The 57671-nt window shown below is 40.3% G+C and carries 44 protein-coding genes and 1 other RNA gene (1 of these 45 only partly in view); 20 read left to right on the top strand and 25 right to left on the bottom strand.

The features are described from left to right. Positions 1-96: 96 nt before the first annotated feature. The 4 genes from UYC_RS0126635 to UYC_RS0126625 all read right to left on the bottom strand — a co-directional run bounded on the left by UYC_RS0126635 (position 97) and on the right by UYC_RS0126625 (position 4429). Positions 97-1368 (bottom strand): M16 family metallopeptidase, encoded by a 1272-nt coding sequence (locus tag UYC_RS0126635; RefSeq protein WP_026087432.1) that lies wholly within the window; start codon positions 1366-1368, stop codon positions 97-99. Positions 1369-1453: 85 nt separating this feature from the next. Next, a complete protein-coding gene (locus UYC_RS0126630; protein WP_016874240.1) occupies positions 1454-2698 on the bottom strand; it encodes a M16 family metallopeptidase in 1245 nt (414 codons plus the stop codon). A 294-nt stretch (positions 2699-2992) separates the two neighbouring features. Next, a non-coding RNA gene (gene ssrS / locus UYC_RS36125) (6S RNA) lies at positions 2993-3178 on the bottom strand. Positions 3179-3238: 60 nt separating this feature from the next. Next, complete coding sequence (locus tag UYC_RS0126625; protein WP_016874241.1) at positions 3239-4429, bottom strand: 5-(carboxyamino)imidazole ribonucleotide synthase; 1191 nt, start codon at positions 4427-4429, stop codon at positions 3239-3241. 1429 nt (positions 4430-5858) lie between these two features. Here UYC_RS0126625 and UYC_RS0126620 point away from each other — a divergent pair. Together UYC_RS0126620 and UYC_RS0126615 are read left to right on the top strand one after the other, a co-directional pair. Then, complete coding sequence (locus tag UYC_RS0126620) at positions 5859-6503, top strand: Crp/Fnr family transcriptional regulator (RefSeq protein WP_016874242.1); 645 nt, start codon at positions 5859-5861, stop codon at positions 6501-6503. Between the two features lie 115 nt (positions 6504-6618). Continuing rightward, positions 6619-8241: an iron uptake porin gene (locus UYC_RS0126615; RefSeq protein WP_016874243.1), complete on the top strand. Its 1623-nt coding sequence runs from the start codon at positions 6619-6621 to the stop codon at positions 8239-8241. A gap of 46 nt (positions 8242-8287) precedes the next feature. On the opposite strand, the gene UYC_RS0126610 is transcribed toward UYC_RS0126615, so the two are convergent. Continuing rightward, positions 8288-8539 carry a hypothetical protein gene (locus UYC_RS0126610; RefSeq protein WP_016874244.1) on the bottom strand — a complete coding sequence of 84 codons (252 nt, stop codon included), beginning with the start codon at positions 8537-8539 and terminating at the stop codon, positions 8288-8290. 111 nt (positions 8540-8650) lie between these two features. Between UYC_RS0126610 and UYC_RS0126605 the strand changes: the two genes are divergently transcribed. Then, positions 8651-9256 (top strand): DUF3318 domain-containing protein, encoded by a 606-nt coding sequence (locus UYC_RS0126605; RefSeq protein WP_016874245.1) that lies wholly within the window; start codon positions 8651-8653, stop codon positions 9254-9256. Here the strand turns inward: UYC_RS0126605 and UYC_RS35770 are convergent. The 3 genes from UYC_RS35770 to UYC_RS0126595 all read right to left on the bottom strand — a co-directional run bounded on the left by UYC_RS35770 (position 9253) and on the right by UYC_RS0126595 (position 12468). Next, a complete protein-coding gene (locus tag UYC_RS35770) occupies positions 9253-10617 on the bottom strand; it encodes a glycosyltransferase family 39 protein (protein WP_235181633.1) in 1365 nt (454 codons plus the stop codon). The two genes, UYC_RS0126605 and UYC_RS35770, sit on opposite strands and share 4 nt — an antisense overlap. Then, a complete protein-coding gene (locus tag UYC_RS39610) occupies positions 10514-11137 on the bottom strand; it encodes a glycosyltransferase family 39 protein (RefSeq protein ID WP_235181632.1) in 624 nt (207 codons plus the stop codon). The genes UYC_RS35770 and UYC_RS39610 overlap by 104 nt, the downstream gene beginning before the upstream one ends. 86 nt (positions 11138-11223) lie before the next feature. Next, the gene (locus UYC_RS0126595) at positions 11224-12468 is read right to left on the bottom strand and encodes a glycosyltransferase (RefSeq protein ID WP_016874247.1); all 1245 of its coding nucleotides are present in this window, start codon (positions 12466-12468) and stop codon (positions 11224-11226) included. A gap of 493 nt (positions 12469-12961) precedes the next feature. Here UYC_RS0126595 and cofH point away from each other — a divergent pair, with 493 nt between their 5' ends. The 3 genes from cofH to UYC_RS0126580 all read left to right on the top strand — a co-directional run bounded on the left by cofH (position 12962) and on the right by UYC_RS0126580 (position 16492). Next, entirely contained in the window at positions 12962-14107 is a 1146-nt protein-coding gene (gene cofH / locus UYC_RS0126590) for a 7,8-didemethyl-8-hydroxy-5-deazariboflavin synthase subunit CofH (RefSeq protein ID WP_016874248.1), read from the top strand. Between the two features lie 127 nt (positions 14108-14234). Further along, a complete protein-coding gene (gene psb27 / locus UYC_RS0126585; RefSeq protein ID WP_016874249.1) occupies positions 14235-14633 on the top strand; it encodes a photosystem II protein Psb27 in 399 nt (132 codons plus the stop codon). Between the two features lie 392 nt (positions 14634-15025). Beyond that, positions 15026-16492, top strand: a complete 1467-nt coding sequence (locus UYC_RS0126580) for a family 10 glycosylhydrolase (protein WP_016874250.1) — start codon at positions 15026-15028, stop codon at positions 16490-16492. Between the two features lie 16 nt (positions 16493-16508). Here the strand turns inward: UYC_RS0126580 and UYC_RS0126575 are convergent, their stop codons facing one another. The 3 genes from UYC_RS0126575 to UYC_RS0126565 all read right to left on the bottom strand — a co-directional run bounded on the left by UYC_RS0126575 (position 16509) and on the right by UYC_RS0126565 (position 18838). After that, entirely contained in the window at positions 16509-17234 is a 726-nt protein-coding gene (locus UYC_RS0126575; protein WP_016874251.1) for a hypothetical protein, read from the bottom strand. 338 nt (positions 17235-17572) lie between these two features. Beyond that, positions 17573-18124 carry a peroxiredoxin family protein gene (locus tag UYC_RS0126570; RefSeq protein WP_016874252.1) on the bottom strand — a complete coding sequence of 184 codons (552 nt, stop codon included), beginning with the start codon at positions 18122-18124 and terminating at the stop codon, positions 17573-17575. Between the two features lie 114 nt (positions 18125-18238). Next, a complete protein-coding gene (locus UYC_RS0126565; protein ID WP_016874253.1) occupies positions 18239-18838 on the bottom strand; it encodes a peroxiredoxin in 600 nt (199 codons plus the stop codon). Positions 18839-18979: 141 nt separating this feature from the next. Here UYC_RS0126565 and UYC_RS0126560 point away from each other — a divergent pair, with 141 nt between their 5' ends. Then, positions 18980-21151 (top strand): amylo-alpha-1,6-glucosidase, encoded by a 2172-nt coding sequence (locus tag UYC_RS0126560; protein ID WP_016874254.1) that lies wholly within the window; start codon positions 18980-18982, stop codon positions 21149-21151. Between the two features lie 309 nt (positions 21152-21460). Here UYC_RS0126560 and UYC_RS0126555 read toward each other — a convergent pair whose 3' ends face one another. Both UYC_RS0126555 and UYC_RS0126550 read right to left on the bottom strand, forming a co-directional pair. Then, positions 21461-23116 (bottom strand): NACHT domain-containing protein, encoded by a 1656-nt coding sequence (locus UYC_RS0126555; RefSeq protein ID WP_016874255.1) that lies wholly within the window; start codon positions 23114-23116, stop codon positions 21461-21463. A gap of 11 nt (positions 23117-23127) precedes the next feature. Then, the gene (locus UYC_RS0126550; RefSeq protein WP_016874256.1) at positions 23128-23559 is read right to left on the bottom strand and encodes a hypothetical protein; all 432 of its coding nucleotides are present in this window, start codon (positions 23557-23559) and stop codon (positions 23128-23130) included. A 590-nt stretch (positions 23560-24149) separates the two neighbouring features. On the opposite strand from UYC_RS0126550, the gene UYC_RS0126545 reads away from it, so the two are divergent. From UYC_RS0126545 to UYC_RS36120, 3 genes are all read left to right on the top strand, one after another. Then, the gene (locus tag UYC_RS0126545) at positions 24150-27749 is read left to right on the top strand and encodes a WD40 repeat domain-containing protein (RefSeq protein ID WP_016874257.1); all 3600 of its coding nucleotides are present in this window, start codon (positions 24150-24152) and stop codon (positions 27747-27749) included. Positions 27750-27805: 56 nt separating this feature from the next. Beyond that, on the top strand, positions 27806-28933 hold the full coding sequence (gene tgt, locus UYC_RS0126540) for a tRNA guanosine(34) transglycosylase Tgt (RefSeq protein ID WP_071588435.1): 1128 nt from the start codon (positions 27806-27808) through the stop codon (positions 28931-28933). Positions 28934-29077: 144 nt separating this feature from the next. Continuing rightward, positions 29078-29215 (top strand): photosystem II reaction center protein K, encoded by a 138-nt coding sequence (locus UYC_RS36120; protein ID WP_016874259.1) that lies wholly within the window; start codon positions 29078-29080, stop codon positions 29213-29215. Between the two features lie 357 nt (positions 29216-29572). Here UYC_RS36120 and UYC_RS0126530 read toward each other — a convergent pair whose 3' ends face one another. Next, positions 29573-30235: a hypothetical protein gene (locus tag UYC_RS0126530; RefSeq protein WP_235082926.1), complete on the bottom strand. Its 663-nt coding sequence runs from the start codon at positions 30233-30235 to the stop codon at positions 29573-29575. Positions 30236-30299: 64 nt separating this feature from the next. Beyond that, positions 30300-31259 (bottom strand): hypothetical protein, encoded by a 960-nt coding sequence (locus UYC_RS0126525; RefSeq protein ID WP_235082927.1) that lies wholly within the window; start codon positions 31257-31259, stop codon positions 30300-30302. Between the two features lie 715 nt (positions 31260-31974). On the opposite strand from UYC_RS0126525, the gene UYC_RS0126520 reads away from it, so the two are divergent. Next, on the top strand, positions 31975-32271 hold the full coding sequence (locus tag UYC_RS0126520) for a 2Fe-2S iron-sulfur cluster-binding protein (protein ID WP_016874262.1): 297 nt from the start codon (positions 31975-31977) through the stop codon (positions 32269-32271). Between the two features lie 133 nt (positions 32272-32404). Beyond that, positions 32405-32521 (top strand): photosystem II reaction center protein PsbM, encoded by a 117-nt coding sequence (psbM, locus tag UYC_RS36840; protein ID WP_015136746.1) that lies wholly within the window; start codon positions 32405-32407, stop codon positions 32519-32521. A gap of 124 nt (positions 32522-32645) precedes the next feature. Here psbM and UYC_RS0126515 read toward each other — a convergent pair whose 3' ends face one another. Then, the gene (locus UYC_RS0126515) at positions 32646-33518 is read right to left on the bottom strand and encodes a WecB/TagA/CpsF family glycosyltransferase (RefSeq protein ID WP_016874263.1); all 873 of its coding nucleotides are present in this window, start codon (positions 33516-33518) and stop codon (positions 32646-32648) included. Between the two features lie 738 nt (positions 33519-34256). Between UYC_RS0126515 and UYC_RS0126510 the strand changes: the two genes are divergently transcribed. Next, positions 34257-34553: a hypothetical protein gene (locus UYC_RS0126510; RefSeq protein ID WP_235082928.1), complete on the top strand. Its 297-nt coding sequence runs from the start codon at positions 34257-34259 to the stop codon at positions 34551-34553. Here the strand turns inward: UYC_RS0126510 and UYC_RS0126505 are convergent. From UYC_RS0126505 to UYC_RS0126495, 3 genes are all read right to left on the bottom strand, one after another. Then, positions 34550-35230 (bottom strand): response regulator, encoded by a 681-nt coding sequence (locus tag UYC_RS0126505; protein ID WP_016874265.1) that lies wholly within the window; start codon positions 35228-35230, stop codon positions 34550-34552. The genes UYC_RS0126510 and UYC_RS0126505 overlap by 4 nt on opposite strands. Then, positions 35230-36639, bottom strand: coding sequence for an ATP-binding protein (locus tag UYC_RS0126500; RefSeq protein WP_235082929.1), 1410 nt, complete (start codon positions 36637-36639; stop codon positions 35230-35232). Before UYC_RS0126500 ends, UYC_RS0126505 begins: the two co-directional genes overlap by 1 nt. A gap of 1111 nt (positions 36640-37750) precedes the next feature. After that, positions 37751-38773 carry a glycosyltransferase family 2 protein gene (locus tag UYC_RS0126495; RefSeq protein ID WP_016874267.1) on the bottom strand — a complete coding sequence of 341 codons (1023 nt, stop codon included), beginning with the start codon at positions 38771-38773 and terminating at the stop codon, positions 37751-37753. Between the two features lie 428 nt (positions 38774-39201). Here UYC_RS0126495 and UYC_RS0126490 point away from each other — a divergent pair, with 428 nt between their 5' ends. Beyond that, complete coding sequence (locus tag UYC_RS0126490; protein WP_016874268.1) at positions 39202-40437, top strand: glycosyltransferase family 61 protein; 1236 nt, start codon at positions 39202-39204, stop codon at positions 40435-40437. Positions 40438-40579: 142 nt separating this feature from the next. On the opposite strand, the gene UYC_RS0126485 is transcribed toward UYC_RS0126490, so the two are convergent. From UYC_RS0126485 to UYC_RS0126470, 4 genes are all read right to left on the bottom strand, one after another. Next, positions 40580-41860 carry a lipopolysaccharide biosynthesis protein gene (locus tag UYC_RS0126485; RefSeq protein WP_016874269.1) on the bottom strand — a complete coding sequence of 427 codons (1281 nt, stop codon included), beginning with the start codon at positions 41858-41860 and terminating at the stop codon, positions 40580-40582. A gap of 364 nt (positions 41861-42224) precedes the next feature. Beyond that, positions 42225-43220, bottom strand: a complete 996-nt coding sequence (locus UYC_RS0126480; RefSeq protein WP_016874270.1) for a glycoside hydrolase family 5 protein — start codon at positions 43218-43220, stop codon at positions 42225-42227. A gap of 273 nt (positions 43221-43493) precedes the next feature. Then, positions 43494-44774 carry an O-antigen ligase family protein gene (locus UYC_RS0126475; protein WP_016874271.1) on the bottom strand — a complete coding sequence of 427 codons (1281 nt, stop codon included), beginning with the start codon at positions 44772-44774 and terminating at the stop codon, positions 43494-43496. A gap of 197 nt (positions 44775-44971) precedes the next feature. After that, on the bottom strand, positions 44972-46402 hold the full coding sequence (locus tag UYC_RS0126470) for a GumC family protein (protein WP_016874272.1): 1431 nt from the start codon (positions 46400-46402) through the stop codon (positions 44972-44974). Positions 46403-47565: 1163 nt separating this feature from the next. Between UYC_RS0126470 and UYC_RS0126465 the strand changes: the two genes are divergently transcribed. The 5 genes from UYC_RS0126465 (at position 47566) to UYC_RS0126445 (ending at position 52992) form a co-directional block, all read left to right on the top strand. Next, positions 47566-48426 carry a phytanoyl-CoA dioxygenase family protein gene (locus UYC_RS0126465; RefSeq protein WP_016874273.1) on the top strand — a complete coding sequence of 287 codons (861 nt, stop codon included), beginning with the start codon at positions 47566-47568 and terminating at the stop codon, positions 48424-48426. A gap of 189 nt (positions 48427-48615) precedes the next feature. After that, positions 48616-49653 carry a glycosyltransferase family 2 protein gene (locus UYC_RS0126460; protein ID WP_016874274.1) on the top strand — a complete coding sequence of 346 codons (1038 nt, stop codon included), beginning with the start codon at positions 48616-48618 and terminating at the stop codon, positions 49651-49653. Between the two features lie 380 nt (positions 49654-50033). Then, the gene (locus tag UYC_RS0126455; protein ID WP_016874275.1) at positions 50034-51026 is read left to right on the top strand and encodes an aspartate carbamoyltransferase catalytic subunit; all 993 of its coding nucleotides are present in this window, start codon (positions 50034-50036) and stop codon (positions 51024-51026) included. A 272-nt stretch (positions 51027-51298) separates the two neighbouring features. Further along, positions 51299-52156 (top strand): ArsR/SmtB family transcription factor, encoded by an 858-nt coding sequence (locus UYC_RS40430; RefSeq protein ID WP_016874276.1) that lies wholly within the window; start codon positions 51299-51301, stop codon positions 52154-52156. A gap of 392 nt (positions 52157-52548) precedes the next feature. Then, positions 52549-52992, top strand: coding sequence for a pentapeptide repeat-containing protein (locus UYC_RS0126445; protein WP_016874277.1), 444 nt, complete (start codon positions 52549-52551; stop codon positions 52990-52992). 143 nt (positions 52993-53135) lie between these two features. On the opposite strand, the gene UYC_RS0126440 is transcribed toward UYC_RS0126445, so the two are convergent. Together UYC_RS0126440 and UYC_RS0126435 are read right to left on the bottom strand one after the other, a co-directional pair. Beyond that, entirely contained in the window at positions 53136-54476 is a 1341-nt protein-coding gene (locus tag UYC_RS0126440; RefSeq protein ID WP_016874278.1) for a TldD/PmbA family protein, read from the bottom strand. Between the two features lie 23 nt (positions 54477-54499). Continuing rightward, positions 54500-55972 carry a TldD/PmbA family protein gene (locus tag UYC_RS0126435; RefSeq protein WP_016874279.1) on the bottom strand — a complete coding sequence of 491 codons (1473 nt, stop codon included), beginning with the start codon at positions 55970-55972 and terminating at the stop codon, positions 54500-54502. Between the two features lie 878 nt (positions 55973-56850). Here UYC_RS0126435 and UYC_RS0126430 point away from each other — a divergent pair. Further along, on the top strand, positions 56851-57671 hold the start of the coding sequence (locus UYC_RS0126430; RefSeq protein WP_016874280.1) for a hypothetical protein. The gene runs 1081 nt beyond the window's last position; the window shows 821 of its 1902 coding nt (coding positions 1-821); the start codon lies at positions 56851-56853; the stop codon falls past the right edge of the window.

Below are 57671 nucleotides of genomic sequence, written 5' to 3'. Positions count from 1 at the left end.
CGGTAAATACGGGTATAACACGCGATCGCAGAAGTTGTTTAGATTTTGGCTCACAAATATGCGTAACAACCGCGACTCGTTAGCGTTGTTCATCTGTTATGGAAGCGCACTCTTTACCGCTTCTTCTTGTCCAACTAAAGACACATAGGGTTCCCGTAAATACCGAGATGCAACTGCCATTGCATCGGCAGCACTCACATTGGCGATAAGTTCCTGAAATTCTCGATCAAATTCAACTCCTAAACCCAAAATTTCATACCAACCATATATCTGAGCAATTTGAGCATTAGTTTGTTTGCCCAAAGCATACTGCCCCAAGATTTTATTTTTTGCAGATTGCAGTGCGTCTTCTGTAAGTGGAGTAGTAAAAAGTAAATCTACTTCTGTCCACAATCCAGAAAGGGCTTTTTTGGTATTTTCTGGAGCCGTGCCCATGTAGACTACAAATGTCGCAGGAAATAAGCGTGTGGGGTAAAAAGCAGATACTTCGTAAGCTAAACCCTGCTTTTCTCGTAATTCCACAAATAAGCGACTGGAAAGCCCATTTCCTAAGTATGTAGATAATAGCTTCAAAGCAGCGTAGTCAACAGAATTTACGGCTGCTCCAAAATAGCCCAGCATGACAATTGATTGTTGGGTTGGTTGAGGTGCGATCGCTACTTGTGGTTGTACATTTGGATCGGGTAAATAAAGCTTTGCTAGAGGTGTATCAGGAGCTGACCAATCACCAAAGACTGATTCTACCACTGCAACTGCATCATCTGGTGTGATTCGACCAGCAATACTGATTACCAGATTATCCGGGCGGAAATAAGTTTGGTGGAATTGTACCAAATCCTGACGAGTGAGGCGACTCATCGTTGATTCATCTCCCAAAGCTGACATAGCGTAGGGATGTTCTTGGTACATTACTTGCCGCAGCTGCTCGAAGGCAATGGTAAATGGATGTTCTTTCTGGGAGCGAATATCTTGTAGGGCGATTCGCCGTTCAAGTTCCACTTCCATTTCTGGAAAAGTAGGCGATCGCAAAATTCGCCCCGCTAACGCCAAAATTTCTGCAAAATCGGATGTTACTGTCTTCAAAGACATTAAAAAATAATCAGCGGCTGTATCCGCGCTCAAACTTGCCCCAACAGATTCTACACGTTCGGCAATTTCTAAACTCGAAAGTCCATCACATCCTTTTGTCAGTACTGCAGACAGCAAATGCGCCAATCCTGCTTGCTGTTGCTTTTCATAAGCGCTACCGACACGAATAAAAATTCGTGCTGCAATGATATCTGCCGTTGGGTTTTCTGATAGGAGTAGCACTATACCATTGCTGAGTATAGTGCGATGAATATGGGGCTTGTGCAGGGAGGTTGTCATGATCTTAGTCAATGTCAATAGTCAATGGTCAATAGTCAACGGTCAATAGTCAAAAATTTTTGGACTTTGGACTAATAACTAATGACTAATAAGGTTTAAGTATTGTAACTGCGTAATGGTTTGGTGAAAGATACTCTTTTGCTAATTGTTGCAGTTCTTGGATGTCAAAAGACTTAATTTTTTCTAGATACGTCACCGCCACTTCTGCTTGGGCGATTGTGTTGTAGTAACCATAAAGCCCTGCCAGTTGATTTGGTGTTTCTGTAGAAAATGCAAAATCATTGCACAGCAACCTTTGAGCGCGAGCGATTTCGCGATTGCTCACACCAGTACTCTGCAAATCACTCAAGTGGAGACGAATTAAAGACTCGACTTGCTCCAAATTTTCTGGCTCCAACCAGGCAGTAATTGTAAATAAACTCGACTCTCTTTGTAAAGAAAAATTACTGCAAATTCCCTGCACCAATTGCTGCTCTTCCCGCAAGTCTCGCACCAAGCGTGAAGTTCGCCCTTCTGCTAATATTACCGACAATAAATCTAAGCCATAGGCTTTGCGGATCTGTTCTACTCCAGGGCCAGTCCATCCTATCATTAACCGCGCCTGCTCTAGCCGAGGCAAATACAACTCTTGCCGGCGAATTCCTGCAATGATCGGTTCTGCAAAGTCTTGATGATGCAGACAGTCATAGCTGGGTTCAGCAAAATTATTAAATGTGCGACTAACTAATTCAAATGCTGGTTCCTCGGCTATCCCCCCAACAATCACTACTGTCATGTTTTCCGGTTGATAGTGAGTGCGGTGAAAACGGCGCATTGCCTCTGGTGAATGCTGCATCAATTCTTGTTCTGTACCCAGCACTGAACGCCCATAAGGATGATGCTGATAAATGCTTTGGATCAGGGCTTGAAATCCAATCCAATCCGGATCGTCTTGGCAAGAGCGAATTTCCTCTAATACTACATCCCGTTCGCGGCTAAATTCATCGTCTGGTATTGCCGCATTCTGCAGTAGTTCTCCTAGATAAGGTAAAGTCTCCTCAAGGAAAGGGGTAGCTGTGGTAATACAGTAATGGGCGTAATCATAGCTTGTTGCCGCATTTGTTACCCCACCCCAGTTTTCAATCTTTTGATCGAAGATTCCAGGTAAAAGCTTGGCTGTGCCCTTAAAGATCATGTGCTCTAGAAAGTGAGCCATTCCAAACCACGGCTCTGGCTCTACTTTGGCACCAGCACGTACCCAAACATCTGCTACTACCACGGGAGTGGTGGGTATTTCTTGATGAATAAACGTTAAACCATTAGCTAGTCTAAAAACCGAGGCTGGAAACACTGTTATAAATTTAATTTATGTAACAAATTTTTTGAAATTGAACCACGATGTATCGCAATTTTGGGATTTTAACTCTTATCTCTAAACAAATTAGAATCAACTGATACATATTCTGCCTGAGCAGAATTTAGACGGTTAGATTGAAAATTATTCAGAGATAGAATTTCCATATCCACATACTCCAAAATACTTACGAATTTTTATTTTTTATTTTTAATTTTTACGAGCAAAATATAATTATTTTTAATAATTAAAGCTCCCAAGCCTAATTTGACTTCAGGAGCTAATAGTTTTTAATTCACCGCAACGCCGTTTTACCTAAGTTTTTGACCTGGAAATAACCAGGTGGGTACCGATTTTTCTCGTTTAAAGTTTCCGGGTACATAGCCACGGTCTACTGCCACGAAAAATGTTGGTTCCCTTAACTTTCAAGTCATAGATCACAAAACTTGTTGGCAGTCACCAACGTTGCAGTGCAATAAACTCATTATAGCCTTCAAAAATAATGTTGTGCGTGCAAATTAGATTTTTTTTACGGATTTAATTTGGGTACCAGATATTTTCTATTGTGCGAGCGATCGCCATTGCTTCATCGCGATTTTGATGGTTTAACAAAACGTTGACGTGTCCCAACTTTCGACCGGGACGCGATTGGATTTTACCATACCAATGAACTTTAGCTTGGGGAATTTGTGCTATTTTTTGACGCTTCACAATATAGTCACTTGTGGACGTTTCGTAACCTAGTAAATTTATCATAATAGCACATGAGCAAATCAAATTAGAATTGCCCAAAGGCAAATCACAAACAGCTCTTAAATGCTGTTCAAATTGGGATATTTCGCAGGCATCAACAGAAAAGTGCCCAGAGTTGTGAGTACGGGGTGCAATTTCATTCACCAGCACTTTATTCTCATGGGTGAGAAACAATTCAATCCCAAAAACTCCCACTGCTTCTAAGCCATTTAGGATCATACGGGCAATTTCGTTAATTTCTGCTGCTACTTGTGGTGAAATTTCGGCTGGCGCGATCGCTCGCCGACATACTTGTTTTTCTTGTTGAGTTTCTACGATTGGGTAAATCGCAACTTTCCCATCTACAGAACGTGCTGCGATTACCGCTAGTTCTCGTGCGAATGGAATAAATTCTTCTAATAAAAAGACAGAATTGGATAAAAATGTGTTTGCAGGGGTTGCAGCCGTTAATTTTTGTTGTAAGCTCTCTGCGTCTTTAATAATAAAAGTGCCTTGACCATCATAACCGTGACGGCGAGCTTTCAAAACTACCGGAAAATCTAATTTATTAAGGACTAACAACTCACAAATGCTATCGCTTCCACTTCCTAGTTCCTGACTTCCAACTGTATCAACAGCAAAGAACTTGGGAACAGGTAGCCCCAAATCCCGTAAATAGCAGCGTTGGTGGTATTTATCTAAAAGGGGAGCCAATGCTTCTAATCTAGGGCGAAAGCATACGCCTTGCTTTGCTAAAACTGATAAAGCTTCAAGATTAACAAATTCATTTTCAAATGTAATGACATCACACTTGCTGGCTAGAATTGCTGTAGCCGCAGCATCGGCAACTGGGGCAAAAACAGTATCGTGAGCGATTGCCACGGCTGGATCGTTGGCGCTCGGAGTTTGGACTATCAATTCCACTCCCAGTTTATTTGCTGCACCTGCCATCATCCAGGCAAGTTGTCCGCCACCAATTACACCAACACGCTTCATTTGCACCCCAAAGAATTACCTAGTTACCAAGCTTTTTTCTACAGTTCTTAAGCTTATCACCACTCTAGCAAATGCTTTCATTGCGATTCGCACTGCCAGCAAAACCATATATATAGTATTGTTTCGCTAAGAAGCATTATGCGATCGCAAATTTAGTAGACAGTAAACGAGGCACTCGCTGATTCAATGTCACACTATGAATGGGCTTAAAGTCATCTTGCGTCTACCTTCAAAGCCCTTACTACCGTCTCCCAATTATCGCGATAGGTAAAGCAACTCATACTTAATATCTGTAAAATATTTACGCTTTGACTACTTATATTATTTGTTACCTATCAAAATAAATATTCAAACGAAATATGTTGGAAAATTGCGACTGCTACTTGTTTTACTCAAGCATAGCAATCATAATTATTACATCTAGATTTGAGGTTAGATAATTTTTACTTAGAATTAATACTTAAATTTAAACTAGAAGTGGTATTAAATGTAACTTAAATCATATTAGACTTAAGTTGTAATATTAAATATTATACCTTTAAACTCTAAAAAATAAGTATATATAGCTGGCTGCAACTAAGTGCAAGGCTCTCCAAACAAAAAATTTCTATTAATCATTCTCTATTGTCAAATTCAATCTCAATCTCAACGATAGATATAAACAATATTTAAATGCTCTTATTATATATCCTTATCTATATATAAATCATATCCAGTAGAACTCAGCTTTTGGCATCAAAAAATAAATACTCCAAAGTACTACAGATATGGCGTTTCAGCTAATTTCTCAGACTCCTACTAGCTCCCAGAGTCTGGTTAAACGTCTAAATATACACTTGAAGAATACCGTCCTTCCTAGAAGCGAAATCTTCAATTAATCTTCCTTACTTAACTAGATTAAAGTAAAAATTAACAAATACTTAAGCATTCAGCAGCAATAACGATCTAGTTTTACTACTAATTGCAAGTAAACTTTTAATAACTTATTTCTTTCAAAGTATCAAATTTAGCTGACAATAGTTTCCAAAGTATCAAATTTGTCCAACAATATATATTACATTTATGCAATGACCTCATTTCCTTGAACATTCACATCAGAGTATCCACAGGAACTTACACTGTTAGCAACATCAATAAAATATCAGTATTGATGAATTAATTTATACCAGTGTAAGTCTGAGTTCAACAAATTTAATCTCAGGGTAGGTGTGTATGAGCAGTGAAAATAAATTTATTCCTTAGTAGCCTACGACAATCTTTTCTGCTTTAACATCTACCTTTTGGTTGAGATTAATTACCAACAAAGTCCGACTACTTCTAAATTCTCCTGTATGAGTTGAGCCATGATTCGGCACTCATGGCAAATCACAAAGAGATTTTAGGCAACTTTATCTATCAGTAACGTACTCTATTATCAAATCCTACAATGATGTATCCCACTAGTCGCGCACAACATACAGCTGCTTCATATAATTCAAGCTTACCTGGAACTCTGCCCCAAAGGTTATTCACTCGTAGAGAAGTCATTCCAGCACGCAATGACGTTTTGTGGAGAATCGAGCGTGGAGCGGTTCGGACATTAACCTGGAGTGAAGATGGAACATTTATTACTTTGGGTTATTGGGGACCAGGCGATTTGATTGGTTATCCCTTATCTAAAGTGAAACCTTATCAAATTGAGTGTCTGACCAGTGTGGAAGTGAGCCTATTACCACCACATCTGTGGAATCAAGATGTTAACAGTTTAATAACCCATATTCAACAGGCAGAAGAACTTTTGAGTATCGTACATCGAAAACCAATATACTTGCGTTTGTGGCAGTTTCTGGTCTGGCTGAGTGAAAAATTTGGTCGGGATGTAGAACAAGGTAAACTCATTGACCTCAATGTTACTCATCAAGAAATGGCAGAAGTATTGAATACAACAAGAGTAACTGTAACGCGCTTACTACAACAGTTTGAGGAAGAAGGTAATCTTTTACGTCACAAACGTAGAATCATTCTACGTTTGCCTAATGAAGGATTTAAAAATAATGAAAAAACGCGAAAAAGTCCATTAGATAGCTTGCATTAACTACCCCTAGTCTTGGTATAATTGGTGCTGAAATTGTGGCTAAATTTCCACAAAATAAAAATATTCTGTAAATTTAGCCATGATTAACTCAGTAGGTGTGAGTGAGATAAACACAATGACAAAGTTATTCTGGAACTGGTTAAAACTAAGTCCAGTCGTATTTGCAACAGCTTTATTTGCTACTAACAGTGCCTTTGCTGGAGAAGTACAGCAAGACTTAAACCAAGATGCAACCTCTGTAACCCAGTTGTCTCAGAATTCTAGCGGCAACAACATGGGTCAGGTAACATCTGTTTCTCAATTTTCCGACGTACAACCTACAGACTGGGCGTTCCAGGCACTACAGTCTTTAGTTGAGCGCTACGGATGTATTGCAGGTTATCCCAATGGCACATATCGCGGTAACCGTGCTTTAACCCGCTATGAATTTGCCGCAGGTTTAAATGCTTGCTTAGACCGGGTCAACGAATTGATTGCTACAGCAACAGCTGATTTAGTAACCAAAGAAGATCTGGCAACTTTACAGCGTTTGCAAGAAGAATTTTCTGCGGAATTAGCTACACTGCGCGGTCGTGTTGATGCCTTGGAAGCTCGCACTGCTGAGTTAGAAGCAAATCAGTTTTCTACCACAACTAAGTTAGTTGGGGAAGCGATCTTCAACGTCGGAGGAGCTTTTGGGGATGAGAAGGCTAACGGCACTGGTGATGATGTAGACGATAATATAACTTTCTCTAACCGAGTTCGTTTGAGCTTGAACAGCAGCTTTACTGGTACTGACCAGTTGCAAACCCGTTTACAGTCTGGTAACCTAACCAACTTTGGTACAGCAGCGGGTACTAACATGACTCGTTTGGGGTATGACAATGATACTGACAACGAAGTCCAAATCGATAAACTTAACTACGCTTTCAATTTGAGTGATGCAATTCGTGTCAAAGTAGACGCCAATAACGGTGAGTACTACGAAAACATTAACAACTTTAACCCCGACTTTGCTAGCTCAGGACGAGGTGCTCTTTCCCGCTACGGTCGCTTTAGCCCCATCTATCGTCAAGGTGCGGGTGGTGCAGGTTTGACTGTAACCTTCAACCCCAAAGGCTCTTTGTCTGCATCTGTGGGTTATTTAGCTGGTGGACGTACTAACGATGCTAGCAGCCCTCTAGCTGGAGAAGGTCTATTTGATGGTAACTACTCTGCCCTTGCTCAGATAGCTTTCCAACCCAGTGAGTCATTCAACGTAGGTCTGACTTACGTCCGCACTTATCAAAATAGTCAGGGTGGCGTCAACCTGTTTGAATCCACTGGTAGCGCTTTTGCTAGCCAACCATTTGGTGCTGTTGCTACTTCTTCTAATAACTACGGTGCACAAGTTAACTTTAGACCTACTTCTAAATTGGCTATTGGTGGTTGGGTAGGTTACACTACCGCGGAAGCTGAGGCTGGGCCTGATGCAGACGCAGATATTTGGTATTGGATGGCTAATTTAGCTTTGAGAGACTTTGGCAAAGAAGGAAATCTACTCGGTGTTTTCTTTGGTCAACCACCCAAAGTTACCAGCAACGATATTGGCGCTCGTGAAGATGATGGCACTTCTTATCACCTAGAAGCGCTTTATCGTTACCAACTTACCGACAATATTGCTGTTACTCCTGGTGTGTTGGTTATCTTTAATCCTGAGCACAACGATAACAACGACACCGTGTATGTAGGTACACTTCGTACTACCTTCACTTTCTAAGACTGTTTGGTAGCAAGTAAAAGCCCGCCATATGGCGGGTTTTTATTTACAGTTGACTTTTGAGATCGGTTGGTGGGCGATCGCTACTCCAAGCCCACCAGGCACAATTACATTTACATTGGTAGAATTCTTGCCATTTGCGACGATAGTCTTCTGTAATTACAGGTGAGCGACGATTGATCCAGACTTGCACAGCTTCTCGGCTACTGGCATGGCAATTAGGACAACAAAATTCGCGAGCATGAATTGCCTTGTGTGTCCATTCTGGCGAGGTGGGAGCAAAAGCTTCTATAGTCATTAGTCATTAGTCATTAGTTATTATATTTGTACCTTACAATCCAATAGATTGAGTATTTTGACACTCTCACCCCTACGCCTTACACAAATAGATTTTTCCTTCTACGTTAATATGGAGCCGACTGCTGAAATTCGCCGTTTGTTCGATATGATACCAGCCTCGGCTCGGATGATGACTAAAATTATCAGTAAACCAGAGCAAGCAAAGGTAATTGATACCTCCTTTCCATTCCCTTGGAACTGGGAACGACCTATATATATAAATTTCGATTTGTGGCGTCGATTGACTAAGCCACAACGCGATTTATTGCTGTTACAGACTGTTAGCTGGTTGACAGGAGTAAAGTGGTTTAAGCCTGATATTTATCAAGGTGTAGTGCTGGCTGGATTGTTAGGCGGATTGGTTGAATTCTTGCACGCAGATGCGCTAGGTGTAGTTATAGCTGGTGGATTAACTACTTTAGCTGGATTTCGTATTACTGCAATTAACCGCTCTCAGCACTCACAGTTAAACGCTGATGAAGTAGCAATTAAAGTGGCACAACGGCGAGGTTACTCAGAAATTGAAGCAGCACAACATCTTTTGTCTGCTATCGAGGCAGTGGCAAAACTTGAAGGGCATTCTGCTTTAGATTTCACTGGATTAATTCGTTGCCAAAATTTACGGGCGATCGCTGGTTTATCATCAATCGGTGTTCCAGAAGGCTATAAAAATTAATTCTGACAATGGTAAATTTTATACTTATAACCATTGATCGCTGGGAAAGTTCGCGTTTCGACAGCACAATTTTTTACTTCCTCTGGTTCAGCAGCCTTAAAGTTCACCAACCATAAGTCAAAAGGACGTGGCAAGCTCTTTAGAGTGTTTTGGAGGGCAGTAGTAGAAGTATTGGAGTTTTGGTCTTGATGGGCGAGTAAGAATAAAGGAGAAGGAGAGAGAGTATTTTGAAGTTTAAATTCTCTGGCTACCCCCATCATTTCGCCAATTTGTACGTGTGTTTTTTGGGTAGTAGCAATAAGTACTGGTACCTGGGATGTTTTTTGAATTAATTGCACGAACAAGTCCGGGCGATAATATTTTTGATAACCTAAATTACAAATAACTGCGATCGCACTTAATAATCCCATTACCCAGATAACTACTACACTTACTTTCCCATTGACTCCCCATTTCTCCTTCTTTGATACAGAAGTTTTCCAACAAATTGCTAAACTTGCCCCCAGTAAAACTACCACAGCGGGAAAGTAAACAAAGTTATAACGAGCGCCGCGTGTCAAATCAATATTCAAAAAATAGGTAAAGAAAAAGAATAAAGCGATCGCTGCCACAACTACACCAGCTAAAACTTTGGTTATTAAGCGAGTTTGTGGTTGCACCAGCTGCACCCTAAAGCCACGCCATAGAATCGGTGTTGCCCAAATCAGAAAAATCAGCATTAGCAGCCCCGATGCGATCGCCACAGCTAGATTTGGTGATTCGACTGGTAGCAAACAAAACATTGTTACCCATGCAGCCAAAGCTTGAAAAATTGGGCTGATCCAAGCGATACCAACGCGATCGCTTTGAATCCAGTCAACCAATCTATCACCGTAAGTATTATGTAAAAATACTGGCAGCCAAACTATACCTGCTACAGCAGTGCCAACAGCAACTGCATAAATGCGTCGCCAAGGAGGAGAGAGTAAAGACGCAGAGGAAGAGGATGGGGGAGCCAGCGCGTTGCGGAGGTTTCCGAGCCAGTGCGTTGCGCGGGTTAAGCGCGTTGTAGCACCTGGCGTTCCGTTGTAGCGACTGGCGTGGACAAGGTGAGCGGGGGAGGTGGGGAAGGATCGCGACTCACGTCTTCTCCTTGTGTCTCCGTGTCTCCCCTGCCCCATGTCCTCTTCATTCTGTTGCCAAGCCAAAAAAATCAAAACTATAGCTTCAGTGCAGAGGGTGAGGGTAAAGAAGTAATGAGTAGCAATACCCAAAGCATTAATTACAATCCAAGAGAATGATAACCATATAGGTAATTGAATGCGCTTTTGGATGTAGCGTGCGGCTACTACCAAGCAGGAAAGGGAAGCAATTACCCACAAGATTGCCAAAGTATAATGGCGGGCTTCTTGTGCCAAAAAAAATGCCATAAGGCGAGACTGCCATCATCGCAGCAGCTAAATGGCTGATTAAACGGGAACGAAAAGCAACCCAGCTCAAAGCATAAATTGCAGGGATAGATAATGCACCAAAAATAGCAGCTAGCGATCGCGCTCCCCATAAGGAAACCAAACCAGCTTGGGTGGGAAATAGTTTCATCCACAGATGAGTGAGGACAAAGTACAAAGGAGGATGATTACTCTCGCTAAACAAATGTGCCAATACGTCTCTAATACTTGCAGTTGGTTGTGGTTGCAACGGTTGTAAGAGCACATCGATAGTTATCGGTTGGTTTAACGGTACAGGCAAAAAGCTATTTCCCAGACTGAATACTAAAGTAGAAAATTCATCTGTCCAAGGTGGCTTGGCTGTCAAGTTGATTAAGCGCAAACCAATGGCGATGACAAGCCAAATCAACAGCAGAAATGGGTTGAGCCAACGCGGATATTGTGGAGCTGTCATAGCTTTGTCATCAACATATGTAATTTGGACATCAGACGTTTCATTTTAGATGAAAGTTCAATCCAAAATCGTACATTATGTTTTAACTATTTCACTTGTGTGACGCGCCAACTCAGTTTGAGGTTAACCCAAAAGTTCCAGACAGTGGCAGCGGCGATCGCAATCAGGTTAGCAATGTAGCGATTATGAATAATGAAATTAAACACCAGATTTAAGACCAGCACATTTAACACCAACCCTGCAAGGCAAATAATATTGAATTTCAAAAATCGCTTGAGGCGCTGATGCCATTGCTTTTGCTGCATGGCGACATCAGCAAATGTCCAAGCATCATTCCACAAAAAATTATTAAAAATCGCTATTTCCCCGGCAATGATTTTACTACGAGTTAAAGGTAATCCCAGAGTGGTTGGATCGCTGAGTAAGTAAAGTACTGCCATATCTACAAATACCCCACTCAGCCCCACCAAACCAAAACGGATAAATCTGCCAATAGGAAAACTATTATGCACGCTCAATCCTCTGATTTGGAAGGTGGAAAGCCGCAACCGCAATAAATGGTGGATGTAATCTAAATACTGCTTCCAAGTGACTTTGCTCTCACCCTCTTTACGCTCGCAGAACACATAACCAACTTCAGCAATTTGCCTAATATCGCCTCGCCCAATTACTTCCAGCAAAATTTTATACCCTACAGGATTGAGCTTGACATTGGCGATCGCACTTCGACGCACCAGGAAATAACCGCTCATCGGATCTGAAACTCTACCTAATACTCTTGGTAGGATTATCAATCCCAACAATTGAGCACCACGAGACAAAAAACGCCTAATAAAACTCCAACTACTTACTCCACCACCTTCCACATGACGGCTAGCTACTGCCAAATCTGCTCCCTCTTGAATTGCATTCAAAAGTTGTAACAGTACATGGGGTGGATGCTGTAAATCACCGTCAATTACTCCTAAAAATCTTCCCTTTGCTACTTGCCAGCCTCGAATTATAGCCGAGGAAAGCCCTCGCTCGTGCTGGCGTCGCATCACCCGTAGCTGTGGGTATTCTGCAATTAAGGATAGAGCTAATTGCCAAGTACCATCTGGACTATCATCATCTACCACAATCAATTCGTAGTCTCCAGGGATGATTTCATCCAAGATTTGGCTTAATATCCTGACAATTTTGTTGATGTTAGCAGCCTCGTTATAAGTTGGTACTACCAGAGAAAAGCTCAATAGAGCGCTAGCTTCATCCGAGGTTGCAGAAGGTAATTCTGAAATCTGCAAATCTCCTGATGGTGCTGGTAGTAATAAATTAGGTTGCTTAATACTCATGAAGTAGGGTCGTAGTTGCGAAAGATTGATTTAATAAAAATTTTTAGTAAACTAAGTTTCTTTATATACAAACATATTATTAATTCTATAATTATGCTGTTACTGCTTTATTAAACGCTGATTTTATCACTATATTAGTTACTTTTAAATTAGATATATTGATTATTATCTAAACGTTTATAAGCATTTGCTCTCAAGCAGAAAAAATGTTAGACGCAAACTGAATAGAAAAAGCAAGTGAACTCTGAGCAGCATTTCTTGAAGTTTGATTTAATTATGAATGGCACAGAGTACTGAATAAGATAGATGGTAAAAGAAAATTTGAGTCAATCCGCCAGTCAGTCTAGCTAGATACAAATAAAAGCAAGCCAAAGCAGAGAAAATTTACCTATTTATGTGAGAATCGGTTCTCTGGTGTTTTGGTCAAGAAGTATAATCTAATTAATAGATAAATTATCAATCAAATTCATCTCTTAGGATTTCGGGATTAGATGTGATAGGCACCACTGTTGATGCAATTCTTGACCGTGTCCTACTTGGATACAATTTATCTCCCGAAGAGGGAGTAGTGTTATTAAAACAGACTGACCAAAAAGCGATCGCTGCCATTCGTACTACGTCTGACAGATTGCGTCAACGACAAGTAGGTGAGACCGTTACCTACGTAATCAACCGTAACATCAATTTTACAAATATCTGCGAGCAGCACTGTAGCTTCTGCGCTTTTCGACGGGATGAAGGCGAGGAAGGTGCTTACTGGTTAGATTGGATGCAAATTTTGGAGAAGGCAAAAGACGCACAACGGCGAAGTGCAACAGAAATTTGTATGCAAGGGGGATTAAATCCACAAGCAACAATCAACGGTCAATCTTTGCCGTATTATCTCAAGCTAGTAGAAACAATCAAGCAGGAATTCCCCCATCTGCATCTGCACGCTTTTTCTCCTCAAGAAGTACAATTCATAGCTAGAACTGACGGGCTGACGTATGCTCAGGTGATAGCTGCTTTGCGAGATGCTGGTGTCGATTCCATGCCAGGAACAGCTGCTGAGGTTTTAGACGATGAAGTCAGACGTATCCTATGTCCAGAAAAAATTGACACAGCCACTTGGTTAGAAATAGTGGGTACGGCTCACAAATTGGGTTTGTACACCACTAGCACCATGCTGTCGGGGCATATAGAGACACCAGAACAACAAATTCGACACTTAGAACAATTGCGATCGCTCCAACAAACAGCCATCAATCAAGAATATCCAGCCCGGATTACTGAGTTTATTTTATTACCATTTGTTGGACAAGAAGCGCCAAAACCATTACGCCGTCGTGTTGGACGCGATCAGCCAGTGTTAGCTGATGCACTTTTACTCACTGCTGTAGCCAGAATTTACTTGGGAAACTTGATTCCCAATCATCAACCAAGTTGGGTAAAGTTGGGGCTTGTGGGTGCAACTGAAGCCTTAAATTGGGGCTGTAACGATATCGGCGGCACATTAATGGAGGAACATATCACCACAATGGCGGGCGCTATTGGTGGTACCTGCATGGAAGTTGAAACCTTACAAGCAGCGATCGCTTCCATAGGAAGACCTTATCAACAACGGGATACTCTTTATCAGAAAGTGGTCATTAGTCATTAGTTATTAGTTATTCTCCTTGTCTCCTTGTCCCCCACTCCCTTTTCTCCCCCCTCCTCCAGAATGATCCCCAGGATACCAATCCAAGATAGGATGGACGTTGATTTACGTATTGTTTTACATAATGCTTATGAAGCGCTATTGGTCACGTCTGCTAGCCCTAGTTTTAGTTGTAGCGATCGGCTTAATGGGTTGTTCCGGTAGTCCCGATGGTTTGAGTGGTGATTATCGCCAAGATACCTTGAATGTAGTTAATACTTTGAGACATACCCTAGATATACCAGACAATTCACCAGAACAATCTGCTGCGCAAGCAGAAGCGCGTCAACAAATTAACTCTTTTGCAGCTCGGTATCAAAGGGACAGTTCTGTTGCTGGACTAAATTCCTTTACAACCATGCGAACCGCCCTCAACTCCCTTGCCGGACATTACAGTTCTTACCCCAATCGTCCTGTTCCACAGAAGCTTAAGAATCGGTTAGAGCAGGAGTTCAAGCAAGTTGAGGCGGCACTAATGCGTGGCGCTTAACTATCCGCTATGTAAATTTCAAAGTCCATAGTCAAACATCACTGGATGTAGACTATGGATTTTTGGCTGGGAAATATTTACTAAAATTTATTATAGATACCATTGTTAAATCTAATGCCATATTTTTCAAGATTTCTATGTATTGTTACTTAGTAAAAGATTAACAATAAATACGTGTAGATGTTTTACTCCGATCTCCTGCAAATGAAATAAAAAGTAAAAAGCGGCAACAGAAATAGGGGTTTGGAAGTCTTCAAAAGTAGGCTTTAAGCTCTCTACTTAATTGAGCTGGAATTTTTATATACTTCCTCATTCATATGAGTTGGAGTCGATATTGATTTGTAATTCTACTTTTACGTATGTCCGAGTGTTCCTTGAATACTGCAAAAACAATGTTCTTTTGGCTACGTCTAGGCGCTGCCATTCTTAGTAGTACCTTGCTGGTTCCTGACTTTAGAATTCAACCAGCGCAGGCGCAAGTAAACCAACTTTGCCAGATCTCGGCGGCACAAGCGCGAGAAAAAGAAAACTTACGTTTGTCAGGACTAAGAGGCAATCAAGAAGCTAAAAATAGATATCAGCAACTGCTGCGACAACACGCACAAACTTTACAAGAATGCCGAAATCGGAACTGGCCTCAAGTTCAAGCAATTTGGTTGCGTTTGTACCCTTGTGATACTCGCCCAGGAGAAGTCGAACACGTTATGGATCGGATTGTCAACCGGGGCTATAACCAAGTTTACTTGGAAGCATTTTACGACGGGCAAGTGCTATTGCCAACGGCGAATAACCCCACAGTTTGGCCTTCTGTAGTTCGTACTCCAGGAGCAGAACAAACCGATCTGCTTTTAAGAGCAATTCAAAAAGGACGAGAAAGGGGTCTTAAAGTCTATGCTTGGATGTTTACAACAAATTTTGGCTATACTTATGCCCAACGCCGCGATCGCGAAGGAGCGATCGCTCGCAATGGTAAAGGTCAAACAAGCTTATATGTTGTAGATAATAGCTCGCAAGTATTCATCGACCCCTACAATATGCAAGCAAAACGCGACTATTACCAAATGGTACAAGAGGTAATACGTCGTCGTCCGGACGGGATACTATTTGACTACATCCGCTATCCTCGCCAGGCAGGAAGTGATTCCATCGCTACCAAAGTTACAGATTTGTGGCTGTATAGTGAAGCCACCCAACAAGCTTTATTTCAACGAGCGCAGAATAATAAAGGACAAGAATTTATTCGGCGCTTTTTGACTAAGGGATACATCACAGCTGGGGACATTGCTGAAGTTGATAAACTTTATCCTCAAGAAGGAGAACCCCTATGGCAGGGGCGCAACCCACCAATAGAGCAAAAGTCAATTCTGCCTCCAGAACAAAGACAGCCACAATTACAAATGGAGTTATGGCAGCTTTCTGTTGCTCACGCCATGCAAGGTATCTTGGATTTTGTAAACCTAGCAGCCTATCCAGCTCAACAGCTTGGCATTCCTGCGGGAGTAGTATTTTTTCCTGATGCCAACCAAAATGTTGGACGAGGGTTTGATTCTCGCTTGCAGCCTTGGGATAGATTCCCAAGTTCATTGGAATGGCATCCCATGTCTTATGCTAATTGCGGTAATGTTAGCTGTATTGCCGCACAAGTCAAACAGGTATTAAACACAGCAAAGTCTGGTACGCAGGTAATTCCGGCTATAGCTGGTGAGTGGGGTAAATCTGTAAATGGCCGCCCGCCCCTAGAAACGCAAATGCAAGCGCTTCGCCAATTTGCACCACGACAAAGAGGAGTAAGCCATTTTGCTTATTCTTGGCAATACCCGGAGCATGATAATAATCGCAAATTTTGCCGCGCACAGTGAGTAAATATGCTACAAATTAGCTGGCTTTGGGAGGAGCGATCGCCTGAGCGCGTAAAGTCTCAAAAATAACAATCATAAAGTCCAGTAGTTCAGTATCCGTAAGTTGATGACGCGATCGCTTGCCATACTTCTGCTGCAAAAACTGCTTACCCTGCTCTTTCGTCCAGCCTAATTGCACTAAGTAAATGTCAGTTTGAAGCATCATCATATCATGCAGTTGAGCTATTGTTGAATGCTCAGAAATTTCTGTATGCTTTTGACTAAAATTATGAAGTTGATTGAGTTTTAGACTTACTTTTTCCCCTAAGGCTTGCCAATTCAGCTCTTTATGTCCGTCCCAATTAACATCTATAGCTCGATAATTTTCCGGGTCGTAAATTGTACAAAAGACTATGTTTTTCTCCCCAGGACTGACAGTGATAGTGAGTGGTTTACGCAATTGTTCAAAAGTAAGAATATCCAAAGAAAGTAACAAACTTTTAGAAAAGTAAGAATCACTGCCTGAGCGAATAATATAAGGTTTATCTGCCAAAATAGATAAATCCGTTTTTTCAGCTTCTCCAAATGAAGTTTCAACTTTTTTGTTAACTTCTATCCCTGTAACCACCCCAGTTAAAGCTTTATCATAAATCGGTATTTGTCTTTTATCTTCGGAGAGCATATACCAACAGTAATCGGATTCTCTATTGACAAAAATATATTGACTTTTTGGAATTTGTCCAAACCCCAATTTAATTTCCATATTTTTTATTTACGCTCCTATCTGCTTATTTTTCGAGCCTCAGCTTTGAATCAAGCCATGACAAAATGAGTCACCATATACTAATAATTCCCGCAATAATAACTACTCAATCACTCAGTAGCAGGAATTTGAGTTGATAGAGGCTGAAAGTAAATATATCGAATTTGGTACAATTGTACTATATTTCTCGGCAGATGCGATCACGCTATCAACTACAGCAAATAAAGCGCGAAAGCTTTCTGCACGTTCATTAAAGGAGCGATCGAGGTGCGCTATTAACAATTCTCACTCAAGTTATTCTCAAGCCACTTCTACCTACACCAAAGGGATTTGGACAATCAGCTCTTAACCAATGAATCATATTGTTCTAGCAAAGTCTCTACACTGGCATTATGATCCAAGAAAGAAAACAAATGTTTGTAGCGAAGTCTGCCTTCTTTATCTAGTACAAATTGCGCTGGCAAAGGCGCTCCCAGAGCTTGCCCAACTTTATATAAACGAAACACCCGACAAGTAGGATCGCTTAGTAGTGGTAGCTTTAAGCCTAAGTCTCTGACAACTATTTGGCTTTGCCTTTCGTCGGTACTAGTAATCATTAAAATTTCTATGCCCCGATTTTGAAATTGCTCGTAGTTTTCATTCAATGCTTTGATATGTGGATAGCAAAAGGGGCAATATTGTTTTTCTGTAAAAATACGCGTAAAGGCTAATAATATAGGTTTTTTGCCTCTGTAATTTGACAATTTTACTAAAGTGCCATTAGTAATATCCGGTAGTTGAAAGTCCGGTGTTAAAAATTCTAGCGGTAACTGATTGCTGGCTGGAATTGGTAGAAAATTTCTAAAAAAACGTTCATTTAATAAGCCGCTAAAATTAGTAGATGTCAACATATTTTCTTCCTGATAATTTTAAAAATGTTATTAAAATATTAAATGAGAAAACCACAGATAGACAGGTTATCTCTATGTTTATCTGTGGTGATGATTTATCTGTTTGCCACTGTACTAAACAGCAGCGAAGTACACTTTGGACTTGACAGGATCGGGAACCATTGTTTTGTCGCCTGGCTGCCAACCAGCAGGGCAAACTTCATCGGGATGAGACTGCACGTACTGAATAGCTTGCAGTGTCCGCAGAGTTTCATCAACGTTACGACCAAAAGCTAGGTTGTTGATGGTAGCGTGCTGAATAACGCCATCTTTGTCGATGATGAACAAGCCGCGTAAAGCAATGCCAGCTGCAGGATCGAGGACGTTATAAGCAGTGCTAATTTCTTTCTTGATGTCGGAAACAAGGGGATAATTCAAATCACCAACACCGCCTGCCTTGCGATCGCTTTGAATCCAGGCTAGGTGAGAAAATTCGCTATCAACGGAAACACCTAGAATTTCTGTGTTAAGTTTTTTAAAGTCTTCGTATCGATCGCTGAAGGCAATAATTTCAGTAGGGCAAACAAAGGTAAAGTCTAAGGGATAGAAAAACAAAATGACGTACTTACCGCGATAGTCGGAAAGTTTAATCGTCTTAAATTCCTGATCTACTACAGCTGTGGCTGTAAAGTCGGGAGCGCTTTGACCAACGCGGAGGCATCCTTCTGTTGACATATACTAATTCTCCTTGAACTTATATGTGTCTAGCTGCCCGCTTTTTACTTGTGTACAGGTAACGCTTTCCTGTCCACGCCCTGACAGCTTAATTACGAACTGTTACAACTATATCATACTCATAACGATTTTGAGTAGCAAATGGTAGATTTAGATACGAGAGAATGGTTGCTCACAAATGGCTTGGGAAGTTTTGCTAGTGGTACCGTTTCAGATGTTCGCACTCGCACCTATCATGGTTGGCTGTTTGCTGCTACTAATCCGCCTTCTGGGCGTACACTGCTGCTTTCGCATCTAGAAGCGAGCTTAGAACTGCCAAAGCAACTTATAGCACTAGGAACTAATTTTTGGGGCTTTGGTCAGCTCGACCCAACGGGCTACGAACTGCTACGCTATTTTGATATCAACCCTGTTCCCAAATGGACTTGGGGCGAAGACAACTGGCAGTTAAGCAGGCAGATTATCATGCCTTATGGGTTAGAAAGTGCAGAAACTTCTGATGCAGTGGATCAATTCTCTACGTCTTTAGGTTCTGGTGCTTCTGTATCCTCTTGTTTGAGTCATCGCCTTTTAATTCATTATCGTTATGAGGGTAATGATGTTGCGATTTTGAAGTTGCGACTGTTGATAGGCGATCGCGACTTTCACAACCAGCAAAAATCAATTCCAGATTTACATTTTTCCCAATTACTTGGTCAGAAGCAAGTGTGCCTGCAAGCAATTGATGCAGGGCATTTTGGAACACCTTGGCACTTGCGCTGGACTCATGGTAGATATCAACCAGATGCAGTTTGGTACTGGAATTATCATTTACCAGAGGAAACAAGGCGGGGATTGAGCGATCGCGAAGATCTCTACAGCCCTGGTTACCTAACAGTTACTCTTCGCCCCGGAGATGCAGTTACGGTGGAAGCCAAAGTCGGTTTTCCCGACAGATTTCAGAGCATCCTTACCGACGAAAGTTTTGCAGAAGCCATAGAAATAGAGCAAGAGCGGCTTTGCCAAATTTTTGGACGGGAGCAGGGAGGGACTAGAGACTGGGGACTAGGGACTAGGAAAGAAGTAGGGGGAAAAGGTGTAGGGTGCATGGGGGAAATTTCTTCCCCTCTGCTCCCTGCTCCCTGCTCCTCAGCCTATTTACCCAATCCCCAATCCCCCATTTGGCAACAACTTTTACGAGCAGGCGATCAATTTATCGTTTACCGCAGTTCAATTGCTAGCCCTACCGTTATTTCTGGTTACCATTGGTTTGGTGACAAAGGGCGTGATACCTTGATTGCTCTACCGGGCTTGGCTTTAGTTCCGCAGCGTTTTAGTTTGGCAAAAGATATTTTACGCTCTCTGGGGTTTCACTGTCGCCACGGTTTAATTCCCAATGCGTTGCCAGATGTAGATAGCGAACCTTTTTATAACAGTATTGATGCAGCGCTATGGTGGATTGAAACTCTAGGATTGTACCTGGAATCTACCCAAGACTGGCAATTTTTAACAGAGCAATACCCCGTAGTGCAGCAAATCTACAAAGCTTTTATCGGTGGTACGCGCTACAACATCCAAGTTGATTCGATGGATGGGCTAGTTGGTTGGGATGCTCGTGGTGTCGCCCTCACTTGGATGGATGCGATAGTTGATGGGCAGCCTGTGACACCTCGTCGCGGTAAACCTGTGGAAATTAATGCGCTGTGGTATTCAGCTTTGTGTTGGGCTTCTCGATGGGCAGAAATATTGAGCGAGCAAGAAGCTATTCCCGAACCAAGCCGTCTAGCTAAACAAGCACGACGTTACAGCCAGCACGCCCAACAGGTGAAAGAATCACTGCAAAAGTTTTGGAACTCCCAGCTTGGCTATTTGTACGACACCATTGAGCCAGACGATCGCCGCAATTCTCAAATACGCCCTAATGCGGTGATTGCACTTTCCCTCGCCCATTGTGCGTTTTCTGAACAGCAAGGGCGTCAGATCCTAGAAACGGCAACCGATCGCTTACTTACACCCTACGGTCTTCGTACTCTCGATCCAACTGATGCAGAGTACATTGGTAAATATACAGGCAATTCCGAAAAACGCGATCGCTCCTACCATCAAGGTACAATTTGGAGTTGGTTAATAGGCCCCTATATCAGGGCTTGGCAGCGTTTTTACCCAACTGAACCACTGCCCTTTAGCTGGCAACCATTGCTGGAACACCTGTGCAGTGATGCTTGTCTTGGCTCCATTTCGGAAATTTTTGATGGCGATCGGCCACACACACCCAAAGGTGCGATCGCTCAAGCCAAATCCGTTGCTGAGGTAATCCGCCACTTTCAGGGTTAAAATTTTAAGCTGCTACGCACTTGAGTCCGGAGTTAAAAAGCACCCAGTCCAATTGGATTATTTGACACTGCAGTACATGATAATTACTGTCTGATGATTTCCACCTGTTGGATCTTAAACTCAAGCTCGTACTCATTCCCAGCAGTGACATCTTGAGAGCCGATCCCATAACTGGGAGGGCTAAAACGAGCTTCTAGAGATTTATACTCGTCGTTATCCCCATTGTCATTTGAGTTACAAAACTTTTATGATCTTGGGAAAATAAGGATAATCTTAAACCTGGCCACCCGTTTAGGAGAGAGCACTCAACTAACTACTTTTGACCATACCCATTTGAGCGAAGTGTTCGCGTAGCATACGATGGACAAAGATGTAACCGCCACCAACCTTTTGGAGAAAAATGCGCTCACAGGCGTAATCAAGGAAGTGGGCATAGTTCCAAGGTATATGCCCACTAAGCCAAAGAAGACAACGTAGGATAAAGTGTTTAACGCAAGCAATACCTGAACCTTGTCCAGCAATTAAAGCACTACCTGTGCCAAAAATTAGCCCATTTACTAGCCCAGAAATTAGTTTGTCTAATATATCTCCCACCTGAGCAACTCCTACAAGTAGCCCGACTAGTAGCCCAATGGTGACAAACAAAGTTTTAGCATTGTTTACTGACCTCCAGATTCCCTGATTTGGAACAGTTCTGCTATCAACCTCATTTTTTTTGTCCAATCCAAGTATTAGCATAGTTGCTAAACCAAAAATTGGTAACCAAACTGCTTGCATTTCTTCAATCAAGAATATAGCCTGAGAAAATTGAGACATCCTTTTCGCTAGCCAAATCAGCCAGTGCATAGTTTGCTTTCTTGAATACTGTTGATTGGCGTTTCGATGCTCAAACATTCGTCCAATGTATTTGTTAAACAAATCTTTGCGACGTTCCTCAATTGATCCCAAATTCAGTAAATCTGTAACTGACACTCCCCTATAAACAAGTGTCATTATGCTAAGCATTAGAGGAGACTTTGCCAACTCGTGTAGCGTGGAATCTGTATCGATTAGCGTTTTTACAGAAACTAATTGATCGCCTGCCTTCTCAAAATACTGCTTAATTTGCTCAGGTGTTAGCGGTTGAATGCAGATAGCTTCTTGAAGTTTAAGATGGGTAGAAAGAGCTTCGTATTCTCTGACACGGCTACATACCACTATTTCTGTTGATCCGTACTTTTGCAGAAACTTGTTGATTGCTTGAACGCAGGACTCGCGACACTCCGCTCGAACCTCATCCAAACCATCTAGCAAAAGTAGCAGTTTTTGTTCTTCAACCCAGAATTTACCCAAAGCTTTGGAGACTCCATATGAAATTTGCAGTCTTTGAACTATCCAATCTGCAATGGTTTGCCGCTCACGAGCCCAAGAGGATAAGTTAAGCACAACAGGAATCGTTCGGTTATAGTCTTCCTGAGCACGGCTAATCAAGTCCAGCGTCAGTCTCACTAGAGTTGTGGTCTTGCCAGAGCCGGGCTCCCCTAAAATTAGTAAAGTGCCTCCCTCTCCCATTTGATTGAATACTGCTGTAACTCCTACATTGGAGGGTAAAGCTCGTTTACTGTATTCACAGATCTCCTGCACTTCACTAAAAGATTGTTTAACTGCGTCTAGACGCTTTTCTAAACCAAGTTCAATAAGTGCATGGATATGTAATGAATTCTCCAGTACCTCACTACAGATTTTTTTTACTTTATTAAGTAAAACCTTCCGATTTCGGTCTTCTGGCCTCGAAAAGGGGTTTACTGTACTATGTACCCGACCAAACTGGTCAGAGATATTAATTTTATCGCCGACAGTCAGATAAACAATCGGCTTGTGAATCTGAATCAGATCACGTCTAGCCTGAAGAATTTGACTGTCCTGGATTGAGGCATTGTCAATATTAAGTCGTTGAGTAGAATCGAGAGGTGGCTGCTGGTTCATCACTCATTCACTTACAGTCCCAAAAGAGTTTTTGCTGCAATTCCAAACCAAGGTGCTAATTGCTTGGCAATCGGTTCTAGCTTTTGCCACAGTCCTTGACTTGCTACTACAGTGTCGCCTGCGTCTTTAAGGACTTTAGTAGCTCGCTCTAAACTCTTGACGGCAAAGTCCTTGTCAGGTTCGATTGCTTTTACTTCTTCTTTAGCGGTCTCTAGATGTTTAATAGCTTTTTCTTTTTGAGTCCCTGGCAAACCTGAATTCCAAAACAAGGTTTCAATTTGTCCTATCAGCTCAACTACATCGTCTGGTGTTAATTGTTTCTCAGCGTCATCTTGGCTATTGTGTTGAATTTGAGCCAGGTCTCGACCTGCTTGCCCAAATTGAACACCTGAAAACTGACCGCCACTGAAGCTCATTGATTGTGAAGACTTTTCTTCTAACATGACTGCATTACCTACAGTGTTGAATAGTTTACTGTTTCTTTGGGAGGGGTGTGGTCAAAAGTAGTTGGTGGATGAGCGATCGCTTACTTAATACAGGAGTTTTAATTTTTCTTCCAACTCAAATCAGAATGAGAATCAATCTAATAGAGGGGTGAGGGCGAGTGATGCTCGCCCTCACCCTGAGTCTTTAGCAGACATTAGTTATGGCTCTTAACAGGAAGAAGACGAATTGCTCCCTTAATGAAACCAAGCTTATTCGCGAGAAGCTATCGCGAAGTAATCTTTTTCTTTTATCTTTTTCAAAAATTGGGATGATCCCTACAAATCGACATATCTACAACACTACCCAATGTTTGAAATCGTTGTTCTCCTGATAATTGAGTTGACTCAATTTACCTGAAAGCAAATTTTTGTTCCAGTTAATTGCAATAAACTCTGATTCGTTTTTACCTGTTAACCATGTTCTTAAAAGTTCCCAAATCCCGTAAAGGCAGAAAAGTCGGATTGAAAAGTCGGAAAAGTCGGGTATCGCGAAGAAATATCAAGGGTAAGATGAAATTAAACTCAAATACTTTGCCAACTTAGAGGCTATGAACGATGACTATGACGAAATCATCAACTGGATAGAAGTTGAGACAGGAAATAAGCTAACTGAGTTACAAAAAGTCATATTAAAAGGATCTTGGGAAGATAAAAAATATGAAGAAATAGCCAACTATCTTCGCTATAACTTGCAGTATGTCAAGGATGTTGGCTATCAGTTATGGAAATTAATTTCAGAAGTTTGCAAAGAAAAAATAACTAAAAAGACTTTTAGGACAAAACTAGAGCGACGTTGCCAAAACTTAACACCTCCTACCCATCGCCGAGATTGGGGAGATGCACCTGATGTTCCTGTGTTTTTTGGACGAACTGAAGAATTAGCGACGCTAGAACAATGGATTATTCAAGAATGCTGTCGGTTAGTAGTAATTGTTGGGATAGGAGGAATTGGTAAAACCCAGCTATCAGTCAAATTGGGTAAGGGAGGAATTGGCAAAACAGATTTGTCACTGAAGCTGGCAAAGGGGATTCAGCATGAATTTGAATACGTGATTTGGCGAAGTCTCCTCAACGCACCACCACCAAGAGATATTCTTACAGACTTAATTAAGTTCCTCTCCAACCAGCAGGAGACGGAGTTTGCCAACACCACAGAAACGCAAATTTCGCGACTGCTGCATTATTTACAAGCACACCACTGTTTGCTGATTCTGGATAATGTGGAGACGATTTTACAAAAAGGCGATTCGCTTAAAAGCGATCGCTTCGCTTCACGCGCTGGGCTATATCGCCAGGGATATGAAGCATACGGTCAACTTTTCCAGCAAGTTGGAGAAGTCCCCCATCAAAGCTGCTTGCTGCTTACCAGTCGGGAAAAACCTCACAATTTGGTAAGAATGGCTGGCAAAACCCATCCTGTTCATTTACTTGAATTAGGCGGTTTAAATTATTTAGATGGACAAAAAATTTTTCAAGAAATAGGAGATTTTTCTGGCTCAGATGCAGAATGGCAAACACTCATTAAATTCTATAATGGCAATCCTTTAGCCCTAGAACTGGCTGCAAATCATCTTCAAGAGGTTTTTGGAGGAAATATTTCTCAATTTCTCCAAGAAGGAAAACCAGTTTTTGATGATTTGCGAGATTTGTTAAACTGGCATTTTGAGCGCACTTCAGAGCCAGAAAAAGAAATTATATACTGGCTGGCAATTAATCGCGAGCCAATTTCACTTTCAGAACTCAAAGACGATATTCTCGTACCAGAAGCTAAAGAAAGAGTCACAGATACGCTGCAATCGCTAACACGACGATTACCTCTGGAAAGAAGCGCAGCAGCATTCACGCTCCAACCTGTGCTAATCGAGTACATAACAGAAGTATTTATTCAACAAGTTTCTGAAGAAATTAAGACTCAGAACATTGAACTGTTTAACAACTATGCTTTGCTCAAAGCTTTAGCAAAAGACTATATCAGGGAAGCTCAAATTCGTTTGATTCTCCAACCTCTGATCAAGAAGTTAATCAATATTTTGGGGAACCAAAGCCGTCTTGAAACTCAACTAACTCAGATTCTCGCTAAGTTGCGCACATCTTCACTCAAATTAGGATATGCAGCAGGGAATGTTCTCAATCTCCTCTGCCAACTGAAAACGGATTTAAGAGGTTATGATTTTTCCAATTTGGCGATTTGGCAAACTTATCTTCAAGGTATGAATTTGGCTGAAGTCAACTTTGCTTATTGTGAGTTTACTAAATCACTTTTTTCCCAATGTTTCAGTGGAATTAATTCTGTCGCCTTCAGTCCAGATAGCAAAATTCTCGCAGCAGGTGACACTCATGGTCAGATTCGTCTATTCAGAGTTCAGGATGCTCAACCTCTTTTGACGTTGGAGGGACATGACAAAAGCATGTGGATACCGTCCCTTGATTTTAGTCCCGATGGTCAAAAACTAGTCAGTGGCAGTTTTGACCGAACCGTAAGACTTTGGGATGTTAGGACAGGTCAATGCCTTAAGACCTTTAAGGGACACACCGATTTGATTTGGTCAGTTACCTTTAGTCCTGATGGTCAAATCGTAGCCAGTGGAAGTAATGACCAAACTGTAAAACTCTGGGATGTTTGTACAGGTGAATGTCTTAAGACGTTGCAAGGACATACTAATTGGGTTTGGTCAGTCGCCTTTAGTCCTGATGGTCAAACTTTAGCTAGTGGCGGTTTTGACTACACAATCAAGCTCTGGAATGTTAGTACGGGTGAATGCTATAAGACTTTGCAAGGACATACTAATTGGGTTTGGTCAGTTGTCTTTAACTCAGATGGCCAGACACTAACTAGTGGTAGTTTAGACAGCACGATGAGGCGTTGGAATGTTAGTACGGGTGAATGCTTTGAGACATTGCGGGCACACGAAAACGGCATTTTGTCAATTTCTTGTAGTCCTGATGAGCAAATGATAGCCAGTGGGAGTTTTGATTCAACAGTAAGACTTTGGAATATTCAAACTGGTCAATGTTGTAAGACGTTGCAGGAACATACTGATTTGGTCTGGTCAGTTGCCTTTAGTCCTGATGGTCAAATCTTAGCCAGTGGGAGTTTTGACCAAACTGTAAAACTCTGGGATATCAAGAGCGGTCAGTGCCTCAAGACCTTGAAAGGACACACCAGTGCCATCTGGTCAATTGCCTGTAGCCCTGATGGTCAAATGGTAGCCAGTGGAAGTTTTGACTCAACAGTAAGACTTTGGAATATTCAAACTGGTCAATGCTTCAAGACATTACAGGGGCATAACAAGTGGGTTTGGTCAGTCGCCTTCAGTCCTGATGGTCAAATGGTAGCTAGTGGGGATAACGAAACCATTAGACTCTGGGATGTCGTTACTGGTCAGTGTCTGAGGAGGTTACAAGGACATATCAACGGCTTGATCTGGGCACTAACTTTCAGTCCTCAAGGTAAGATTCTAGCCAGCGGTGCTCAAGATTCAACTATAAGGCTTTGGAATATTTGCACTGGCGAGTGCTTAAAAGTTTTGCAAGGTCATGCCAATTATGTTTGGTCAGTTGCCTTTAGTCCTGACAGTTTGATACTTGCTAGTTGTAGTGATGACAAAACTATAAAATTGTGGGAAAGCGGCACGGGAAAATGCCTCAAAACCTTACCAGAAATTGATAGTAAGGTGATGGCAGTCGCTTTTAGTCCTAATGGAACAATGCTGGCTAGCGGTCATGATAACGGTCTACTTAAGCTTTGGGATATCGATGGAAAGTGCATCAACACTTTACAGGGACACACGATGTGGGTATTTTCGGTTGCTTTTAGTCCTCAAGGTAATTTCTTAGCTAGCGGAAGTCAGGATGAAACTGTCAAACTATGGGATGTTAACTCTGGAGAATGCCTTAAAACTTTAACAGGACATACTAGCTGGGTACGTTCAGTTACCTTCAGTCCTGATGGGCAAACGTTGATCAGTGGCAGCGTAGATGAAACCATTAAGTTGTGGAATGTTCAGACAGGAGAATGTCTCAAAACATTGAGAATTCCAAGACCTTATGAAGGCATGAACATTACGGGCGTTACAGGCTTAACCGCAGCAACTATTGCCACGCTCAAAGCTTTAGGAGCAGTGGAAGATGAAGAGGTCAAGCGATAAGTTATGTTTAATTAAGTTCACCAAACTTAGCTTAAATCTTAACGGTTACTTCTGCTTTGAGCGCAAAATTCTCTTTCCAATGTCTTGCTTGCTGTAGCCAGACAAAAGCACGGGCTGGGGTGTTCTTTACTCCTCACGGCTTGGTTGAAACCCCTCGTTTTATGCCTGTGGGGACGCTAGCAAATGTCAAAACCCTGACTCCAGCTCAACTGCGAGATACAGGAGCACAAATGGTATTATCTAATACTTATCATCTTCACTTGCAACCAGGAGAAGCAATTGTGGCTGGAGGTGGAGGATTGCACAAATTTATGGGCTGGAATGGCCCGATGCTCACCGACTCTGGTGGATTTCAGGTTTTTAGCCTCAGTGAAATGCGGAAAATTACTGAAGAGGGCGTGACATTTCGCTCTCCTCACGACGGTCAAATTATTAAGTTGACGCCAGAAAAATCCATTGAGATTCAGAATACACTAGGGGCGGATGTAATTATGGCATTTGATGAATGCCCGCCTGCTACAGCTAGCCGCCAAGAGGTGGAACAAGCAACAGAGCGCACTTATCGTTGGTTGGAACGTTGTATAGCGGCGCATCAACGCGACGATCAAGCTTTGTTTGGTATCGTTCAGGGTGGAGTGTATCTGGATTTGCGTTGTCAGGCAACTGAAGCGTTGACGAAACTGGATTTGCCTGGATATGCCATTGGTGGCGTGAGTGTGGGTGAAGAACCAGAACTGATTCATAAGATTGTGCAAGCGACAGCACCATTACTACCAAACCATAAGCCGCGTTATTTGATGGGTGTGGGAACCTACCGAGAAATGGTAATGGCGATCGCCTCTGGTGTGGATTTATTTGATTGTGTGATTCCGACGCGCTGGGCAAGACATGGTACGGCGATGGTGCAAGGCGATCGCTGGAACTTAAAAAATGCTAAGTTTCGTGAAGATTTTACGCCCTTAGATGAAACTTGTCCCTGCTACACTTGTCAGAACTTCACCCGTGCTTACATATCTCATTTAGTGCGATCGCAAGAAATTTTGGCGTACACTCTGCTGAGTATTCACAACATTACCGAACTCATTCGCTTCACCCAAAAGATACGAGAGGCGATATTGCGCGACACTTTTGCCACTGAATTTGCTCACTGGCTTGCTCCACAAGAGGTGGGAGAGGGAGAGTGAGGGAGTGGGAAGGGGACAAGGAGACAAGGAGAATAATTTAATGACCAATGACCAATGACCAATGACCAATATATTGATGTCCAAGCCGTGTTAAGATATTTCTCAATTCTGAAAGCTGTGTTGGAAAGGTGGATTTAAATAAAAATGGAAGCAGCACTTTTTTTAGCAAAATTGCCTGAGGCATTTCAAATCTTTGACCCATTGGTAGATGTTTTGCCTGTCATACCTGTTTTCTTCTTGTTGCTAGCTTTTGTTTGGCAAGCAGCCGTAGGTTTCAGGTAAAAATAGGTACGAAATATTCCATTTCTACTAAAGTGGTTCTATCACAACCCATTGAAACATAACATTACAGCCTGGTGCATTTCATATTAAAAAGCACCTAGCCACAAAGATACTGTTGGTAGTGCGAAGCTCGAATTCCTAAATTCATCTTAAAGTTTTCTCAAGAGAATAAAAGGAATCAGAGAGTTTAACGCACTTTAAATACACCAACAGTATTATTAATTTTGAACTAGATTCAACGCAAAAAAGCCCACGAAAAGGGTATAAAAATACTTTTCTATCATTTCTCTGTTGCCGATATCTAGTATCTATTTTCCAAATAGATACTGCAACAGTTATTTACTCTAGTTTGTAGCTTTAAATCAAAATAGTTCTTAGTTCTTTAAGAACTTTACCAATTTCAATAAAATCTGAATTTTTGGAGAGTTTTTTCAAAGTTGCTAAATCACTTTTGAGAACAATGTTATTGTAAGCATTGATAGCAGCAAGGAGTTGAGTAACATCTACGCTCATTTGATCGTAATTTTCATCAGAATGACAATAGTTGATTTCTTCTCTCGGTTGCGCTTCAACACTAGAAAGACTGGGCTTTTGTTTTAATGAAGGTGCAGAATATTTAAATAATCCTGTTAAAGCTTTGACAAGAGTTTGAGTGGGGATTTGAGAAGCTCCTGAATTAGACAGAGAAATCTGTAGTTGATTAATCGCGTCACTCCCGTCAAAGGAACACGCTAGAAGCAAGCCCATAACACCTTTTTGAGATCCGTTTGCATTGCCTGTATTTGCATTTTTTACAATCGCGCCTGCCTGTTGATTAATCAGCTGCTGAATTACTGCTGGAACAAGAATTTGATTATTTACCTCAACTAATGCATTAGTACCAGGAAATTGGAAGTTAGTACCGGAAAAACTGGAAGAATCTTCACTTGTTCCTCCAATTACAGCTTTACCAGCATTAGCTTTCATCGGCGCAACGCCAACAATAAAACCTAAAACCAATAATATAATGCCAACAGTCAAGGGCAATTTGTGCTTATTCATTGCTTTTGCATTTTACTTTATTAATTAATACAGAAGTTAGACTTTAAAACTGGAAAACATAGCCTGCACTTACAGATAAACCAGTGCCTTTATCAAAATTGTCGGTAAGATCCGTCAAGATCGTGTTAATTACTATGGGTGTTTTCTTGAAAGGAGCATAGGAAGCACCTATATTGAGACTATTTCCAGTCCAACTAGTAACTAAAGAAACTTCTGGAATGACTCGTAAACCTACGCTACCGAAAAAATTCGGGGTATTTTCATCGGCAGCGATCGCTCCTTTAGAACGAAAAATGCCGCTGCCAACACCAGCTGAAAGAGTTATGGGCAGTTTGTTTTTAGGATTATTTGGCTCTAAATCAAACGTTTTAGTAATTACTCCATAAATAGTATCTTTTGTACCATTGTTATCTCCCCATTTAATCGGATTTGACCAACCAACAGCAACTGCTGTACGATCAGAAAAATATTTGTGTAGTTTAAAACCGATCCCTCCACTGTCGCCAAAGTCGAAATTATCGCCACCGCCTACACTAGTAATATTTGCGTTTATTTCAACACCTACAGATTTAATTGCATCTCCTAAACCAAAACCAACAGCAGCCGAACCATCAATGCGATCGTTGTCAAAAGGCAAGTACAAACCACCTCCTATGTAAGCTTGTCCCCAACTTGCACCATAGGCTGAAGGAGTGCCAGCAGTAGAACTAGGAGCTATGACACGTCTTGTTTCTATTACAACAGGATCAATTAAAAGCTCTTGACGTAACTGATTTAGCTCTCTTAAGCTGTCGCCAACTCCAGGAGAAGTGAGCTGAGCAATTAGATTGGTATCTTTTGTAATGCGAATATTTTGACGTTGTTTTGCTTTTGCTATCCACTTTTTTAATGCAGAGCTTTCTTTTGTAACATTGGCAGCAGAAACACGATTTACTGAGATACTTGTAGTTACGGAAAAAGTTACTGCCAGTGTAGTTAATAAACCCAAGCACACACTTCGCACATAACTTACTCTGAAACCATGGGAACTAGGGCTAGCACTAATTTTTCTTTCTTTGTTCATTAGAAATATAAAAAATATCAAAATGTCCAAGATTGACCAATTACACTAAAAACTCGTTAATAAATGTATATCTAACGGTATGCTATAAATCTTATACTTACCGTATATATACGCTTCTTGTGTTCTTAATTACTTAATAGCTTCTTTGATAGATGCTTTTCAGTCAAAGGGCTAACAGATTAAAAAGCTTTCAGACTGATAACATCGCCGCTCAAACATCAGCGAATCATATACACAAATTAACGAATTTTACTGATAATGGGCTAGATACAAGCTAAATTTGCCACAATTGATGCTCAGTAGTAGTTAAAGACAGTAATAATCTTTTAAAACTTATTTTTTAGATTGTCTTCCGTGTAAATACGCAAGAATTGGGAAAGTATATTTGGTTTCGTATGATTTTGGAATAAACTGTATTATATAAGACTAAGTAACTACGCTCGCCACAGTTTATAGATTCACTAGCTTCCTAATATTACGCGATCGCACTTAGCACGTAATCTTGTTTTTGAAAATCTTGAAAGTAAATCTTTAATAAAATTCATATTTCTTAATCAAATGTAACAATTTTCTATATATAATGGATAACAAATTCCATTAAACCAGGTCAAAACTCTAAGTCACAGCCAGGCTAACAGTGAACGAGATATGAACTATGGGTAACATAAAATTCGTTAAAGAGAATAAAGAAGTTATAGCTGCGGATGGTGCTAATCTGAGACTCAAAGCTTTAGAAAATGGCATTGACATTTATAAAATTTGGGGAAAGATGATGAATTGTGGTGGCTACGGTCAATGTGGCACCTGCATCGTCGAAATTGTTGAAGGAAGGGAAAATCTTTCGCCTCCTACAGAGGTAGAAAACCGTTTATTGAAAAAAAAGCCTGCTAATTATCGCCTTGCATGTCAAACTTTAGTCAATGGCCCCGTAAGCGTGGTTACGAAGCCTTAAAGTTGATGAATTTAATACTTCCAACCGATCTACTCGCAACTTTCAAGTTTATACTCATTACTCATGATTCAGTCAGGTCGCAATGATGCTATCCTAAGATTGTTGACTGGAATCTAAGAGAGGCTTTTCTGCTATGCAGGTTAATGACCTGGGGTTTGTAGCCAGCATCTTATTCGTGCTGGTTCCCGCTGTTTTTTTAATCATCCTTTACATCCAGACAGCTAGTCGCGAAGGTAAAAAAGATACTTAGGATCTTGTTTATAAAATAAAACCCTTACTATTTAGCGTAAGGGTTTTTACTTTTTTCTAACTACTTTAGACTTTGAAGATTTTTGCCCTTTGTAGAATTTCTATGTTTGTAGATCTACTCCTCACTACTCACCATTGTTATAGAAATTCAGTTTTTGTTGTAAAATTAGCCAGAAAAAAGGCAAATCTTCTATCAAGTATCTTTTCCACAATCTTTTGGGTTCGGCTACCATTCTATACAACCATTCTAATCCCAGATTACTAATAAACTTGGGAGATCTCTTGATGTTACCTGCTTCAAAATCGATAGTAGCACCGATCGCCAAAAAGATTTTAATATTAGGTAATTGGTCTTTATACCTATATATCCATTTTTCTTGTTTAGGTGCACCTAAGCCAACTGCCAAGACTGTTGCTCCGGATCGCTTGATAATCTCAACTATTTCCTGACACTCCTTTTCGTTTTGTTCAAATCCAAATGAAGGCGAGTGTGAACCTACAACAATATTTCTGCCAACTTTAGCATTTATATTCTGTTGAGCTTTATAAGCTACACCTTCACCTGCACCTAACAAGAATATTTTGATACGTTCATTTTTTTTGTGGAAGTTATAAAAAGCTGGAAACAAATCTGAACCGGAAATTTTCTCCTTGATTGGCTTACCTAAGAATCGAGATGCATAAAGCAGAATTTGACTATCACACAGTTTATATTCAGCACGGCTGTAAACATCGAGAAATTCTCGATCATTCTGCAATTTCATCAGGTGATCTACATTAGGCGTAAATACAACGCCACTTTTGAGATTCTGTAAAACTTCCACCTTAGATAAATTGTCTATTTCTATATTTAGAAGCTTAACTTTTTCTGTGTCATTTAAATCTTGATAGATAGAATCATTCTGGCGAGCTACTAACCCTGCTGGTAATGATTCAGTTGCCTCATCCGAAGACGTACGATCAAAAAAGGTGTTGAGAAACCTAACTCGGTCTGCCATATAATGTGAACCTCATCATCCAAAATTCGGCGATAACAAAATTCAGAGAACAGGCAGCGCCATGCTACCACCGAATCTTACATACAGTTCTGTGCTTAAATTTCATATCAAGCCAGTTCGACTGCTTTTTTGACAATCATTGCCTGTAACAGGATTGAAATTCATATCATATATATGGGGACTTTTGGCATACTTGCATCACATCCTCACCTAATAACCACTTGATAAAGATTTGAGATACCGATCTGCAAATCTTCGTACAGTGTCCTCCTCAGACAGTGATGAAAAACACTATCAGATGGCTACTTAGAGTCTGAAATGTACAGCATCCTGATGGAGAGATAAAATTATCCACTTAACTATCCGCTTGGCTCTAGTGTGGAGAAAATCCAAGCTTCATACTAATCATATTCAAAGTATGCAGCAAATAATAATGCTGTGTTTGCATTCTGAAACTAGCTTAAGTTTTGAGTGAAAAAAGACTACCATGCTAGATAACTCTGATAGGAATTGCATAATTTATTAAATTTTGCTCTTGTGCAATCAAGAATTGTCGTCTAAGCAATGTGGAAACTTGTAAGAATTTGTATTTTAAGATCTTTAATTTATTAAGGCGTAAGGTCGAAAAACTTGTCTAACAACTGCTCTATTTATTTTTAAAAGTCTCTCGTGTATCTTGCAAAAATCCAGTATGCACGTTATATCCAATTAATTTGTAGTTGCGATGGAAAAGCTGCCATGGAGAGGCATCGAATTATGGTGATTGGTAGCAACGTTCGCACCGTGCAGCGCGTCAGCAGCTACTGTCTAAAAAAGAGTTTAGAGGTGTTTCCCTATTACGGTATTCCAAACAATGAAGAGGTTACTCTGTTTGCCCCTCACGTTTTTGTTTTATGTCTGCCAATACTCGGAGATTTTCGGATATTTCAGCCCTATATTTTGTGGTCAGAGCAACCCACAGATGAGGATTTATCATTAGTTACTACACCTACAGAACTATATACTCGTTTACAGGAATTTCTTTCTTACTATTAAATTAAACCTTCACGCACAGCCAGAGCTGCTGCTTGTACGCGATCGTCAACGCTAAGTTTGTTGAGAATCATCCGCACGTAAGATTTGATTGTTCCTAGTGAAAGGTAGAGTTCTTCAGCTATTTCCTGGTTTGAATATCCTTTGGCAATTAGTTTGAGTATCTCACGCTCGCGGTTGCTGAGAATGGATTGTTGGATCGGTTCAGATGTGGGAGCTGGTTGGTTATGACTTATAGTAGGCTTGAGCATCCGGGCAACTTTCTGAGCGATGTGAGGATCTAGATAAGCACCGCCCTGGAGGATCAATTGAATCACAGCAACGAGCTGTTCCCATTCAATTGTCTTAAGGCAGTAACCATCTGCTCCAGCAGCAAGCATTCCGATCACCTGCGTATCGTCATCAAAAGCACTCAAGGCAAGAATCCGAGTGGCAGTGCGATCGCTCTTAATCCTTTGTGTAGCTGTAATTCCATTCATGGCTGGCAGATCGATGTCCATCAAAACCACATCCGGCTGAAGCTCGGCAGCCAATTCAATAGCTTGTGGCCCATCACCTGCTTCTCCAACTACACTAAAGCCAGGCTCTAAAGCAAATTGCCCTTTCATGCCTCGGCGTATCAAAGTGTGGTCATCAACAAGTAGAATTCGCACATCTCTGTGTTCTTGCTTTTCAAGCATTACTCCTCCTCCTGTATCTGCTTTTTGTGCTCGGATGCACCCTGGATTCTAGCGATTGGCAGAGTAAACCAGAAGGTACTACCCTCAAAGAGGGTACTTTCAACACCAATCGTACCTCCGTGAGCTTCGATAATTTGACGACACAAGTACAAACCAAGTCCCGATTTACCACGTCGCCCTCGTCCTTGAATGAAGCGGTGGAAGAGCCGTTCTTTTTCTTGTGGCGCAATTCCTGAACCATAATCTCGCACAGAAACCTTTACTTGGTTTTTCCCAAAGGATGCTACCTGAAGGAAAATTTCTTTATTCGGTTCACTCACTCTAACAGCGTTATCAAGTAGGTTTTGTACAACCCGTCTAATCTCTACTTCATCACCATAGACAATTGGTAATGGCTGAGAAATTTTATAGATTAGGATTGGCTCGTGCTTTGAAGTAGCTTTGATCTGGGCAATTGCTTTGACAAAAATCTTTTCCCAGTTTAGAGGTTCATAGTTCAAGCGAGTGCCGTAACCAGCTTCATAGCGAGAAACATCCAATAGGGCTTCAACAAGCTTGAGAAGATCTTCGTTAGCTTGGCGGAATTCTTGAAATACTTCTTTCCACACACAGCTTACAGGCCCAAAAGCTCCTTTAACCATGCCGTCTAAGGTAGCGCGGGTTGCAAGCAAGGGAGTGCGCAGATCGTGGGAAAGAGCAGAAATCATGTCCTCAAGCTGTTGGTTACGCATCTCAATGCGTTGCTGGCGCTCTCTAGCCTGAGCTACCATTTCGTTGAGAACTTGTGTCAATTGACCGATTTCATCTGGAGATGAATATTCAAATCGAATGTCCATTTGACCTTTGCGCCAAGCTTCTCCTACCTTTATTAACTTACGTAAAGGAACTTCAACTCGTTGATGTAAAAGTCGAAGATTTAAGGTAATTCCTGCGACAATAACTACTGTGCAAAAGACGTTCACAACTGTATTAATGTGGTAAAGTTGCTGCAAACGATGTTTGCGTTCGCCCATCATCAGCTCTTCGTGCATAAGCAAAATCCGAATTTGAGCGCGTAGAGAATCAAATAGGTTCTTTTCTATCAAGCTATTGCCGTTGGCAGAGTCAGAGAGTGTTCCTTGAACTAGCTGGCTTTGCCAGCGATTATAAGTGTTTTTAATTCTATCGAGTTGTTTAATTTGGATAGGGTTATTTTGCAAAAGCCAATATAGACGGTTGAGACTGCTGCGAACAGCAATTTCTTCTTTGTTGTGGTTACCTGGTGATGCTCTTTGCTCATCTATTACAGCATTCAGCAGACGTTCTGCCTCACGCTCCACTAATAGAGTACGATTTACCCGCTCAGCTGCGTCTTGACTGAGCAATGCTGTCCATAGGTTTAAGCATTGTTGCACCACTATTAAAGACACCAGTATCACAAAGCTGGTGCATAATGGCGCAAATAAATGCTTTTTTGGAGTCGATAAAGCCAGGCAACGCAGCAACTTAATAGTCAACACTATCTGACAGGTTTCTGAGCATAATTAAATTAATAAATGATTATCAGCTGGCGTGTTTATTATTACAAACACCTCAGCAAATATCAGGTTTTTAGCAACAATCATCATTAGCTAGTTAAGGAAGGCTGCGCATCGGTACATAATACTACACGCAGTCATGTTTGTGCTTCAATCATAACCTCATTTACAACTAGGCTGTCTGAGATGGGAAGATACAAGCAAAATTGCGTTGAAAAGAATCATAGTACTAATCATGTAGACAATAGGGAACATTATTACAAAGCTAAGAGTTTAAGTAAACGTCTACATGACTTGATATTTTTTGACTATCTATCTAAAGCCAACAACTTAAGGCTTTATTTATACACTAACAAAAACATAGTTAAAGTAAAAAAAAACACCTAATTTTTCAACTTAATTCTAGAGGTTATTTTATAAATTCACATAAAGTCTATAATTCCCGTAAGTGGGAGGGAGTAGTTGCTTCAGTATTTATTACATTTATATGAGTTACTAAAAATATACTAATTATAATATACTTTTTTTACTGATATATTATTAATACACAGTAAGAATAGGTAAGTTTTTACTGTTTTTTCAGTTTTATGCGAGCACTTTTATAAAGATTTGATTTTGCTATCTGAAAACTATATCGCTTTTGTAAAGATTTGATTTTGTTACTCTAACCTGATTATCTTCAAACTAAATAATTAAATGAAATAGCTATTATCAAATCAAACTGGCAAGTGCAGAACCTCAAATCAACGCGATCGCACCAATGCTTGGAGACACGATCTACAGAATCAAAATTAGTGCATTTGTGCTGTTGAGCAACTGGTTGTGAAGATGCAAGGGGTGTGGCAGTTACAAACGGCAGCTAGAATGTAGCTCGCTCAGAGTGTAGTGGTGGCGATCGGCGAGGTAAACAAAACTACAACCCCTGTCACGCTCAATATCGGTTAATCATAAACTGCTGTTCCAGCAAAGGAGCAACAGTTTCCGCATCATAAATTCACAGTGATTAACTAGACTGATCCTGCAAAATACGACGTTTTTGAGTAGCTCCCGTGCTTTTTAAAGCAACAGACTCAATGGAGTTATAAAAAGACTCAGGTAATAGTACAAGAAGATATGCAGCAGCCAAAGTCAACAGGGTACGACGTGGCTCCTCAAATAAAATACGCCAATTAGTTCTCAAAGCTTGATTCATCATTTTTACAGCCATAGAACCATCTTGCAAACGTACTGCCCTACGAGCCAAATACCGCAGTATATAAGCTCTGGCTAGAGGCTCCCATCTATCAACTATTTCTGGGGCATAAGAGCGCGTCTTTTCCATGACTTTTTCCCAAAAATCGAACTGTTTGAGCATATTCGATGACAGTCCGCCTGAATTTACCCGATACAAGGTTAAAGCCTCAGGAATACCCTCCATCTGCCAATTTGTTTGAATCCCGATCCGAATCCAACATTCAATATCTTCACATTGGCGGAAGCTTTCATCAAAATAAAAATCTTCTACTTGACCATAGAGATTGTCTTGGTACTTTATATCTTCAAAAACTTCCCTTCTAATCACCGGAGCAGAGCCATTACCAACAGGATTGCGGCAAAGTAAGTGGGGTACGGTAATACCCTTAAGTTTGGGCATCTGATATGTGCCTAGAGGTTCTCCTGCTTCATTTACAAAAGCAGAACGGCTAAAGCTAACACCGACATTTGGTAGTTTTTCTAGATGAGCAACGTGTTTTTCTAGCTTTTCGGGCAGCCACAAATCATCTCCGTCCAAAAAGGCTAAATACTCCCCTTGAGCATGACGAATCCCAGTATTTCTTGCTCCAGCGAGTCCTCGGTTTTCCTGACGAATAATTTTAATTCTGGGATCTGTAAATTGCTCACAAATCTCTACACTTCTGTCAGGAGAAGCATCATCGATAATGAGAAGCTCGAAATTTTTATATGTCTGATCCAAAACAGATTGGACTGTAGCAGCTATGTACTTCTCGACTCCATAAACTGGAACAATTACAGAAACTTTTTTCATTGTTTAACGACTTAGCATTAATTGTTACTGACTTTAAATTTTTAGTCACAACTTTAGCTGTACCATTAATACGTAGGGTAATTATTAATATATGTATGGAAATACTACCTGCAGGCTATGATCACATCTTTTGCTGATAGCATCCCAGAGATTGGAGAATTATCCACTTGGCTATCCACTAAGCAGTGGTGTACCTAAAGCGCTAACGATATCGGTAAATTCACAAAAACTGTCTCCACTGATAGACTATACCAGTAGTTTTGGAGTAGATTCTTAGCGGCAATGGAAGCTCAAACTTTGATAAAACTAGAGATTTTCTACTCAAATTATATAAAGCCGCCCCATCAAACCTGAATTATTACGCAGATTTTTCTTCATTGCAAAAATATTTTGCAATAAAACTTACTAAATTCAATTGGTTTATTATTATGCTCAAGAAACAATTAAAAAAGATTAAATTCTTAAGAGAGTTAAATCGTATTCTATACAGAATGAATATTAAAGCTAAATTTCGTAAGCCTTTAATAGATTATTTATTAAAATCAAAAAAACTAAAAGAATTGAATCGTAAAGATTTAATAACCAGAGCAAATAATTGCTATCAATATCATCACCCAGAAGTTTTAAAATTAGTGGATGCATATTATTTAGAAGACACACCTTCTGAGGTGAAAGAAGAGTTAAAGTTTCGCGAATGTGAGATATCAAGTCCTCATGTTTTTGAAATTAATAACGTCTATTTGATAGGAAAATATGCTGTTGGTTTAACTGAGCAAGGAGAATTCATCAGAGAAACCAGTGTTCCTTATTATTGTAACAATGTTTATTTGCATACAGCAGATAGTATTTCTTTAAGAGGATTGACATCATATTATATGTCTAAGTCCTCTAAAGAATTACCCATTGCCTGTTCCCTAATCAACAGCTGGAATCATAATAACTACTATCAGTGGGTCATAAATACTTTAACTAGATTAGAAGGAATAAAATACTTTGAAAACAAAACAGGTTTAAAAGTTCCCTTGATTATTCACAGTGAACCAAATAAGTGGCAGATAGAATCACTTAAGTACTTGGGATATCAAGACGAAGATTTTATATTTTGGAGAAATCAAAAAACACTAGTTAGAAAACTGATCGTACCCAGCTTTAGAAACCTGTATCAAGATGATAATACATATAGTGGATATACTTCTCCTCAGGGTTGTAGATGGGTAGCAGAAGCACTGAAACAATATATTCGGAAAAATTGTACTTTAAATAAAGATGTACATCCCTATGTTTATATTTCTCGAAGAAAAGCAGTAGGCAGACGGATTTTAAATGAATCTCAAGTATATGAGTGTTTGCAGTCCTATAATTTTAGGAGTTATATATTAGAAGAGTTAAGTTTAGCGGAACAAATAAACCTGTTTTCTCAAGCAAAATTTATCATTGCACCCCATGGAGCAGGATTAAGCAATATTATTTATAGTACAGATGCTAAAGTAATTGAAATCTGCGGTGAAACTCCACCAACTCTGAACTTTGCAGCAATAGCTAGAACTTTAGGGTTTCAGTATGGTTGTTTAACCAATCCTAATAATAATAATTTGAGTAAAGAAGACGGGAACATCCAAGTCAATATAGAAAGGTTGATTGCTATGATAGATATGTTAATGTAAAGGTTAAGAAAAGAAGCGGATTTGCGATCGCCCCCATTAATTACCTGAAAATAGCTTGCATTGAGTTGAGAAGGGGCGATCCAAGAAAATGTAAACAGCATACAAATGAAAATTGATGTGTGAAGGCAAAACTGCTTTTCTCTTATGACTTGATATTTGTCAATGAAAGATTAGAGCTTTTTCTGAAGATATTTCTAATAGCCCAAACACTGAAAATTGAATTAACCACTAACTGACAAATCAGTACAGATGCAGCCACCCATAAGATTCCAAATTTAACAGCTATTAACAAAGCTACAGCGAATAATTCAGTATAAATCAAACTATAGTAAAGATTAATCTGGGTTTTCCCCACCGCGTTTAGTAATTGACTAGCTGTATTGTAAAGAGGAAGTGACAGAGCGGAAAGGCAAATAAGTATTAAAATTGGCACTGCCGATACCCATTTTTGGCCAAAAACAATTGGCACATAAAAGGGAGCCAAGCTTGACTGCAAAAGAATGAGCGGAACTACAATAGTGGCGGTAGATTTAAGACTACTAAAATATCGCTCTTTAAGCCGCTCAAAGTTTCCACTAACCTCACAAAGATGAGGAAATAAAGCTGCGGTACATGCGTTCACCACATTTTGACTAATTCCTAATCCAGCATTGAAAGCGAAATAATATATCCCTAGTGCATCAAGCCCTAGAAAACGACCAATGATTAAGTAGTCTATATTAGATCTGAGTCTAGCTAGTAATTCAACGCCTAGTATATCTTTCCCAAAATCAATGATTTCACGCCACTTATCAAGCTTAAAAGACTTTGGGGGACGCCAAGAATGATTTTTCAAAATAATTACTATCCATACTGGAGTGGTTAGAACAATGGGTACAACTACAGCCCACATTCCTAATCCCACTACAGCTAGAGCAATTGTCAAAATGTTGACAAGCAATGACTGAATAACGTTACATAGAGCTGCTATCTTAAGTCGATTTTCTCGTTCAATCAGTGCGCTTTGAACCAAGAACATTGGTAACATCAAGTAGAATAAAGCGCTAAAGCAGATAGGCAAAATAATTTGTTGATCCTTGTAAAACCAAGCCATTGGAAAGGCTACAATACACTGAATGACAAAAAGCGATCCACACAAAACCCAATTCAGCCAGTATGACGTATCGCAGATTGCTGGTAAATCTTTTGGATTGGCTTGAATTATCTTAGGGCCAATTCCAGAACGGAGAGCAAAAACCTTTGCAAATTCATTGGCAGTCATAATAATGGCTACCAACCCATAATCATGGGGGCTAAATGTACGAGCTAAAGTAAAAGTTGTTCCTAAGCGAAAAATACGATTCGCTAACTCTGCTCCTCCCAGCCAACCCACATTGCGAATAAATTGATTGCTTAATTTTTGCTTTAGCTTATTGATTAGCATTTCATTACCTTACAAATTATGAATCTAAAATTTCTCCAACTATTGCTATAAACAGACGAAAAGATGTGATAATAAATGCCAATTCAGGCATCTCGTACAGTTTATCATTAAAGTAAATTAATTTAACGAAAAACTGTCTTGAAAATGCAAAGACGAGTTAAAGAAATTATGTTTTTAATATAGTTTTCTGAAAAATAAGCAGTCAAAATAAATTTAGTATAGTCTTTTTCGTTATCTAGTAAAATCAAGATAAAGTCAAAAATATTTGTGCAATATTTGTGCAAATTAAGTAATAATCAGCACCTTATCTCTTTAAGCTTTACAATACTATTTTCTTAAGTTGATGCTTCTAGATGTAGAGAAATTAGGGATTTATTAAAGGTTTAAGTCCAAGTGCTTGGATAATTTCGCGATCGCGCAAATTAACCCGGAACCATTGATTCCAACCAATACCATGAGATTCTAAGATTTGTCTGATATCTTTCAAATAGCGAAGCATGGAATCTCTAGGCACACTTGCTGATTGTATTACTCCAAATTCATTGCATATAACAGGAACTTCATGAGACTTTGCCCAATTCGCAACTAATGACAATTCTTTTGATAACTTAGTTTTATTCCATTTTTCCTTACCATAATATTCTACTGCCCGTTTAGCTTGGGGATCTCGAATCTGATTTAATATAGGTGCAACTGTTTGAGGATTAGAAGGGTAAGGAATTCCCCTCATAAATTTTAAAGCTTTCCATCCCCACTCAGCTCCTTGGTGTGTAAAGATAAACGGCTCATAAAAGTGGAAATTATATACTACGTTTTTGTCATTTACAATTTGAGTCTTCAGGAGTCCCCTCAGATTATTCCAATTATTTTTAGTAACCCTCATGTTGGAACTTGCAATGATTGTATGATTGGGCGCTTGCGAACGAATTGCTGAAATTAGTTTCAGTTGAATTTTGTCCCAAGCTTGAGGAGTTTCTGCTGAAGGTTCGTTTAAAACTTCCAAAAATACTTTTTCTGGATTGGTGCGGCTAAAGTGAGCAGCAAAAGCTTTAAAGAAAGCTACATACTTTTCAACTACAGCAGGATTAGAATACAATTCATCTGGAGCATCAAAAGGACATATAGTAATTCCTAGTCCTACTTTCATGTGCATCTGAACGATCGCATCCAAAGCCGGGAGATAATCTTTCTTTAAAACACTGGGATTTTTATCATCAAAAAATCTAGATAAAACTATCGGTAGTCTGGTGTAAGTTAAACCCAAGCGTTTATATTGCAATAGAGTTGCTTTTATATCATCTCCTTTATCTGCAAATTCTATTACTCGCCAGCGTCCAAGATTGAAACCTTTAGATAGCATCTTTAATCGGCTAGCTTTAACTGTAGATCCACGTCTATTCGTTGCCTTTACAAGCTGAGTGCACTTGGGAATTGTAAGTCCACAGCACAGAGAAAGAAGTCCCAATCGTATAAACTTAGATCGCGATAATGTCATATAAGTTACTATATTGGTTCTTTTGATACTAATTACCTAAATAAGCTTTAAATAATTAATAATAAACACAATAATTATCTGGATTTACTTAATATTTTTTGTGATTTTTATTTGGATTGTTACTTATAACTTATTTTTTCAGCTCATCGCATTAGAATAACTATAAGTATTTTTTGTTTTTGATTGCTGCTCTTGAAAACCCATACCCATAAAAACTACGGCAGGCCAAATCAGATATACCGAAACTTCTATCGTATCGGCAAATGTATTTAAAAATATAGCTACAAATATTCGTAAAGCTATTTTAGCTACTAAGCTTTTTTGTGCCTTCACAGCCAAATCAATAAAACTAAATACCATCGGAATTGCAAGTGCAAAAAACCCAACAATTCCTTTAAGAAATAAAAGACTTGTCCAATTATTGTGAGTACCAATTGGCATAAATTGCACTAAATGGGGCCCTGGCTCAGTAGTACCATGTCCTGTAATAGGTGCATCTGACCAACGATAAATAGCAATTCTATCAAGATTTTCTCGAACCTCACTGGAAGATTTACGCAGATTTCTAAACCCTCCATATAAAAATTCAATCGAATCAAGAATATTTTGGTAAAAAATACCAGTTACTACACTTAAACCACTAGCTATGAACAAAAGAAAAGGACGGTGTAAATTAGCTATCACTTCTGGAATCAGCCAAGCTATGAAAACAGATAAAACAGCCAAACGAGAACCTGAGACTAAACACATCAAAAAGGAAGCTGCCATCCCAATCCATCGCCAACGTTTGTCTTTTTCATACATACATAAGGGGAAGTAAACAGCTCCAACAAACCCTATAGCCGCTGCCCAGGGAGCAAAAAATCCAATCCGGAAAGTACCAGTTTCTGCTTCAAATAGGTAGGGTGCGATGGTAAAGGCAGCAGGTGGCCCGCCAAATACATTTAAGGGCACGGTGTACCATGGAGTTGGTATATGAAGTAAGTAAGCAGAAAAATAAAAAGGAAAAAGAATTAAAGTTTGAAGACAAAGTACGCATACAGCACGAGAGACTAGCTGCGGGCGGACGTTTAAACAAGCAATCAGCGGAAGTAGTGCCCAAAGTGCCCATCCTCTTACCCAGCCTAAGGTAGATTTAATCATAGTTGCCATTCCCAGATTAAAATCTATATGACCTATGATTAAGGCAACTTCCATTGCTAACATACACACTATCCACACCCAGACTAACCAAGGAACATTAATTCTTTGGTCTATGGGAGTTCTTTCCGTTTGTTCCCACCACTTTTTAAGTAAGTAGAATGTTAGAACCCAACCGACAAACGCTGCAACAAAATAGAGCAAACCAGTAAAGTAGAAGATATAGGTGCCTATAATGCTGTACCATATTACTTTCTCAGGAAAGTTATTTGGTTTCATCTTGATCTCCATTAGTCAAACAAGCAATAGATGGACATGGATTGGCACCATAACTTTTTTGGCAAAACAACAAAGTCTGCTACAACTGTCCGTTAAAAAACAGACTTTGAAATTTACTGGACTCCAAGCAGTTAATAACTCTAGGTTCTAATTAAATTGCCAAACTACTTAATTTTGAGATACTGAATATGTTCAATTTATTCATATATCAAAGGCTTTTCCTCACGCCAGCGCATTAAAGTCCTGCGGCGATCGCGCTGCCAAAGTAATACTATACCAGTAGTTGCAAAAATGGAGCCTAAAGCCGCACCCAGAAAAGCATATGTTTTCTTTGGCTGACTGGGACTATCAGGTAATGTTGGTTCTGTAACCAACTGAATCAGTGGATAAGAACCAAAGGCATTCGACTTGCCAAGATCCAGCCTGGTTAAAGTGGAAGAAAAGACTGCTTCCGCCACTTGTAAATCTCGTTTGAGAGCATCTAAGGTAGTCTGCTGCTGTGCCAGATTTTTAAGTCTGTTCTCAAGTTCAGCAAGCTGCCGATCTATCGTTTGAGCTTGAGCTGTCAGTCCTTTTTGCTCAGACTGGACTGTAACTAATTGTTGATAAAGAGTTTCACGAGACGAACCATTGCTGTTGTTGGTAGTTACGTTTAATTGACTGATTAAGTTTTCTAAGCTGGCTGGACGTCCTAAAAGGCTTTGTCCTCTTTCTAGCAATGCTTGTTGAGCAGCATCTCGCTTGGCTCTCTCTGCAACTACTGTAGGATGATCGGGTAAAAACTTCGATTCTAAAACAACTAAAGCAGCACTAGCATCACTGTAATTTTTTAAATTCTGCTGAAATATCTGATCTGTTTGAAGACTAAAAGCATCTGTAGCTTGGTCAGAAGATACTTTTAAATTAGCCGACAGTTGTCTTAAACGAGCAGTAGCTTGTTGCTGTTGAGCCACTATTTCCGCTCGTTGTCTGCGTAGCTGCTCAATATTGCTTGTCAGATCGCTGATCTGAGCCTCAGAATTCAAACCAGAACGCGCTTTGTAATCGGAAAGACGCTTTTGAGCGATTTCTAACTTCTTTTGGGAAGATTTAAGAGTAACTTGTGAACCTATCTCTCTTTGAACGCTTTCTTGCGATCTAAGCTGATTAAGCTTTGATTCAAAGGCTTTGTAAAAAACTATGGATTTTTTGTGAGCTTCTTCGGGAGTAGCACCATTGAACTCAACACTCATCACTGTAGTGTTTGGTACTACCTTAAACCGGGGTTTTCCAAACTCTTCCAAAGACATATCGAGCTGCTCTGCTGCTGCCTTCAGTACAGGTTCGCTCTCAGCAAGAAACTTGTAGTTCTCTCTTGGATCTACAGCAGCACTAGCAGAATAAGGAGACGAACTTTCGTAGGAAGCCTGACCAATATTTGGTATGCTTAAACTAGCGTTTGAACCTCCTCCAGGCAAACTAACAGCCGAATAACTTGTATACGATGGCGGTGTGAGCTTTATATACAGTAAAGCTGATACCCAAAGGGCTAGATTCGTAGCTATGCCTAGAAGTAAGTAATTTTGCCAACGCCCTTGGTTCGCTATTGATTTGCCAGGGTATGCAGAGACCTCTATGTACTTAGTCATTCAAAATCCTTCTATTTTCGGGAACTGGCGGAGTTCTAGAGCCTAAGTGCTGTTGTGCTATTGCCTCTATATACTATACTTCCAAACTTACGCTTTAGTAGCTTAAGGCTTTGAATCAGTAAGTCTTCATGAAATTATTAAACTCAAATAGCAATTGTAAATACTATCTGATGGTTACATCGCTCTAATGCAGACATCATCCTTGAAAAAGGTAAAATTATCCACTAGGCTATCCATATGGATGTTGTCTGTCTCTCGTTCCGAGTACTGATTTGACTTGAATTGATTTGAATACATTAATTAAGGCAAAATATATTTATTGAAATCTGCTGCGAGGCTTACAAATACCTAAATATAATTTCTAGCGCTGAACATGACCGGAAGCTAATGTAGTAATAATAGATACCTTCTTTTCAAGATAATTGGTTATTGGGAATTGAGTTTTCAATCACAAAAGCTATAGAAGGGATGATAAAAATCCTTTCACTTGCCAAATTTTTGAATTTACTCGTTCAGTTAGCTACCGATGACTAACTCTCGCAGGAGTTTTTAAATACGTTGTTAGATTCAGAAGGCAGCTATGCTGGAGGCAGAGGAGCCACTGCGCCCTTGCGGCTTACCGGAGGGTAGCCGCTAGCTAACGCAACGCCTGACGGCGAACGCGTCTAGTGCCGACTTGAAGCATGGGGCTTGGCAGAAGGGAACCCACCCTTACTCATAGTGGGATTGTTACAAGGACGTTTTATACCTCGCTGCAAGCAGTCTCGGTATAATTTTTGTTTGAAACTGGGCTTTCAACCCAGAACACGCATTTTTAATTGATACTCTTAACCTTCTGCCTTCTGCCCTCGACCCTCTGCCTTTCTTTGTAATTACACTAATTGCTTATTCTTATAATTAAATAGCAAACTTTACCTTATCTTTATAAAATCTTTGTTAAGAATAAAGCTCAAATTGAAACTGGTAACTGAGTTGACAAGGCCTTTTGACCCGCTTTTTCGCTAAAATTTGAGTTTTTCCAATATTATCTCCAATAGATTAAAGATTAGTTAAATTAGCTCAGTCAGATTAAAGATTAATTAAAGTACTTTTCACCAAGAGTCAGGTATGACAGGATTTAAACTTATATATCTATCTGAATATATCTCATTGATTAAATTTTTATGTTTTACAAAATCCTTACTAAATTTTTAGATTTATGCTCTGAATGTGTTTATATATTATCTCTGCTTGCACACAGCACAAAAATACCTCACGTTTCTTCGAGCGATCGCCTGATTGTAGATGGACTCAAAAAAGAAGGTGCATATGTCACCTCTTTAACAGAACTGGGTTTGCTCTCCACACCTAATTTACTCCAAGCTGCCAAGAAGTCTCTGGAAATCATGGCAGCAGCAAGCACTGAGCCTTCGGTGCAAGTTGAACCACAAATCTGCACTGTCACAAATCTGCTAGAATTCTCACAATGGGGTCTAGAGGATAGACTTCTTCAGATTGCAGAAAACCATATCGGGTTGCCAGTAAAATTTCAAGGCGTTCATCTGCGTAGGGACTTTCCCAGCATTGAACAGTGTGGCATCCAAAGATGGCATTGGGATATAGAAGATCGTCGCGTAGTAAAGATTATTGTCTACTTAAATGATGTAGACGAGAAAACAGGGCCGTTTGAGTACATTTCCAAGTCTTTAACATCTCGTTGGTCTTGGCAGGGATGGAAGATTAACCATATTGCAAAAAGACCAGCGATGTTTGGGATTGCCGATGAGGAATTGACACCAATAATTCCAACATCAGCTTGGAAAAAGTGTTCAGGCCTAGCAGGTACAGTTATTTTTGTGGATGCAGCCAATGTTCTGCATCATGGTACGTTGCGTTCAGAAGAACGTTCTGCTCTGTTCTTTGTATACACAGCTGCATCTCCAAAGCGACCAGCAGAGTGTACGCAATACAGTGATCAAACCTATCCCAATCTAGATCGATTGGTAGCCGATTCTGTACCCAAACCAGCTTACGCAGATTTGTAAACACCTGGCTTACTGACTTTAGTCTTGAGTACTGCTTTAGGTGTGCAAATCTAAAAGTTGGTTCAGAAGTACTAGCTATCTATAAATCACCCAGTAGAGGATGCATTTTGTCAGCCTGCTACAGGTGACGGCTTGTTTATATTCCCATTTCATCTAGTGCACAAGCAATGCAGGAGTTAAGTTGAACCTATGCCTAAAGTTTCTGTGGTGATGACAGCCTACAATGCAATGGCTTATCTGCCGCAAACAATGGAAACTTTGCTGTGGCAAAGTTTTACCGATTTTGAATTAGTATTAATTAATAATGGAAGTACGGATAATATTGTAGAGTGGGTGACTCAATTAGGCGATCCCCGAATCAAACTGATTTCTCAGGAAAATCGGGGTATTCCCGGAGGTTTGAATCGGGGTATTGCTCATGCTCAAGGTGAGTACATCACCTTTCTGGATGCTGATGATTTATGGGATCCTACAAAGTTGGAAAAACAAGTAAGGGTTCTAGATGAAAATCCGGAGGTAGGTCTGGTATATAACTGGGTGACTTTGATCGATGAGCACTCTAGGGATATGGGAGGATTAATTCACAGGCACAGCATTGTTAAGTTTCATGCCGAAGGTGATGTGCGTAAACAAATTTTGGAGCAAGACATTATTGGATGTGGCAGTTCAGCAATGGTTCGTCGTGTCTGTTTTGAAGAAGTAGGAGTGTTCGATCCAAGCTTCACGATCGCGGCTGACTGGGATATGTGGGTTCGGATTGGTTTACGCTACCGCTTCAAGGTAATTAAAGAACCACTAACTTACTACCGCAAGCATTCTAATAGCATGACTTCAAACTGGCAAGCTGCAATGCAAGATTGTGGTGTTGCGATCGAAAAAATTTTTTCCTATGTCTCACCAGAACTACAGTATTTAAAGAATTATAGCTATGGTCGGCTTTACTTCTACCATGCTCAACAACGCGTAAGAAGCATAGAAAGGGATTCTCATGAGGCAAGTCGTTTGTATAACAAAGCAATTAGTTATTCTCCTCAACTAGCCTATTCTTGGAAATCTATGCGTTTAAACTTTACTATCAACTTACTAAAGTTGCTTGGTGCAGAGCGATATGACAAATTAATCAAGCTATCACAATTACTTGTATCTAATGCTACTAATAAATTAGCAAGATTAACTATTTCGTTTGGTGGTAATAGAAAACTTTTGAGCAATGAAATCGTCAAATAATCTTGATTATCACCAGTATTAATGAAAGCATAAATTTCAGTGAGTTGAAAATCAGGCTGGCCAGTTCATTATTTAACTAGAGTATAAGGGATGAATTGGTGTGCGAGCGCATTCATCCCTGGAAAGGTACCAGAACACTTTAAGTGTAATTCATTGGCATGAATTGGTACGGTGTTATTTCAATAACGCTAGTATTGAGGTAGATAACGGTTGTTTGATCGGGTGAAGTGATTATAAACACAAATATCAGATAATTTGTGATTTCAACCGTCTTATCCTCCTAAATTGAAGGAGAATGTAGTAGTAATAAATTCTCTCGACCCGATCAAAAAAACTGTAGAGATCAGTTCGCGTCTCTACATAAAAGTGAATAGCTATTTATGCCTAGTACTAATTGGACTCGTCACCACATTCTTTCCCTAGCTGATTTCACCCCAGCTGAGTACGATACTGTTTTGCAAACTGCTGCTAGTTTTCAGGAGGTGCTATCACGACGGACAAAGAAAGTGCCAACTTTGCAGGGACAGGTAGTGGCGAATTTATTTTTTGAGCCATCAACCCGTACTCGTAGCAGCTTTGAACTTGCTGCCAAACGTCTCTCAGCAGATACGTTGAACTTTGCCAGCGCCACTTCTTCGATGACTAAAGGAGAAACTATTCTCGATACAGCCAAGACTTATTTGGCTATGGGAACTGATATCATGGTCATTCGCCATAAAGAGGCAGGAGTACCTAATGCGATCGCCGAAGAAATGGATCGTCTTGGTGTAAAAGTCAGTGTCCTCAATGCTGGCGACGGTCAACACGAGCATCCTTCCCAAGCGCTGTTAGACTTATTTACTATTTGTACTCTTCTCGATCCAGATCATCCCCGCCTTGAACTTCTCAAAGATAAAAAAATTGCTATTGTTGGTGATATTCTACATTCGCGAGTAGCCAGGTCAAATATTTGGAGTTTAACTGCAACTGGAGCCGAGTTGCATTTAGCAGCACCACCCACATTACTACCCAAATTATTTGCAGATTACGGCAAAGATAGACCCGGTAAGCTGTTTCTCCATTGGCAATTGGAGCCTGCGTTAATTGATGCTGACTTTGTTATGACGCTGCGCCTGCAAAAAGAACGCATGAGTGCAAACTTACTGCCCTCTTTACGAGAATACCATCAAATGTTTGGAATTACACGCTCAAAGCTGCAACTGTGCAAGCCTAACGTCAAAGTTCTGCATCCAGGGCCGGTTAACCGTGGTGTCGAAATTAGCTCGGATTTAATGGACGATCCCGAATTTAGCCTCATTCAAACACAAGTTACTAGCGGTGTTGCCGTGCGTATGGCACTGCTGTATTTAATTGGTAGCGGTAAAGTAGCGTAAAAGGGACTGGGGATTGGGTTTAAAGTGCCAGTTCAGTAGGGTGGGTATTGCGCGTCAAAGCTGATTTGGTAAACATTTTAGATATTGGTGAGCGATGCTCCGAAGTTTGCTGGGCGCGGGAAACCCTTACTTTCGCTTACCCGCTCCGCGTCTACGGCAGTTGCTACAACGCGCTTAACCTGCAAGGGCGCACTGCCTCACTACAGGACTTCTCTCCACCTTACAAAAAACTGTAGTGTTGACATTCCTATTATTTCTATTATTCTAGAAATATGGAAAATACAGAAACGGCTCGTTATGCAGATATCTTTGCTGCATTAGGTTCGGAGCCAAGGCTAGAAATTATGCGGCTGCTGTTTGCGGCTTATCCGGAGGAGATGACTGTAGGCGAGATTCAGGAAAAGCTAAAAATTCCGAATTCAACCTTATCGCATCATTTGGAGAAGCTACGAATTGAGGGGTTGGTAAATAGTCGAAAACAGAAGCAATTTCTATGGTACTCAGCCAATGCTGAGACAATGGAGGATTTGCTGTCCTTTCTTTATACTGGGAAATCTCGAAGCGATCGCACCCTAACAGCAGCCAACAATGCATCGACACAGGAAGGGTTTATGTTTGAAAGGTTTTTTGAGTCTATCTCTGCAAGAATTTTTGGGTTTATCTCAGACAGATTCTACCTTGAGGGTTTTGCAAGATTCACTCAAGAAGCTGTCACTGTCATCGATATTGCCCAAGATGAATCTCGACGCTTGGGACATAGGTATATTGGCACCGAACAGCTTTTGGTAGGACTAGTTAGTGAAGGTAGCGACTTTGCATCACAGTTTCTCTCCTCCGCAGGGTTGAACTTGGAAAACGTCAAGATAGAGGAAGAAAAAATTGTTGGTAGAGGCAGAGGATTAACACCTGTGGATATCCCCTTCACACCCAGAGCCAAGCGGGTGTTAGAACTAGCAGTAGAAGAGTCACAACAACTAGGCGTCAATTATGTTGGCACAGAACATTTGCTCTTAGGCATCCTTAAAGAAGGAGCTAAAGGTACAGCAGGGGGAGCAGCAATTAGGATTTTGCAAAACCTGGGTGTAGATTTGATAGCTTTTGAACAACGCCTGCGAAGAGCATTGACTTAACTAATAAAGTGGGTTAGGGCTAGACCTAATCCACCATTATTTTCATGTATTTAATTATTTACAAAAAGCAATATCTCTATAGATAGATTTCTAATAACTACTTCAGATAGTTATTAATTACAATATTTTGATTCAACTATTCTTTTTTACAGAATAGACTTTTTAAATAACTTATGAATTGCACATACCTCATCTAACTATAGTAGGAATAATTAAATTTATTTAACCTTTTACTTCTTACCTTTTAATTCCTCCAATTGTAAGATGTATTATTTCTAAAATTCGAGAAATAATACTGATAAAGTTGAATAAAAGATTTGGTTTATTAATTCAAAATTAAGTCTAAATAATAGTTTGATTAGTGAGTTTATAAATCTGAGAAGGAAATAAATATGAAACTAAGAGCTTTGACCGCAACAGCTTTATTAAGTACAATATCTATGTTTGCCTCAGTTCCAGTAAAAGCAGAAAATACTGTTAATAATGTTCGACGTCTGCTAGAAACTAGAGAGTGTTACGGATGTAATTTAAAAGGTGCCAACCTCAGCGGTGCTCACTTAATTGGTGCAGACTTGCGGAATGCTAATTTAAAGGGTGCAAATTTAGAAGGTGCAAACCTAGAAGGGGCAGATTTAACTGGTGCGAATTTAAAATCTGCTAACTTAGCACAAACTTTTGCTAGCGGTACTACCTTCAATAACGCCAATCTCAGCAATGCTGATTTAAGTGATTCTCACTTATATAATGCTCAAGTATATGGAGCGATTATGATTGGCACAAATATCAGTGGAGCGGATGGTTTTGACATTAATCTTGGTGTCGGAGGAGAAGAGTAAAAATGATTAGCCAAAAATTAGCAAGTATCAACCTCAAGTTGAAAACTCTAATTTTAATATAGCCTTAATATAGGCAGGTTTAGTTAATAATGTCTTCAATCAAACTGACATATATCTCCTAAACCCACCTCTGCACCTCAATTTTACTCTCCAGTAATCGACAATTCATCAATCCAAATTCTGGGGCAAACTCCTGCTGGAGTTAACTCCGCTTCTTTCTCCACAAAAATAATTGACTTGAGGAGTTGTAGAAAATCGCCAGCAACTGTTGCTGATTCAATACTTGTCTTAACGCCTTTGTTGACAATCCAACCATCAAACGGCAGTGAAAAGGAGCCTTGTAAGGATTTCACACCAGCATGGAGAGCCTGTAAATCATCAATAAAAACTACATTTTCAGTTGTTTCCAGGCTTAGTTCTTGATCAGCAGGTGCGCTTGCAAAAATATGGTAAAAATTTGGGCTGATGGTTACTTTAGCCCCTATATTAGCATTACCTGTTGGTTGAGCATTTAGTCTTTTTGCAGTACCTGCGCTATGGAGAAAGCCTGTCAAAATACCATTGTCAATCAGCGAAACTCGACGAGTAGGAGTTCCTTCACCATCAAAAGTTTCTGCACCTACATTAGCTGGATGCAGTGCATCATCGCATACTGAAAGTAGAGGAGAAGCAATTTGCTTTCCTAAATCATCAGGGGTAGATAGGCTTTGTTTGTCCAAAATATTTTGAGCATTAAACAAATTAGAAAAAGCACCCAAAAGACTTAAAAAAGCATCTGGTGAGAACACAACTGTATATTTACCAGACTTAATTTTTTCATAATTTAGGTGACTGATAGTTTTCTCAGCCGTTTCTTGAATGCAACCATTGATATCAAGAGTGTCTAAACTGTGATTAATTCTAAAAGCACCAGCGCTGCGAGGTTTTTTCCCTTCTTCTTCCGTTTTGGTGTAAAGATAAATTGATGCCAGGGAGTGAGACTCAATTCTCATCGCACCCTCGCTATTGAGATAGAACCTATCAATATCTCTTTGCGCCAAGCTGTTATAAGGCACTCCTTTGATAGCCGCATGAATTGAAAGTAGTTCTTTCTCCGCTGTCAGCAAATTTTCTATGAGTTGAGCAACAGGAGCTTGTGGGTATTTTTGATCGGATTGATGAGTAATAGGGATAGTTGCTTGTGGGCTAAAATCCGGCACATTTTCTTTCACGCCAAAGAAACTAGCTTCGTAGGCAGTTTCTAAAGCTAATTCCAGTCCTCTGGGATCTACATCTGTTGTACTGGTGACACCCATTGTCCGATCTTCATTCCAAACACGCACGGTGACACCAGAAAGATTTGAGGCTTTGACTTGCTTAGGCTCACCTTGATCTACTTGGACACTCGTTGAATCTACTATCGATCCATAGATATCGAATTTTTTAATGCCAAGTTTATTAGCACTGTCCTTGGCATGGTTTGCTATTTCGTTAATATTAGGCATAAAAATCTGAAATCCAAAATTATTTAGCGTCCACCAACAGTAATCGAGTCAACTTTAATGTGTGGTTGTCCTACCGTAGTGTAGATACTGCCACTAATAGAGCCACAGAAACCCGGTGCCAAAGATAAATCTTGAGAACACATAGAAATTTTATTCATTATTTCCTTAGCTTCACCGATGAGAATTGCTCCTTTGAGTGGTTTGGTAATTTTGCCGTTTTCAATCAAATAAGCTTCATCTACACCAAAGTTAAATTGCCCAGTAGCACCAACACTGCCGCCGCCCATTTTTTTGCAGTAAATACCTTTATCAACAGAGGCGAATAAATCTTCTGTTGTGTATTCTCCAGGAGCAATGTAAGTGTTACGCATCCGGCTTGCAGCCGCAAATGTAAAACTCTGACGCCGCCCGCTACCTGTTCTGGGGTGCCCGGTGCGCCAGGAACCAGCTCTATCTGCCAAAAAGTTTTTGAGAACGCCTTTTTCAATCAACAAAGTTCTTTGGGCAGGCATACCCTCGTCGTCCATATCAATTGTACCGAAGGCATTTTCTGTCCGTCCTTCGTCCCAAGCAGTTAGGCTTTCGTGGGCAATTTTTTCACCTTTTTTGTCAGCAAATGGGGTGGTTTTGCGTTCAATTTGTGTAGTTTCCAGCAAGTGTCCGCAAGCTTCGTGGAAAATTACCCCGCCAAAGTGATTCGCCATGATAATGGGGTAAGTACCTGATTCCACATAATCGGCATAGAGCATTTTACCTGTCGATTCGGCAAGTTGCTCTGCCGCTTCTTGATAATCCCAGGTTTTGAGGAAATTTGGATCGCTAGTGTTACCACCTCGTTCGCCCATAGAAGCGCGATGGGCACCCTCAGCGCACAGCAAGCTTAATCCCACTGACTGGGTGAGGCGAATATCACGGGCAAAAGTACCATCACTGGCGGCGACTAAAACTTCTTGCCAGTCACGGAAATAGGTGCCACGACGTGATTGGATGTGGCTAGCTTTTTTTTGTAATTGGGCAGTGCTCTCAAGGAGAATTTCTCCCATTTCGCGGATGGAGCTACACAGAGGCAACCAGCTATCTTTGCCTCTTTTGGTGGCATAGTCTCTAAGTAATTCCAGGTTGATTTCTGGGATAAAAGCGTTAGGTGCAGGTAGTTGTAATCCTAAAATAGAAAGACCTTTTTCTAGAGCTGCTTTCAAACCTGCAAACGAAAGGTCATTTGTACTAACATAGCAGTCGCCGTGCCCTTTAAATACTCTGACTCCTGCACCAGTAGAAAGACGCGGTGTAATGCTGGTGATGGTGTCTTCTTCTGCAAGGCAGCTAATATAGTTGACACGCTCTAAAAAAAATTCGATGAAGTCAGCGCCAGCAGCACGCCCTAATCCGAGAAGGGTTGCCAAAGGAGCTTCCCAGGTTTCATCGAATCTTTCTGGGGTGGAAGAGTATTGCAGGGTGGGAAGTTGTTTAGACAGAAGTAAGGTATTTGTGAGCATGAGTAGCCTCTTGGTGCTGGCGTTTCCGGAAACTTTGACTGAAATATCCTGGTGTGATCAGTCTAACAAATCCCTGGAAGCCGCAGATCAAAGCGAGGTGATCGCCCTTTCATAACTCATCAAGCTTAACGCTTCACTCTCGTAATTTTGGAGCCAAACGTTTAGCTCATTGGGATTTTGATGATCTTGATCCCACTGTATAAAATACAACTATTTTTAATAAAAATAGATTGAATCAGCTAAACTTCTGTGCTGTAGTTCGATAATGTTTTTGCTCGCTTTGTAAAGATAAAACTAAGAAAGATTCGATGTTATATAAATATTTTGTAAGTATATCCAAAGCATACTGTGGTAATATTACCTATGTATATAGTTAAACTACCTAAATAACTAAATCCAAAGTGTTACAATGCTGTCATAACAAACGGAAATCATAATTGCTTACTCTGTGTTCTTTGAATCTTTCACGGTCAATTTTCTTTTCCTTGTTATATACGTAAATTTACTGTCAACAGCTTAATAATTTCTAAATTTGTGTACGTAAATTTTCGCACGAAAATTCTCTGAGGGCATTTGCGATCCCCCAGTGCTAAATTAACTCTCGTTGCAATACAACCTCAGTAGCTACTGGAACTTTGTAAACAACTAGCTCAAAATTGCCCCAACTGACAATTTGGCATGAGTTTTACATTGATTAGTCACCTTGCTTTGATTCACTGGATTTAAGGATTTTTAATACCGATTGATGTATTTGCCTTATTCAGCAAAGTTTGGAGGTACTTTTTTGCCAAAAAAATTCAAAGTCCCACCATACCTGTAATTTAGAAATGCGAAGATTAATTAATATAGCGATATCGGTTTTTTTAACCACAGTCTCAATGCAGGTGAGCATACTTCCAACCCAACGGTTTGGCATCACGTTTGCACAAACGCCTGCAAGTGCTGGTATGACATGGAAAGAGCGGATACTTAACGCCGATGGAACGATAAACTGGCAAGAATACACCAAAGTAGCGCAGAATTATCACAAGCGCGAAATGATTGATTACCGTTTCGGTCCGAAATACAGTGACTTTCATGCGACCGAAGAATCATTTCCGCAAGTATATAGTCCCTATAAAGATGGCATTATTCGCATCAACGCTGGCAATTGGTGCCGAGTTGATCCGGGGGAAGACGGCGATCCGGGAGCAGGCTGGATGATGTCAGGTCAGATGCTGTTCTCACCAGATGCGAATGCGCCTTCTGAGTATCAGTTCGGCTCATCAAATATGCGAACTTCCGATGGTGTCCAAAGCTTCACCGACAATGGGTTGTGCTTGAGAATTCGTCCAGAATGGCAGCCTGATTGGTGGAACCGAAATACCATCAGTACTCCAACAACTCCAGCAGTGAAGAAATTTTCCGAGACCTTTGGTAGTTCACTTCCGTTACCCCCAATTGCAACAGCTAGAGGAGTTGGCGGTGCTTCCGTGACTGGGTTTTTAGCCTTCCAGAATGGATTAATAGGAATTAGTGGAACTGGAAATGACCCGTATACTTCCGAAGGGTTCAGCTACATTTCAACACAGTTGCCAAAAGATAAGGTTCCGACGGCGATGGCAGTTACTAACTACAATGAGTTTGTTTTAGTAACAGTCTGGGATACAGCAAACCGCAAGGGACAGGTAGCAGTACTAGCAGTGAAGAACCGCCAAAT

Source organism: Chlorogloeopsis fritschii PCC 6912 (assembly GCF_000317285.1).
GTDB classification, from domain to species: domain Bacteria; phylum Cyanobacteriota; class Cyanobacteriia; order Cyanobacteriales; family Nostocaceae; genus Chlorogloeopsis; species Chlorogloeopsis fritschii.
Note: the sequence above shows the minus strand (reverse complement) of the source record. Positions and strands in the feature narration are given on the sequence as shown.

Coding starts and splice junctions, on each gene's coding strand:
- UYC_RS0126635 (WP_026087432.1), bottom strand. CDS start 1,368: ATGACAACCTCCCTGCACAAGCCCCATATTCATCGCACTATACTCAGC.
- UYC_RS0126625 (WP_016874241.1), bottom strand. CDS start 4,429: ATGAAGCGTGTTGGTGTAATTGGTGGCGGACAACTTGCCTGGATGATG.
- UYC_RS0126620 (WP_016874242.1), top strand. CDS start 5,859: ATGTATCCCACTAGTCGCGCACAACATACAGCTGCTTCATATAATTCA.
- UYC_RS0126615 (WP_016874243.1), top strand. CDS start 6,619: ATGACAAAGTTATTCTGGAACTGGTTAAAACTAAGTCCAGTCGTATTT.
- UYC_RS0126610 (WP_016874244.1), bottom strand. CDS start 8,539: ATGACTATAGAAGCTTTTGCTCCCACCTCGCCAGAATGGACACACAAG.
- UYC_RS0126605 (WP_016874245.1), top strand. CDS start 8,651: ATGGAGCCGACTGCTGAAATTCGCCGTTTGTTCGATATGATACCAGCC.
- UYC_RS39610 (WP_235181632.1), bottom strand. CDS start 11,137: ATGACAGCTCCACAATATCCGCGTTGGCTCAACCCATTTCTGCTGTTG.
- UYC_RS0126595 (WP_016874247.1), bottom strand. CDS start 12,468: ATGAGTATTAAGCAACCTAATTTATTACTACCAGCACCATCAGGAGAT.
- psb27 (WP_016874249.1), top strand. CDS start 14,235: ATGAAGCGCTATTGGTCACGTCTGCTAGCCCTAGTTTTAGTTGTAGCG.
- UYC_RS0126580 (WP_016874250.1), top strand. CDS start 15,026: ATGTTCTTTTGGCTACGTCTAGGCGCTGCCATTCTTAGTAGTACCTTG.
- UYC_RS0126575 (WP_016874251.1), bottom strand. CDS start 17,234: ATGGAAATTAAATTGGGGTTTGGACAAATTCCAAAAAGTCAATATATT.
- UYC_RS0126570 (WP_016874252.1), bottom strand. CDS start 18,124: ATGTTGACATCTACTAATTTTAGCGGCTTATTAAATGAACGTTTTTTT.
- UYC_RS0126565 (WP_016874253.1), bottom strand. CDS start 18,838: ATGTCAACAGAAGGATGCCTCCGCGTTGGTCAAAGCGCTCCCGACTTT.
- UYC_RS0126560 (WP_016874254.1), top strand. CDS start 18,980: ATGGTAGATTTAGATACGAGAGAATGGTTGCTCACAAATGGCTTGGGA.
- UYC_RS0126555 (WP_016874255.1), bottom strand. CDS start 23,116: ATGAACCAGCAGCCACCTCTCGATTCTACTCAACGACTTAATATTGAC.
- UYC_RS0126550 (WP_016874256.1), bottom strand. CDS start 23,559: ATGTTAGAAGAAAAGTCTTCACAATCAATGAGCTTCAGTGGCGGTCAG.
- UYC_RS0126545 (WP_016874257.1), top strand. CDS start 24,150: ATGAACGATGACTATGACGAAATCATCAACTGGATAGAAGTTGAGACA.
- UYC_RS36120 (WP_016874259.1), top strand. CDS start 29,078: ATGGAAGCAGCACTTTTTTTAGCAAAATTGCCTGAGGCATTTCAAATC.
- UYC_RS0126520 (WP_016874262.1), top strand. CDS start 31,975: ATGGGTAACATAAAATTCGTTAAAGAGAATAAAGAAGTTATAGCTGCG.
- psbM (WP_015136746.1), top strand. CDS start 32,405: ATGCAGGTTAATGACCTGGGGTTTGTAGCCAGCATCTTATTCGTGCTG.
- UYC_RS0126515 (WP_016874263.1), bottom strand. CDS start 33,518: ATGGCAGACCGAGTTAGGTTTCTCAACACCTTTTTTGATCGTACGTCT.
- UYC_RS0126510 (WP_235082928.1), top strand. CDS start 34,257: ATGGAGAGGCATCGAATTATGGTGATTGGTAGCAACGTTCGCACCGTG.
- UYC_RS0126505 (WP_016874265.1), bottom strand. CDS start 35,230: ATGCTTGAAAAGCAAGAACACAGAGATGTGCGAATTCTACTTGTTGAT.
- UYC_RS0126495 (WP_016874267.1), bottom strand. CDS start 38,773: ATGAAAAAAGTTTCTGTAATTGTTCCAGTTTATGGAGTCGAGAAGTAC.
- UYC_RS0126490 (WP_016874268.1), top strand. CDS start 39,202: ATGCTCAAGAAACAATTAAAAAAGATTAAATTCTTAAGAGAGTTAAAT.
- UYC_RS0126485 (WP_016874269.1), bottom strand. CDS start 41,860: ATGCTAATCAATAAGCTAAAGCAAAAATTAAGCAATCAATTTATTCGC.
- UYC_RS0126480 (WP_016874270.1), bottom strand. CDS start 43,220: ATGCTATCTAAAGGTTTCAATCTTGGACGCTGGCGAGTAATAGAATTT.
- UYC_RS0126475 (WP_016874271.1), bottom strand. CDS start 44,774: ATGAAACCAAATAACTTTCCTGAGAAAGTAATATGGTACAGCATTATA.
- UYC_RS0126470 (WP_016874272.1), bottom strand. CDS start 46,402: ATGACTAAGTACATAGAGGTCTCTGCATACCCTGGCAAATCAATAGCG.
- UYC_RS0126465 (WP_016874273.1), top strand. CDS start 47,566: ATGTTTTACAAAATCCTTACTAAATTTTTAGATTTATGCTCTGAATGT.
- UYC_RS0126460 (WP_016874274.1), top strand. CDS start 48,616: ATGCCTAAAGTTTCTGTGGTGATGACAGCCTACAATGCAATGGCTTAT.
- UYC_RS0126455 (WP_016874275.1), top strand. CDS start 50,034: ATGCCTAGTACTAATTGGACTCGTCACCACATTCTTTCCCTAGCTGAT.
- UYC_RS40430 (WP_016874276.1), top strand. CDS start 51,299: ATGGAAAATACAGAAACGGCTCGTTATGCAGATATCTTTGCTGCATTA.
- UYC_RS0126445 (WP_016874277.1), top strand. CDS start 52,549: ATGAAACTAAGAGCTTTGACCGCAACAGCTTTATTAAGTACAATATCT.
- UYC_RS0126440 (WP_016874278.1), bottom strand. CDS start 54,476: ATGCCTAATATTAACGAAATAGCAAACCATGCCAAGGACAGTGCTAAT.
- UYC_RS0126435 (WP_016874279.1), bottom strand. CDS start 55,972: ATGCTCACAAATACCTTACTTCTGTCTAAACAACTTCCCACCCTGCAA.